Annotated in this window: 37 protein-coding genes and 3 pseudogenes (1 of these 40 running past the window's edge); 8 read left to right on the top strand and 32 right to left on the bottom strand. The window is 62.6% G+C overall.

What is annotated here, in order from left to right; all coding sequences use genetic code 11:
- Together ACQKQA_RS01290 and ACQKQA_RS01285 are read right to left on the bottom strand one after the other, a co-directional pair.
- A protein-coding gene (locus ACQKQA_RS01290) for an AMP-binding protein (protein ID WP_427552659.1) crosses the window boundary here: on the bottom strand, positions 1-1,977 show its start. Its footprint begins 2,310 nt before the window's first position; the window shows 1,977 of its 4,287 coding nt (coding positions 1-1,977); it begins with the start codon at positions 1,975-1,977; the stop codon falls past the left edge of the window.
- A gap of 333 nt (positions 1,978-2,310) precedes the next feature.
- A complete protein-coding gene (locus ACQKQA_RS01285) occupies positions 2,311-2,877 on the bottom strand; it encodes a YbhB/YbcL family Raf kinase inhibitor-like protein (protein WP_427552656.1) in 567 nt (188 codons plus the stop codon).
- Between the two features lie 553 nt (positions 2,878-3,430).
- On the opposite strand from ACQKQA_RS01285, the gene ACQKQA_RS01280 reads away from it, so the two are divergent.
- Positions 3,431-3,703, top strand: a complete 273-nt coding sequence (locus ACQKQA_RS01280; protein WP_427552653.1) for a hypothetical protein — start codon at positions 3,431-3,433, stop codon at positions 3,701-3,703.
- A 394-nt stretch (positions 3,704-4,097) separates the two neighbouring features.
- On the opposite strand, the pseudogene ACQKQA_RS01275 reads toward ACQKQA_RS01280, so the two are convergent.
- The 5 genes and pseudogenes from ACQKQA_RS01275 to ACQKQA_RS01255 form a co-directional block, all read right to left on the bottom strand.
- Positions 4,098-4,142: pseudogene (locus ACQKQA_RS01275) on the bottom strand (hypothetical protein); the annotation flags it as partial.
- Positions 4,143-4,341: 199 nt separating this feature from the next.
- Positions 4,342-4,665, bottom strand: a complete 324-nt coding sequence (locus ACQKQA_RS01270) for a hypothetical protein (RefSeq protein WP_427552650.1) — start codon at positions 4,663-4,665, stop codon at positions 4,342-4,344.
- Between the two features lies 1 nt (position 4,666).
- A complete protein-coding gene (locus ACQKQA_RS01265; protein WP_427552647.1) occupies positions 4,667-4,975 on the bottom strand; it encodes a hypothetical protein in 309 nt (102 codons plus the stop codon).
- Positions 4,976-5,273: 298 nt separating this feature from the next.
- The gene (locus tag ACQKQA_RS01260; protein ID WP_427552644.1) at positions 5,274-5,564 is read right to left on the bottom strand and encodes a hypothetical protein; all 291 of its coding nucleotides are present in this window, start codon (positions 5,562-5,564) and stop codon (positions 5,274-5,276) included.
- Positions 5,565-5,718: 154 nt separating this feature from the next.
- A complete protein-coding gene (locus ACQKQA_RS01255) occupies positions 5,719-6,012 on the bottom strand; it encodes a hypothetical protein (RefSeq protein ID WP_427552641.1) in 294 nt (97 codons plus the stop codon).
- 347 nt (positions 6,013-6,359) lie between these two features.
- Here ACQKQA_RS01255 and ACQKQA_RS01250 point away from each other — a divergent pair.
- Positions 6,360-6,560: pseudogene (locus ACQKQA_RS01250) on the top strand (integrase core domain-containing protein); the annotation flags it as partial.
- Positions 6,561-6,635: 75 nt separating this feature from the next.
- Here ACQKQA_RS01250 and ACQKQA_RS01245 read toward each other — a convergent pair.
- From ACQKQA_RS01245 to gspG, 18 genes and pseudogenes are all read right to left on the bottom strand, one after another.
- Positions 6,636-6,977, bottom strand: a complete 342-nt coding sequence (locus ACQKQA_RS01245; RefSeq protein ID WP_427552638.1) for a hypothetical protein — start codon at positions 6,975-6,977, stop codon at positions 6,636-6,638.
- A 120-nt stretch (positions 6,978-7,097) separates the two neighbouring features.
- On the bottom strand, positions 7,098-7,439 hold the full coding sequence (locus tag ACQKQA_RS01240) for a hypothetical protein (RefSeq protein WP_427552636.1): 342 nt from the start codon (positions 7,437-7,439) through the stop codon (positions 7,098-7,100).
- A gap of 644 nt (positions 7,440-8,083) precedes the next feature.
- Entirely contained in the window at positions 8,084-8,320 is a 237-nt protein-coding gene (locus ACQKQA_RS01235) for a hypothetical protein (RefSeq protein ID WP_427552633.1), read from the bottom strand.
- Positions 8,321-8,324: 4 nt separating this feature from the next.
- Positions 8,325-8,937: pseudogene (locus tag ACQKQA_RS01230) on the bottom strand (LysR family transcriptional regulator); the annotation flags it as partial.
- Between the two features lie 110 nt (positions 8,938-9,047).
- Positions 9,048-9,401 (bottom strand): DUF3969 family protein, encoded by a 354-nt coding sequence (locus ACQKQA_RS01225; RefSeq protein WP_427552631.1) that lies wholly within the window; start codon positions 9,399-9,401, stop codon positions 9,048-9,050.
- Between the two features lie 11 nt (positions 9,402-9,412).
- Positions 9,413-9,622 carry a hypothetical protein gene (locus tag ACQKQA_RS01220; protein ID WP_427552628.1) on the bottom strand — a complete coding sequence of 70 codons (210 nt, stop codon included), beginning with the start codon at positions 9,620-9,622 and terminating at the stop codon, positions 9,413-9,415.
- Positions 9,623-9,648: 26 nt separating this feature from the next.
- Entirely contained in the window at positions 9,649-9,999 is a 351-nt protein-coding gene (locus ACQKQA_RS01215; RefSeq protein WP_427552626.1) for a hypothetical protein, read from the bottom strand.
- Positions 10,000-10,158: 159 nt separating this feature from the next.
- Positions 10,159-10,461 carry a hypothetical protein gene (locus ACQKQA_RS01210; RefSeq protein WP_427552623.1) on the bottom strand — a complete coding sequence of 101 codons (303 nt, stop codon included), beginning with the start codon at positions 10,459-10,461 and terminating at the stop codon, positions 10,159-10,161.
- Positions 10,458-23,636, bottom strand: coding sequence for a hemagglutinin repeat-containing protein (locus tag ACQKQA_RS01205; RefSeq protein WP_427552620.1), 13,179 nt, complete (start codon positions 23,634-23,636; stop codon positions 10,458-10,460). The genes ACQKQA_RS01210 and ACQKQA_RS01205 overlap by 4 nt, the downstream gene beginning before the upstream one ends.
- A gap of 517 nt (positions 23,637-24,153) precedes the next feature.
- On the bottom strand, positions 24,154-36,837 hold the full coding sequence (locus ACQKQA_RS01200) for a filamentous haemagglutinin family protein (RefSeq protein WP_427552618.1): 12,684 nt from the start codon (positions 36,835-36,837) through the stop codon (positions 24,154-24,156).
- A gap of 213 nt (positions 36,838-37,050) precedes the next feature.
- The gene (locus ACQKQA_RS01195) at positions 37,051-38,217 is read right to left on the bottom strand and encodes a phosphate ABC transporter substrate-binding protein PstS (protein WP_427552615.1); all 1,167 of its coding nucleotides are present in this window, start codon (positions 38,215-38,217) and stop codon (positions 37,051-37,053) included.
- A 577-nt stretch (positions 38,218-38,794) separates the two neighbouring features.
- Positions 38,795-40,006 (bottom strand): type II secretion system inner membrane protein GspF, encoded by a 1,212-nt coding sequence (gspF, locus tag ACQKQA_RS01190; RefSeq protein ID WP_427552612.1) that lies wholly within the window; start codon positions 40,004-40,006, stop codon positions 38,795-38,797.
- A complete protein-coding gene (gene gspE / locus ACQKQA_RS01185; RefSeq protein ID WP_427552609.1) occupies positions 40,006-41,424 on the bottom strand; it encodes a type II secretion system ATPase GspE in 1,419 nt (472 codons plus the stop codon). The genes gspF and gspE overlap by 1 nt, the downstream gene beginning before the upstream one ends.
- A gap of 364 nt (positions 41,425-41,788) precedes the next feature.
- Positions 41,789-44,200, bottom strand: coding sequence for a type II secretion system secretin GspD (gene gspD, locus ACQKQA_RS01180; RefSeq protein WP_427552606.1), 2,412 nt, complete (start codon positions 44,198-44,200; stop codon positions 41,789-41,791).
- Complete coding sequence (gene gspM / locus ACQKQA_RS01175; protein WP_427552603.1) at positions 44,197-44,772, bottom strand: type II secretion system protein GspM; 576 nt, start codon at positions 44,770-44,772, stop codon at positions 44,197-44,199. Before gspM ends, gspD begins: the two co-directional genes overlap by 4 nt.
- Positions 44,765-45,961, bottom strand: a complete 1,197-nt coding sequence (gene gspL, locus ACQKQA_RS01170) for a type II secretion system protein GspL (protein WP_427552600.1) — start codon at positions 45,959-45,961, stop codon at positions 44,765-44,767. Before gspL ends, gspM begins: the two co-directional genes overlap by 8 nt.
- Positions 45,958-46,941, bottom strand: coding sequence for a type II secretion system minor pseudopilin GspK (gspK, locus tag ACQKQA_RS01165; RefSeq protein ID WP_427552597.1), 984 nt, complete (start codon positions 46,939-46,941; stop codon positions 45,958-45,960). Before gspK ends, gspL begins: the two co-directional genes overlap by 4 nt.
- Before the next feature lie 8 nt (positions 46,942-46,949).
- A complete protein-coding gene (gene gspG, locus ACQKQA_RS01160; protein WP_427552594.1) occupies positions 46,950-47,417 on the bottom strand; it encodes a type II secretion system major pseudopilin GspG in 468 nt (155 codons plus the stop codon).
- Positions 47,418-47,565: 148 nt separating this feature from the next.
- Between gspG and gspI the strand changes: the two genes are divergently transcribed.
- Positions 47,566-47,979 carry a type II secretion system minor pseudopilin GspI gene (gspI, locus tag ACQKQA_RS01155; RefSeq protein WP_427552592.1) on the top strand — a complete coding sequence of 138 codons (414 nt, stop codon included), beginning with the start codon at positions 47,566-47,568 and terminating at the stop codon, positions 47,977-47,979.
- Between the two features lie 21 nt (positions 47,980-48,000).
- Here the strand turns inward: gspI and ACQKQA_RS01150 are convergent, their stop codons facing one another.
- Entirely contained in the window at positions 48,001-48,432 is a 432-nt protein-coding gene (locus ACQKQA_RS01150; protein ID WP_427552589.1) for a type II secretion system protein N, read from the bottom strand.
- A gap of 108 nt (positions 48,433-48,540) precedes the next feature.
- Between ACQKQA_RS01150 and gspH the strand changes: the two genes are divergently transcribed.
- Complete coding sequence (gspH, locus tag ACQKQA_RS01145; protein WP_427552586.1) at positions 48,541-49,002, top strand: type II secretion system minor pseudopilin GspH; 462 nt, start codon at positions 48,541-48,543, stop codon at positions 49,000-49,002.
- Positions 48,999-49,622 carry a type II secretion system protein GspJ gene (locus ACQKQA_RS01140; protein WP_427552583.1) on the top strand — a complete coding sequence of 208 codons (624 nt, stop codon included), beginning with the start codon at positions 48,999-49,001 and terminating at the stop codon, positions 49,620-49,622. Before gspH ends, ACQKQA_RS01140 begins: the two co-directional genes overlap by 4 nt.
- 204 nt (positions 49,623-49,826) lie before the next feature.
- On the opposite strand, the gene ACQKQA_RS01135 is transcribed toward ACQKQA_RS01140, so the two are convergent.
- Genes ACQKQA_RS01135 through ACQKQA_RS01125 form a run of 3 tightly spaced genes read right to left on the bottom strand, consistent with a single transcriptional unit; the run spans position 49,827 to position 52,099 of the window.
- A complete protein-coding gene (locus ACQKQA_RS01135; protein WP_427552580.1) occupies positions 49,827-50,774 on the bottom strand; it encodes a FecR family protein in 948 nt (315 codons plus the stop codon).
- Positions 50,775-50,813: 39 nt separating this feature from the next.
- The gene (locus ACQKQA_RS01130; RefSeq protein ID WP_427552578.1) at positions 50,814-51,359 is read right to left on the bottom strand and encodes a sigma-70 family RNA polymerase sigma factor; all 546 of its coding nucleotides are present in this window, start codon (positions 51,357-51,359) and stop codon (positions 50,814-50,816) included.
- Entirely contained in the window at positions 51,356-52,099 is a 744-nt protein-coding gene (locus ACQKQA_RS01125) for an STN domain-containing protein (RefSeq protein WP_427552575.1), read from the bottom strand. Before ACQKQA_RS01125 ends, ACQKQA_RS01130 begins: the two co-directional genes overlap by 4 nt.
- 150 nt (positions 52,100-52,249) lie before the next feature.
- Here ACQKQA_RS01125 and ACQKQA_RS01120 point away from each other — a divergent pair, with 150 nt between their 5' ends.
- Positions 52,250-52,591 carry a hypothetical protein gene (locus tag ACQKQA_RS01120; protein WP_427552572.1) on the top strand — a complete coding sequence of 114 codons (342 nt, stop codon included), beginning with the start codon at positions 52,250-52,252 and terminating at the stop codon, positions 52,589-52,591.
- 102 nt (positions 52,592-52,693) lie between these two features.
- On the opposite strand, the gene ACQKQA_RS01115 is transcribed toward ACQKQA_RS01120, so the two are convergent.
- Together ACQKQA_RS01115 and ACQKQA_RS01110 are read right to left on the bottom strand one after the other, a co-directional pair.
- Positions 52,694-53,344: an FMN-dependent NADH-azoreductase gene (locus tag ACQKQA_RS01115; RefSeq protein ID WP_427552570.1), complete on the bottom strand. Its 651-nt coding sequence runs from the start codon at positions 53,342-53,344 to the stop codon at positions 52,694-52,696.
- A gap of 39 nt (positions 53,345-53,383) precedes the next feature.
- Positions 53,384-53,824: a carboxymuconolactone decarboxylase family protein gene (locus ACQKQA_RS01110; protein WP_427552568.1), complete on the bottom strand. Its 441-nt coding sequence runs from the start codon at positions 53,822-53,824 to the stop codon at positions 53,384-53,386.
- Between the two features lie 355 nt (positions 53,825-54,179).
- Between ACQKQA_RS01110 and ACQKQA_RS01105 the strand changes: the two genes are divergently transcribed.
- Positions 54,180-55,613: a PLP-dependent aminotransferase family protein gene (locus ACQKQA_RS01105; RefSeq protein WP_427552565.1), complete on the top strand. Its 1,434-nt coding sequence runs from the start codon at positions 54,180-54,182 to the stop codon at positions 55,611-55,613.
- A 94-nt stretch (positions 55,614-55,707) separates the two neighbouring features.
- Positions 55,708-56,127, top strand: a complete 420-nt coding sequence (locus tag ACQKQA_RS01100) for a cupin domain-containing protein (protein ID WP_427552562.1) — start codon at positions 55,708-55,710, stop codon at positions 56,125-56,127.
- A 248-nt stretch (positions 56,128-56,375) separates the two neighbouring features.
- Here the strand turns inward: ACQKQA_RS01100 and ACQKQA_RS01095 are convergent.
- Positions 56,376-57,671, bottom strand: a 1,296-nt coding sequence (locus tag ACQKQA_RS01095) for an NAD-glutamate dehydrogenase domain-containing protein (protein ID WP_427552559.1), incomplete at its 5' end; no start/stop codon positions are given.

The following is a 57,671-nucleotide window of genomic DNA, read 5'->3' as shown; positions in this document are numbered from 1 at the left end:
CACCCCGAAAGGCAGGGGACGGAGGGTGAGCGGATCGACCACTGCCATCGAGGCAATGACCGGCACGCCGACCGAGCCAGGTGCTTGATGCCAGGCCCCCGCGTTTCGGGCCGGCTGGGAAATCGGCATCTGCTCGGACATGCTGTACGTCGCGACGACCTCGCAGCCGTAGACCCTCTCCAGCACCAGGCGATCCGCCTCTTTGAGCGCCGCGGCACCGGAGCGGATCACCCGCAGGCCGTGGTCGTGCCAGCGGCCCTGGGGGTCCAGGTAGGTGTCTGCATTGTCCTGGAGATAGCGCACCGTAGCGTTGTGGATGGTCGGCACCGCCGAGTACCAGGTTGGCCTGGGGTTGGAGTGCAGCAGCGCTTCCACCATCCCCTGCGGGTAGTACAGCCCCTCGCAGGTGATCGAGGCCCCCACCGCGACACTGCAGAGAATCGACGCGCTGAGCCCGCCGATATGGTCCAGGGGCATGACGCTGTACGTCACATCGCTTGCATCGATCCCGATGCCGTCGGCCAGGATCGCCGCGTTCCAGACCAGGTCGCGCTGTCGCAGCGGCACGATCTTGGGCAGCGAAGTGCTGCCCGAGGTGCGCAGCAGCAGGCAGTGCGCGGTCGGCGGATTGAGCAGCGCCGGCGCGAGCTGAAAGCCCTCCACCGCCTGCTGGTAGCGGAACAGGCCAGGGAAATCCGCCCCGAATGGCTTCGCATGGTGCAGACGCGCTTTCCCGCTGCTCGCATACCTGTCGAATGCAGCCCGCACCCCAGGCGCCGCGACCTCCTCGAACAGCACCATATGCTTGACCCCATACTGCTCCAGCGCCAGCAGGGTATCGGCCTCGCTCATATGGGCGGTCAGGGGAACGGCGCAGGTCTGCGCGGCGATGGACAGAAAGGCAACCGCCGCGGCAGCGCTTGCTCCGGGGGGCGCAAGATAGGCGACCACTTCCCCCGCTCGCACCCCCAGCCGCCGCAGGTCGCCGTCGCCGCCGGGCCGGCAGAACGCGAGCAGCTGGCCATAGGTGGTGAACACACTGGCGTCGCGCTCCCTGGCCAGGCGCAACAGGGGGGCATTGCCCGGTTGAGCGGCCAGCATGCCGATCAGGGTGTCTGGCAGCCCTTGGGTGTCGACCTTTACCGCGGCCACTTGAACGTCACGGGCAATGGCGCGGGAGCTACGGGCGCTGGAGGTCTTCCACTCCAGCTCGGGCACTGCAGACTCAAACTCATTCCCGACGCTCCCCAGGTAGCGCCGCAAGAGCTCGCCCAGCTCGGTGTCGTCCCGCTGGAGCGGATTGATTGCATGGCCACCAGCCAGATAGAAGACCTCTGCTGCCGTCGAGTTCAACGCGAGCGCGAGGGATTCCGACCAGGGTTTGTAATCGTCTTCACGCCCGATAAGGTGAATGTTTCGAGACTGGGGAGATGAAACGGGAACCGGACCGAGCCCAGCCCTTGAGCGCAGTTCGGCTAACAGGAGCGAGGCACCGGCACAGGCGATGACTGTGGCGCGAAACAGCGCCCCATTCTGCAACGGCGGTGAAATGCGGCGGCCCGCGCGCTGCTCCAGGGCCGCCATCAAGGCCTCGTCCCCCGGCAAACCGCTGACAAGACTGGCGATCACCCCGCCCTGGCTGAAACCGAACACGCCATCGAACGGGCCTTGGTGTTCCAGAATCGAGAGGACCTTCAGCACCGCATCGCAGAGGGCGTCGGCCAGAGTGCTGTCAGGGTTGGGCTGGTCATCCTCGGCGGGCAACCACGAATACCAGGGGCCGGGAATCAACTCGTGCCAATCTTCCATTCCCGGCCCCGGCCGGTCGGCCGGCAGCGGCCCATTGGCGTAAACCACCTCGTACTCGGACTCGTTCAAGCCGAGGTTTTTCAATTGCATCCTCGTGACATCGCTATTACTTCCCCGGCCATGCAGCGCCAGGATCCTGAACGTTGAAGCAGGTGCATCCTTGATCATGCTGACATCAAATCCTTTCAAAAGGGTTATTTATGGTTATTGGCAAACATTTCCCTACTGCTTGAAACCCAGCATCCTTAGTTCAACTACCTCCCACTTGCAGCTAACCATTCCCTTCAAGCCAGCAAACTTGTTTCACATCAACTCAGAAACATCCTTACTACCCACTAGGAAATATCTGCATTTCTCCCGGCCAAAAAAATCCCCCGGCATGGCCGAGGGATGTCTGCTTCTACTACCCAGTCGAAAACAACTTAGAATTTAATAACAAGCTCTCCAAAGCTTCGGAATATGGACATAGTAAAATCAGAAATATCAGAGCACAGTTAAGAACTACTTCCTCTCATACAGCGCTTCGATGGTGCTCGAAGCCAGAGCGTTGGCGCGCACCATGTACCCCGTCAGAGCACCGGAAGCCCCCTCTGGCAGCTCGAGCTTCTTCGACAAGGCAAAGACAGTGAACTGATAGCGGTGCACGCCATGGCCTTCGGGCGGGCAAGCCCCGCCAAAGCCGAAAGCACCGTAATCGTTCTTGATACTGGTGCTGCCGGCCGGGATCGAGTTCTTACCCGGCTCCCCGGCCCCAGCGGCCAAGGTGGTTACAGTCTTGGGAATATTGACCAGTTGCCAATGCCACCAACCACTTCCGGTAGGCGCATCGGGATCATAGGCAAATACCGCAAAAGCCTCCGTCCCCGCCGGCGCCCCGCTCCAGGAAAGTTGCGGCGACTGGTTACCGCCACTGCAACCGAAACCCTGGAACTCCTGGGCACGACTCATGGACTTGCCCTGAGCGATATTCGCACTGGTTAAGGTGAAAGATTCCGCCAGAGCCGGGCCCGACAAAACAACGGAGACAGGTAAAGCCAGTTTCAGCAATAGAGTACGCACAGCATTCATCTCACTTTGACATTACAAGGTGAGGCGGATCTTAAGAACTTCATCCCGGCCGCGTTAGTCGAAAAACCATCAACTTTTATACAAAAACGGTCTTTTGCTCGATTCAAGCTCGACAACTGCGACTTGCTCAATGTCATGAACGGCACCTGTAGCCGCTGCCGCAGGCTGCGATCGGCCGGAACGGCCGCGACGTCGTCATGCCCACCTGATAAGAACGAGCTCAAGCAGATCTGCCTGCTGCATCAATAATCAGAAAGGCCTTACAACCAGCGGTGAACTCCCCTTATTCCCGCCCACCCCAGCACGGCTTACAGTCGGCCAGTCGCCCAAATGGCGACCGGGTTTGGCGACCTGACACCAGAACTGATGCAAAACCTCCTGCTTGCAGGTACTTTTGCATCCGCACGACCGCTCTATGACGGCTGTGCGTGGGAGATCTTCGGATCTGCCGGCTTTACCTCTGGTGTCGGTTCGCCAACCTGCGTACAGCTGTCACCCTTTTCGTTTGGCGACGATCGGGTGACAGCTCAGGCAATCAACCAGAGGTGAACGTATGAACCGTTACATGCCGATTACTGGCAACGACTGCAACATTCCTTCCTTATGTATTGATACCCAAGCCCCCATCGACGTGCTGCACGATGCAGCGGCCTATCGCATACGCGCGGTCACCCAATTGCTGGAAAGCTTTTCGGTAGCGGATGCGCCTCAGTATGAACCTGTTCTTCTCCAGGAACTGACTTTAGTTTGCAGCATCATGCTGCGCGATGGGTGTGATTTGCTGAATGTGGCGGGACGGAAGTTGCAAGAAAGGATTTTGATTTAAATAGTGATGGGCGGTGTTGAGCCGCCCATTATAAAAATTGCATCCATCATAGACTTTATCTTTTACCTGGAATAAATATCTCCGCCTCAGAGATAAACCCATCCACTTTGCACACTTCAGAAGGACCGTTAGAGAACCATCAAAAACCTGAAAATAGACACTCTCAATCTCATCACAACCATCAAAAACAATCGACATTTTTATGCGATCACCAGCGTACCTTTTAATTCCAGAATACTCCTCTACAAATTCAAGATTCAAAACCTCAATCAAGTACTCTCCCAGTTGTTTAGAAAGTCGCTTAGAGCTTTTAAATTCCCAGCCATCCTTACCTAAAATCTTACTTCCCCCAATAGGAACTATGAAAGCTGCTTGATATCTTTCCTTCATTGCATCACTCCCAAACCTCTACTGGAATCTTGTCTAAGCCTGCTTTTTTTGCCGCCTCAGTCCTATGGTGCCCGTCCTAGATTTCAAGTCATCCTGTCTTAGGATTTCTCCACGCATCAACAGGCATGCTTGGATCAAATCCGTTTTTTCCATATTTTTTGCGAGACGCTTAATCTGTGACCCAGACACTTCCTACTTAATTTGAGTAGGCATAAGGTTTCTAGGAGCTTCATGTATAAGCTTAGAACCTAGATTATCTGCGCCTTTTGCACAAAATATTCGCGCCTAATATAAATTGGAATCACGTTATCACCAGAAAAATCTATCCTGTCTTCGCCAACCTCAACACTATATTTTACTGACAATGCTTCAATCCTCATTACAAGCGATTCAAACTCCGTGATTACATCATCCATCTCATCAGCATCCTCAATTAAATCTTTCACCAAGAAAAACCTGACATCTAGCCCTTGGGAGAACTCAATCAGCACAGCTCTAAAATTAGAAGAAATTGCTCCTAACAAAGCCTGCATCAATGCAACAATTATTTGATTCCTAATACTTATATTCATATCACCCCACCAATTTAGGATTTGGGCTGGCAGGAACAATGCTTGGGCTTTTCGCTCCTTTAATTACAAAAACCTTTGTTGGCTGACTATTTATCCCAGCGCCAATATTTACATTTATTCCGGTAACTCCATCAACTCGAACTACAGGGAAACCCTGAGCATTTTTACCTAAAATAACCGCATTACCAGAGCGGTAAGCATCCAGAATTTTCTGCGCATCAGCGGCATTGCTCAAATCCCCCCCTTTACCTCGTTCAGCCAGTTGAGGTGTTCCTTCTAGATATCTTAACTTCTGGCCACTGATTTCCACGACTTCCTCTGGAAAATCTATAGGTGTAAAAGCTCCTTTTGCACCAACCTAACTGAGAACAGGTCACTATTCTGGAGTATATGAAACCGGGGCAGAATCAAAACCGCTCCAAAATACCCATAACCTTTTACAACGAGAACACTTAAGGACACTATTCATTTTTCGATAAATCGCCTCCGAATCAACCGCACCTTGAAACTTGTCAAATTCCTCATCTGAAATCATTAGCCACTCTATTGGATTCGGTATCTCACCAAAATTTAATTTATTACCACACTTACAGAGCATTGATGGCATTTCACTTACCTATAATCACGATATCATTAATATTTTTTGCACCTGAACCGTTAACCCTACGCAAGACATCCCCCAATTGCTCTCTGGTAACGGAGCTTTTAGATAAATCTAGAACAACCCCCTCAGCTTGCGTATTTTTCTTTGCTATCGCAGAAATTATCCGGCCTGCATTACTGGTGGTAGGGGTATATACATCATAGCGAACACCGTCAACTAGAAGATCGGAAGCTCCCCCTTCTGCTCTTGTACCAACAGGGCTGCGCAGCTCAACTTTTCTACCTTGAGCAGCCATATAATTATCGCATCAAAAGAACCTTACCTAGATCCCTTAGCATTTCTTTTTACCATTTAAAATCTACTCATATCACTCAACATCATAGTATTTGTACAAATCAGCATCAGGCCAAAACTCATCATATGCAGTAAGTACTCCTCGCAGGGCTTCACTACGAGTGATCTTGCGAAGGATTCATCGTTAAAACCACGAAATCTTTAATTTCAGACCACTGAAGCTCTCGCATACAAAATGCCACAACCTCAAATGGAGAGTTATTAGACATTAATATATTTTCAAATCTACATATAAAATCTTCTTTACAGCCCAAGTTCTCTTTGACAAATTTTAAAATCCTCAACAAAGACATCTCATAGGAAATATCTAGTTCTTCGCCAAAAGCAGCCGTAGCCTCATCACAAAGCGTGTCAAACTTCTCAATTACATCACTCATTTCGGCACCCATGCACCTGCTCTAGGATTGCTAGGATTTGGCTCCCATACTTTCTCTACGTACTGCCCTGATACGTCAAGGCCTTTTTGAGAGAATGCTTTCTCTGCTGCGGCCTGCGCGGCATCACCTGATGGGTTCATAATGCCCAGATGTATTGTCAACATATTTAACTTTCCCGTTCAAAATTTTCACCTCCCCCGCAGCGATGACCGGTTTACCATTCGCAAGCTCGATATGACCACCACCAGTATCATTAACAAAAAGAACAAAAAGGGGACAGATTTACTTCCGACGACCAAAGTCGTTTATCAATAAATAAATCTGCCAATTTTTGTCCAGAAAATAAATCTGTCCCCTTTTCGGATGGCTACGACTGCTACCAAAATGCGTTGGCTGAGCGTGTGAACGGGATTTTCAAAACCGAGTTATTGCTGCATCGCCCCAAAGACATTGCAGAGGCCATCCGGATGGTGGACGAATCGGTGCAGATCTATAACAACGAGCGGCCTCATCTATCGCTGAAATACAAAACGCCCGATGCGGTACACCGGGCGTTTTGAGGTTGAAATAGGTGTAAACCTATTTCAGGACTAGACAAACATCAACAGCTACCCCTGCAACGAGTCGCCCCAAAATCAGGTTTCGACTAGATGACCAATAATTGTGAAGTTTAATCTGAGCTTAAACTTTCCAGGAACATCAAGATCTGTCGCCTGATAACTATGCTCAACATCCAACTTCCACACCACACCGTTGGCAGCCCGGACACGCAAAGAAATTGGAAATACTGCAAAAAGCTGTGTCACCCTACCACTTTCACTCTGACAATCCGTTTTCACCTTCGTCTCAAAATGTGGCTTTGCCTTACAGCTCACAGATAATAGTTGCGAACTATCATCCTGTGCGTACAGCTCTGTTTCGATATCATGGACAACAAACTGGCGAAAATCTCGGCCTCTCCTCATCCACTCAAGCATGTGGACGCTATCATCCGCAGCCTCGAATCCGAATACTTCAATCTGCTCCGGGACGTGCAGAGACGCAATGCCCCCCTGCTGCTTTCTATATTTTCCATTCGCTCACTCTACGATTTCTTTCTAAATAACCCGAGGTACGCCTGAAACCCTATCGCTAGGACACTCGCCACGGAGAATAAGATCAAAGGTTAGCTCCAACTGCTCCGCCATTTTAACGAGTGCAGCCTGTTGATCTTTAGCGAATGGCGCCTCTGCACGTAATATCCTTGCCGCCGTATACAGTTCATTAAGCAATGATTTTGAGATCAACTCCTTATCTTTGAGAAGTCGAGCCAACAGCTTCGACTGAGCATCGATCTCCTGAAATGCTTGGGAACTAATAGTTTTCGTCGTCTGAACTGCCAGCAAAAAATCGCCGATCTTCTGCCTAAAGCTCTTTTGCAGCAAATCTAAATCATTCATTTTGTTCCCGGAAATCTAATTATCGCATTCTGCGGAATTTCTTGAAAAATTGTCACTTCCTGAGCCCAGATTGATCGAAAGCAAGGAAGCCCTGCAACGCCATTCACTCCTGGAGCCGTTTGCCAAACCTCGGTCTGGAACGACCCGACCTTACTCAGATCGATACCAACTATGCCGTTCCCACTGTCATATCCCTTAGCAACCTCTCCCAACGAATTATCCTTGAAAGGAAGTTTCGTTGCGTCCGCTCGAGTACCTGACTGAATATCTGGACGAATATCAACGTTAATTGCGCCAGGGGTTTGTGCATTTTGCCCACCAAAATTCAACTGTAGGTTTCCCACCAGAAACAGCTACTCCCCCTGAGCCTTTTGCACCAACCTGTCAGCAGCCCCTATCAGCAACCGTCACTCTTCGTCCCAGAAGTTACCTGGCGGCGCATACTCACCACCTCTCAAGACAACACACCATCCAAAGTTTGCATAAAACATTTCCAGAGCAACAATCTCATAAACTCCAGCCTCAATCCTCCTCAGGGTAATACTGAGTTCACCTCCGGCAGACCTTTCAGGCCCAAGCGCGCATAGCACAAAAACGGGGCAGATATAGCCAAATAAATCCGCTCCCTTTTCTTCACTATTTTATTAAGAAGCCCACTGAGTTTTCTCAGGAAACTCTCCACTTATGAAAAGACGAGCCAGCTTCATACCAACTCTTTGCGACCACTTACCATTCACATCTAGAGGACACTCCTTCAAAACACAAATAGTTTCATTAACTTTATCCAGCCGTATCAAACCCACTTCCAGCCCCCGCCCAAATGTATATTCAACGTACTCTTCAGTTTCTACAAACTTATCCATCTCTATGTAAAATGCCATATCTACTCCCCTTTTTTACACGATCGGGTATCGCCACATGCCGGCAAGCCTCATAGGCCGCCAGGCTCAGCCCGGGCTCGAACGCCGGGTGGCCGAGCCGGCCGATCACCACCAGCTGTTCCTTGAGCAATGGCTGATAGCACAGGTCCGGGTTGTCGAAGTACAGGTAGTCCACCGCCAGGTCGAGCATCCAGGCACTTAGCCAAGCGGCGATGGAATCGGCGCTGTCGCTGCGCACCGCCAGGCGCACTCGGGGCGCCACCTCCTGCAAGCGCCGGGACAGCGCCGGCAGCAGGCGCGCCTGGGCATAGTCGTTCATCGACAGGGTGAGCAGCGAGTCGGCCGCCGCCGGATCGAACTCCGCCGAGGGGTCCAGGCCCTGCTGCAACAAGTGCAGGGCCTGGCGCACCGCCACGTGCAGGCTCTGGACCCTGGAGGTGGGCTGCATGCCACGAGCCCGGCTCGTCGAGGTGTCGGCGCAGGCGCGCCAAGGCATTGCTCACCGCCGGCTGGCTGAGGTTCAGGCGTACCGCCGCCCGGGACAGGTTCTGCTCCTGCATCAGGGCGTCGAACACCCGCAGCTGGTTGAGGTCCAGGCGCTGCACATTGAGTTTCATGAATAATGCCCACCGAGGTTATCCAGGGGCTGGATAATTCGCGGCGGGGGCCCCGGCTGTCAATAACGGCAACCGGGGGGATGGGTTACGGGAGTACAGCAGGCCGAGGGTTAACGGATGACATACAAGTCTTCCCACTTGGCCTTTTCATCGGCCCTCTGGGCATAGTCGGGATCGCGCTGCAGGATCGCGGCAAAGCGCTCGATCAGTTGCTGCACATTGGCATCCAGGCGGTCCGGCCTCAGGCTCTGCACGTCTTCCAATTCGCACCCTTCCAGAATCAGGCTGCACAGTTCAGGCGCCAGCCCCTTGAGCCGCAAAATGCTTTCGGTACACGGAGTGAACAGGACCCTCTCGGCCTCCTCAAGGGTGATGGAGTCGCTGCGCAACGACGTCAACAAGCCAATCGCCAGCGTACTAACCAGCCGGGTGGCCTGCTCCGTGCCAAGGGCCTCGACAATCAACGATATTTCCTTCACTGGGTATTACTCCAACCGTTCTTGGTCTTCACGTTGAAGACCTTGCCACTTTCACTCTGGAAATAGTGCACCGACACACGTGCACCGGTGTTATCGAAACCATCCTTGTACACCTTGCTCCACTTGCCGGGCTCCACTTTGCGCAAGTCCGCCAGCGCGTCCCCGTTCACTATCGTGTGCCACCTAAAATAGTAGCCATCCACCATAACTGGCTACCTGCTTTTCACCTTATTTACAATATCCCTCTGTATCGAGGATCTTCCTTCATGATCCGTAGAACCTCAGACCAGTTCCATAAAATCCCAGGAATATGATTTTCTGGAACTATCCTCCCCCTTTCCGAAAGAGGGAACTCTTCCATCGCCTTTTTGCAGTAACAATAAAACAGATTAAAGCAGCCTTCATCTATAGCATCCAAAACAATAAAGCTCTGCCCCTGTTCATCAAGAGCCGAGTATATTTCGCTCAGACAGCACTGCTCATCAGGTTTAAACAAACGCCTTGTTGGCTCAACAATACAGTCAAATACCCCACCAGAGGTGGACCACCCTGTACCAGCGCCAATGGAAATATACATACCCATGGATCATCTCAGAATCTGTCCTGGCTCTGTCGGCGGGCCACTTTCGCCCCTCAAAAAATGTTGTAAGCCAAGATCTTGGACAACGTTCAACTCAAGGGATCCAACGCTCCGCCCCCAAGTATGAACATCCACATTTTTGCCGAAAGCAGGATCCATCAATCAATAGTTAAACTTAATTCTTACTTGCTCACCTTCACGATAAGACATAACAAAAGACCTCCATGGCTCGCCGCGCCGCACTGCATTTTCCTTTAACTCTTCTGCTAGAAAGTACACATCTGAGATATTGAAACTTATTTCTGCATCTGTCACTTCAACCCCGTCTTTCTCGACCGTTAGCTCAGCCTCCATATAACTCTCACCGACCTCAACCTCATATCGAAAGGCATCGTAGCCTTGGACGATCCCCTCTTCTACCATCTGAAAAATCTTATTGAAAATCTCTATATCTTCTGTGATCACTCTATTACCTCCGGCACTTCTCGGGCTTCGTTTTTAAAAACCACGGATTTAGTTTTTCCATCAATCGTATAAAACACTTGTAGCGAGTCAGGCCGCGCAGCCCCCGGATCCTCACGGTTAAATATTATTGTCGTCTGCCCCACTGTTTTAGAAGGATCATTGAGCGCTTCCTTTATTTTGTTTTCATAGAACACTTTGTAGGCCGAGTTATTAAAGTTTCTGTCCTGAGGGAACAGATTATAGCCATCGCATGTACCGCCCTGGCTACACGCTTGAGCATGCCCGCCTACATCGGTATCCCTGCCTTCCTTGCCAGCAGCTGTCTGTCTCGAATCCCGAGGAATCTTTTCCTTCCTCGGCGTAAAGGTCAACTCCTCTACCATTCCTTTGCTGTTGGTAGTAAAAGAACTACCGTTATCAAGCTCGTAGCGGGTGTTGGGGCTCCTCGCGCTCGGGTTGTTGAGAAGTTCGTATTCATGGGAGCCTTTGACGGAATTGGCAGTCTGGATTTTGACCACTGCTGCGACGTGAGGCTTGTCTCCATCGCCATGCACCGGCCAGACAGGTGGCTTGTCCTTCGGCCCATCCACCCATCCCTTGCCCGACGTCTCCCCGAACTCGTTTGCCCAATCAGGATGCTTCGGATCAATCGTCACCGGATCGATAACTTTCCCGCCGGTAGAACCCTTGCTACCCACGACGCTGAAGACTTTACCGGTCCCGGCACCGGCCATATTGCTTGCCGTGCCCAACGCGATGTTCAGCAGAGTCGAGGCACCACGAACATAGATGTCGCCCTTTTGATCATTCGAGCCGAGCTCAAACATTGTCTTGAAGGCGTTATCGCTGGCCTCCAGATGATCCCTGGCCTCACCACTGAGCTCACTAGCTATGGTTTTGGCCAGTGTGTCTTTGGCCGCCTCTATCTTGTCGCCGAACAACTTGTCGATCAGGATATTGCCTGCGAGACCGAGGGCTGCTTTTGCCGGTCCCATGGCAGCCTGGATACCTAACCCCAGCAGCTGGACTTGCTCCTTAGGCAGTGTGTCCATGTAGTCTTGCAGCCTTGCAGACTCAGACAGCAGCTTGCCACCTGCGGTATCCGGACTCAGATTCTTCAGCCAAGTGACAAGGTTTTTTTTGTCGGTATCACGGTAGTGGTTAGGAACCGAGCCTTCCGGTTTACCGCCATCCGAATCACACCCTCCTGAAACGTTGCAGGTTTGTTGCTCTTCGGAAAATGCGGCAAACACCTGTGCATACTTCCGGATGACCACTATGTCTTCCGGTTTCAGATTATTGACATCCCCTGGATCCTTACCATTTCGCACCAGGTTCTTAGCAATGTTCAGGGCCAGGTCGTCACCCAACTCTGCACGCGCCGAGGCAGGCACTTCATCCAGCGTTACTCGCTGTGCCTGAATACTGTTCCATGCTTGATCCACAGCTTTGACCGGACCAGAAACCAAGGTCAGTGCAGACTCATAGGCACTTTGTGTATTGCTTGCATAGTTTTCTATGCTGGTCTTCCAGGAGTGAAGCGTCCCGGAAGGATCGGTTACGGCATCGAGCGAGGACTTGGTCAGGTACAGATCCGTACGAGACTCCTTGTCCTTGGTGATTTCATATGCCTTGTCGACATCGCGGTTCAGCCCGACAGTCGAATCCTTGCCGGTCTCGGCATCCTGGCGCACCACAACTTCGCCAGCCCCGATGGTTCCCCGTACGATCTGCTCGCGCTCCTTGTCGTGCTTCCAGCCGTTGACGCTCCAGCCGGCCTCACCCTCCTTGCCTTTGCCCACCTGACTGTCATCCTGGGCACCACTGCCTTTGCCGGCCGTGTAACTGCCACCGACATTCAGGTAATAACCGTGTTCTTTGTCTTCGCCGGCAATGTCACTGAAACCCAGCGTACCGGTGTCTAGTTTCAGTTTCCCGTTGTCAGCAGCAATCAGCGCCCCGTCCAGCTGGGTGTGATTTTCGGTACGAATATCAACCTTGCTTTTGCCAGTGATGCTGGTTTGCTGTTCGATCCAGTTTGTCTTACCTGTGGTCTGGCCATAGCCAACCGAACCGCTGACGCCGACAAAAGTGGCGGTGGCACTGATGTCAAACTCTTTGCCCTTCACCTTACCGGTGTCGGCCACAGACGAGACATTCAGATCGCCACCCACGCGGCCATTCACCTCATCGCCGCGCAAGGTAGCACCCGCGATATTGGTGTCCTTGCCGCTGGTGAAACCCAGTCGATCCCCGGCATAGAGGTAAGCCTCTTGCTGACGCTCGCCCTCTCGCTCCAGATTGCCCTTACCCATGTTGACACTGGCATAAATGCCAATGCCCTCAGAGCCAAAGACCAGGCCAGCCTCGCCACCACCGTTGTGCCGATTGCTCTCGCTGCGGCTGTCGTTCTGTGCGGAGCGGATGTTCAGGTCATTGAAAGCGTTGAGTTCGATATCCCTACGGGCCATGACCTGAGTCCCCACCAGACTCAGATCGTGGCTGGCTTGCAGATTGACGTCCCTACCTGCTCCGAGCTGAGTGGGCGTTGAAGTACCACGTGCACCGTCTTCGGTTGCTACGCCGTAGCTGCCGCCAATACCGATCTTGAAGCCACCACTAGTGCCGCCATGGATACCCCCCCAACTCTCACGCTGTGTACTTTCCTGACTGACCTTACCCTTGGCGACATCGAACGAGACATCGCGCCCCACCACATTGATGTCGCGTCCGGCTTGTAATTTCGAGCCCTTGACCGTTACATCATTCTGGGCATTGAGGTTCAGATCGTGGCCCGCATTCAGGGTCGACGATCTGTTGCTCTGCTCAACGGTCTCTTGATTGCTGGTCTGTTTGCTGTTACCAAACTTGACATCCGCAGTCGGCCCTGCGAAGAACTGGCCGACGGCATCCACCCCTTTAAGGGTACTGGAGCCTTTGCTGACACTGTCCTCGCCTTTCCCCGCACCGTTGACCGCGTTTTTAGTCTGGCCGTAGTTATGGTTGAGGCTCACACCCAGACCGTTGCGGCTGGTCTCGCGCTGCTGTTCTACCAGCAAGGTCTCACGGGCCGCATCGATGTTGATATTGCGCCCAGCAGTCAGGTCAATATCGTTGCTCGCCTGCAGATCCGAACCGGTCTGATTGATGTCACGCTTGGCGTTGACAGACAGATCCTGGCCCGCACGAATCTGGCTGGCGGCCCCGGTCTGCTGTTCAAGTCGATTTTTTTCCTTGAGGCTATCGGCACCGGCAAAGAAGCTCACGCCATTGGCATCGCTGGAAACGCCAATACCTGTCTGCTTGGACTTCGACCATGCCTGCTCGGCACTGTCGTTGGATGCAGCCACCACATTGACATCCCGGCCGGCGTTCAGGTTGACGTGACGTCCGGCGTCTACGCCGCTGCCCAGTACATTGATATCGCGCTCGGCGCTCAAGATCGTGTCACGCCCGGCACTTACCAGGCCGCCTACACTGGTACTGCTTTGACCTTGCCGTCCTGATTCCTTGGCCGACGCAATGGAAAGGAAACCACCCGAGACTGAGAGACCGGTTTTCTTTTTGTAGGCTTCACTATGGCTGTATGTCGTGTCACTGGCTGAAATCAGATTGATATCACCAGTGTCGCTCACCAGACCGGCGCGGAACTCGACATCGTTACCAGCCGAAGCAGTACTGGCCTGTAGAAGAAGGTCTTTACCTGAAGCGATGACTACATCGTTGCCCGCGTCCAATTGGCTGGAGACCTGGCTGGCGGTTGTCCTCAGCCCGCTGTTGCCACTCTTGGAAAGACCAAAGGAACCCGTCTTCGTTTTCTTGCTGTAGGCACCGTGCTCCTCGATACCCGAGAGCACCGAGATATCATTCAACGCGCCCAGGACAAGGTTGTTTCCGGCTTTCAACTGACTGCCGATTACAGTGAGATCACGACCACCGTCCAGAGAAACGCCTCCCTTGTCCGACTGGCTCGCGTTCACCGTCAGGTCATGTCCGGCCTCCACCACAGAGTCCACGTTGGTGCTGTCATAGCTTTCGCTCTGGGTGGTTTTGCTGCGCCCGAACGATCCCTTTTTCTTCTTGTAGTAATAGGAGGAACTTTCATCTTGGGCAGAGACGACGGCGATGTCTTGGACAGCCTTCAGGCTGACATCTTCTTCGCCCTTGATGCGGCTGGCGATGATGCCCAGATCATTACCCGCATTCAGGGAAATATCGCGACCGGCGTTCAGTACGGATGCTTGCTGGGTGGTGCTGTGGGTTTCATTTCGGTACTTCTTGCTGCGCGAGACGTAATCGCTCTCGTCGGCTGCAGAGGTGATGAGAATGTCCTTGCCGGAATCGACCTTGAGATCACGCTTGGCATCAAGTCGACTGGCAACGATGGTGACGTCACGATCAGCACTGATCGACAAATCCCGCCCGGACTTCACTTCAGCGCCTTGCTGAGTAATGGTCTGGTTGAGGAAATTGCTGCCACGGGAATCTGTGCGGCGATCCTGAACCGAGGTGATATTCACATCGCGATCAGCGATAAGGTCAAGATCTTGCCCGCTCTGTAATACGCCACCGATATTATTGATATCCCGCCCGGCATCGATCATCAGGTCATTGGCCGCCTCAATCCGCGCGGCACTGTTCAAAACGTCTCGATGAAGCAGAGTCCCGCCGTAGTTGGTATCAAAACCGTATACGTCTCGCTGGTTGATCACATCGCCTCTGGTGGCGGTCAAGCTGACATCGCGCCCGGAAATGATGCCGCCGGATTTGTTGATGATGTCGTTGCCGGCCTTGAGCGTGAGCCGCTCGCCGGCCTCGATCAAACCGCTGTTGGTGAGGTTGTTGCCGGCTTCGGCCCAAAGGTTGTTCGAGGCGCGCAGGGTGCCGGCGTTGTTCAGATCCGAGCCGGCAATCAGGGTCATGTCACTGCCCTGGATCAGCGCACCGTTCGGCGCCAGGCGATTATTGGCATGGGCCAGGTACAGCACGGGCACAAGAACCTTTTCACCATTCACTTCGTGCTCTTCGAGCCAGACGATGTCGTGGGTCAGCGCCGCCACTTGCTGGGAACTCAGGGTCACGCCCAGAGAAAGGTTGAGCTGTTGCTTACTGGTCACGGCGTTGTTCATCAAGTACTTGAACATCGCTTCGTCGGAGGTCTGACCATCGATGAAACGCTGGCCGGTCCTGGCAACCACGGCTTGCTGCACCAGACGCTGTTCGAACAGGCCATCGCCGAGACGTTTGGCGCTGGTATCAGGGTCGTAGCCCAATTTGTCCAGCAAATAGTCCGAGCTCATGAACTGCTTGAGGTCGGTCAGTGCCGGGTTGGTTTCGATCAGGTACTTGTGCGGATTCGAGCGTACGCTGGTGTCAGGCAGTCCTTGGACACGCGGCACATCGAATGTAGCGTTGCCGCGGTTGGGCAACAGCACGCCGACAGGCCCGTCGCCGGAGGCTGCGTTGACGTTGATCAGGGCGGTCTTGTCGTTGAGATTCAACGACGGGCGAGCGGCCAGGGCCAGGTCGCGTTTTTTTACTGAGACCGGGTCGTTCTGGTCGAACTGCAATTCGGTGGCTGGCCTGGCCGGCATGCCGTCGGAGCGCTGGGTGGTAGCCGCGGCAATAGAGCCAATGGTCCAGTCCTTGCCGGGAACGACCGTTTGCTCGCTACTGCCCTTCCCGCTGAGACGGAACAGGCCGTTATCTCCGGTCGGCAGGGTGAAGCCCGGCAGAGCCAGCGGGTTGACTTGCTGTTGGGCCAGATCCGGTGGCAATTGCGGGTTCAAGAAAACTACGGTCGGTTTGACGGAGCTCTTGACGCCGGTATCTATCCCCCCCTTGGTCGTGCCGTCGAAGTTGGTGTAAGAGTTGAGATTGCCGTTGTGGATCGTGGTTTTGGCATTGACTTCTACCGCCTGACCAGCCTGGACAACCGAAGAAACGCTGCCGCCGCCGTTGGTGAAGATGCGGTCATCTTTTTTCAGCTCGCCAGCCAGAATGGGGGCAGGCACAGCGATTTCTGGACCAATGCCAAACTTCGTGTTGATCTTGTTGAGCATCTGTTTGTTAAGCGCAGCGTACTGCCAATGAGTTCCGCCCTTATCCGCCTCATGCCAGGAGTCGATGTAGTCATATTGGTTTTTGGAGTTGTGGTCTGCATAACTTTGCAGGTCTGCACTGATCCAGCTTATTCGCTGGCCCGGCAATCCGCCGAGTTTGTAAATCCGCGAGCGGGTAAAGCTGCCCGACTGCAGACCAAAGTTGTCGAAAGTGTCGACGTCGAGCTTGATGTTCTGGCCCGCCGAGATCAGCGATGCGGTATTGGTGAAGGCCCCGACGTTGCCGGTCAGGTTACCCGCCACGGCGAGAGAGGCTTGAGGGCCGGAGATCGTCGATGTCGACTCAAAGCTTTCGTTGACATAAAACGTGGCAGAACCATCAAACGTAATGTCACCGGAGATGAACTTCTCCTCGCCAACTACGCCTTCGGTTTTATTGTTGAAGCTATTGGCCGACAGCGAAAAGTCACCATCGACATTGATCGATGCGGCCAAGTTGTTGACGGTATTGGCACGACCACCATCCCTTCCCGCGATCGTCAGATTGCCGATGCTGTAGACATCGCCAGTCTGGTTGGTGAAGTCATTGGCCAGCAGATTCATGTTGCCGCCGCTGAAGACCAGCCCACGGTTATTGACCAGGCTGGCCGTCTTGATTGTCAGCTCCTGCGCAGCCCCCAGCGTACCGGTGTTGCTCACGGTCCCGGCGTTGATCATCAAATCGCCGTTGGACGTCAGGCGCCCACCCACGTTGTTCAGCAGCCCGCCCACGTTGATGGTGCTTAGCCCGCCGCCACCGATACTGGAAGCGCTGGTCAAACCGAGTTGTGCAGTTGTCAGCGTCAGGTCACCCAGGCTGCTCACCCGACCATTACCGCCATAACCGCCGCCCAACTGGATATCCAACTCACCATCACTGGCAATCAACCCGTCGTTGTTCCAGTTCACCCCGCGTCCCATGAGCTTGTTCGAGGCCAGCAACTGGCCGCTGGCAGTCTGGTTGAAGTTGTTGACATTGACTGTCAACCGCCCCGCCTGAATCACGCTGCTGTTAGTCCAGCTATCGGCATTCAGCGTCAGCCCGCCACGCGTCACCAGCGTGCCACCGGCATTCATGACATTGGCCGTCGAGATATCGAACTCACCCACGCCCACATGAGTGACAGTACCGCCTGCGTTCAAGAAGCTCGGCGTCGCCAGCGTCAGATCAGTGTTGGCCGTTTCCACCAGGCCATTGCGGTTATCGAACAGGCTGCCGATCTGGAAATCGGTTTTGCCGCTGGTGCCCAGCGCCCGCAACTTGCCACTTTGGTTGTCAAGATTCGCAGCGCGTACGGCCAGGGTGTTGGCGCTTTCGATCAAGCCGCCGCGGTTGGTGAGGTTGCCGGTGAGGCCAAGGTCGATACCCTTACCGCTGACTTGCCCGGCGTCGTTGTTCATCGAGCCGGCAATAGCCTTTACCTGGCCTCTGGCATAGATCCCGCCGCTGCTGTTGTCGAGAACGTTACCGCCAGCGTTGAGCAGAATGCCGCCAGTGTTGGCGGCAATACGCCCACCGTCACTGTAGATGCCGCCCAAGGCTCGCAGGTCGAGGCGGCTGCCTTCGAGCTTGCCGCCCTGGCCGTTGCGCAAGACGCCGGTCAGGCGGGTTTGCAGCAGCCCCTTGAGGCTGGACAGCACACCGCCCCGGCTGTCGAGGCTGGCGGCGGTGAGGTTCAGGTCGCCGGTCTGGGCGATGAGTTTGCCGCCCTGGTTGTCGATGGCGCCGGTGCCCACGTCGACGGTCAGCGCGTTATAGCTCTGCACCGCACCCTTGGCATTGTTCAGTTCGGCAGCCGTCAGTGTCACACCGGCATCCCGGCTGGAAATCAGGCCATCGGCATCGTTGCGAACAGTGCCGCCAGTAGTGAGATCCAGTTGGCCGTTGGCCGAGATCGTGCCGCGCTGGCTGTTGTTCAAGTCGCCGGAGGTCAGCAGGCTCAGCAGGGTCTCGCTGATCACCTGGCCGCCGCGGTTATCGATGCTGGCGGAGCCTTTGATCACCAGCGGCCCAGTGCTGCCGAGCGCGCCGTTGACGTTGCTCAGCGCGCCGAGCAAGTCAAGGGTGACGGCGTCCTTACCGACAAGGTTGCCGTTGGTGTTGTCCAGTTGCGAGCCCGTGAAGGTCAGGGCTTTATTGGCAGTAACGCGGCCAGATGTGTTGTTCAGGGTTGCGGCACGGATATCGAGGGTGTCGCTGCTTTCGATCAAACCACCCGAGGCGTTGGTGAGGGTGCCACCGGTGAAGGTCAGCTTCTGCTTGCCACCGCTGGTTACGGTACCGTTGCTGTTGTCCAGACCGGTCGCCGTGATGCTCACCGCGCCTTTGCCACCCAACCCACCTTTGCTGTGGTTGACCAAGGCACCACTGAGGTCGATGTCCAGATTGCCGAGCAAACTGGAAACCGTACCTTTCTGACTGTTATCGAGGGTGCCGCCGGTGACCGTCACACCGTTCCAGCCGGACACCAGGCCGCCCTGGTTCTTCATCTCGGCTGCCGTGAGGTTCAATCGATCGTTGCTGATCAGGTTGCCGCCACGGTTGTCCAGGCTGTTGCCGGTCAGGCTGAAGCTGTTGACACTGGAAATCTCCCCCTTCTGGTTATTGAGATCCCGCAGATGGGCGATGCTCAGCACGCCTTTGGTGTTGATCAAGCCATCCTGGTTATTCAGATCCGCCGGTGTCGCCCCCAGATCGATACTGATGCCAGAGCGGCCCAACAGCGTGCCGCCCTGGTTGTTCAGACCGTTGCTGGTGAGGGTCAGTTGTTGCGCGGCCTTGACGGTGCCTTTGTCCTTATTGCTCAACAAGCCGTCGACGGTCACCTCGAGATCGCTGTCACTGAGCAGCACACCCGCACCGCTGTTATCCAGACTCGCTGCACGAATCTGCAACGCAGCAGCGGCGATCTTGCCTTTGATCGAGGTCAGCGCCTTGTCGATTTTCAGCGTGAGCTTCTGATTGCTGAGCAGTTGGCCACCGTTGTTATCCAGCGACTTGGCGATCAGCTCGAAGGCCTGTTCGCTGGAAATCTCGCCATTGCGGTTGTTCACGTCGGCAAGATTTTTCAGCGACAACTGGCCCGGAGCATTGATGAAGCCGTCCTGGTTGTTCAGCGCGCCGCCGTTCAGGTCGACGCTCAGGTTGCCTTTGCTGAACAGCTTGCCGCCCTGCTGGTCGAGCCCCCGGATATTGGCCACCAGTGAATTGGCCGCGCCGAGGCTGCCGGCGGTATTGGTCACCTGACCGGCGCTGATTTCCAGCTGGTCGCCGGAGTAGATGCTGGCCTGGCTGTTGCTCAGCGTACCGGTGGTGATGCTCAGGTTGCCCTTGCTGCTGAGGATGCCTTTGTTCTGGTTGTCCAGCGCACTGCTGTTGAGCGTGAGCGTCGTGTCGGTCAGCAGTTTGCCGCCCTGGTTGCTGACGGCGCCGCGAGTGTCGACGCTGAGGGCCTTGGCGCTGGAGGCCGTGCCGCCGTTGTTGCTCAGGCTTTTAGCATTGATCGCCAGCGCACCTTCGCTGACGAGGCTGCCCTGATCGTTGTTCAGATCCGCAGAGAGGGTGATCGCGAGGTCACGCTGAGTGGTCAGGCGGCCGCTGTTTTCCAGGGTCTGTCCCGTCAGCGTCAGCCCCGTGTCGCCGGACAGCAGGCCTTTGTTGCGGTTGATGACCTGTCCCACGGTCAGCGCCAGGTTGCCGCCGGCCAGGACGTAACCGCTATCGCTGTTATCGAGCCAGGCGCCCGTCAGGGTCACGTCAGTCTTGCTCGACAGTTCGCCAGTGCGGTTATCGAGGCGGTCGACGGTCAGTTTCAGCGCTTTTGTCGCGCCTACCAGGCCTTCCTGACGGTTATCCAGATTTGCCGCCTGGATCGTCAGACCGTTGTCGGCGATAACCACGCCGCCCTGGTTGTCAAAAAACTCGACAACAGTGAGATCGACCTCCCCACGGCCACGAATTTCTCCGTGGGTGTTGTCCAGGCTGGCGCTGCGGCTGTCGAGGCCGGCGGACGCGATCAAGCCCTTGATGTTGCTCAGCGCGCGATCGACGACGAGGGTGAGCTTTTCATTGCTCAGCAGCTTGCCACCCTCGTTGTTCAGACTTTGCGCGTTCACGCTCCAGGCTTTGGCACCGGAGATTTCGCCGCCGCTGTTGTTCACTTCGTTGAGGTTTTTCAACAGCAACTGACCCGGCGTATGGATATTGCCGCGCTGGTTGTTCAACAGACCGTGATTGAGATCGAGGGTCAGGTCGCCGTTGCTGTACAGCTCGCCACCGTCCTGATCCAGCGACGCGACCGACACCTGAAGCTGTTGCTGGCTGCCGACTTTCCCACCGGAATTGTCAAGGTGTGCGGCCGTCAGCAGCAGCGTGCCGTCGGTGGCCAGGCTGCCGCCCTGACGGTTTTTGAACTCGCCGGTGGTCAAGGTCGAATCGGCCTTGGCGCTGATGATGCCTTGGTCGCTGTTGTCGAGACTGCCGCTGCTCAGCGTCAGGCCTTTTTGCGAGGCGACCAACCCGCCCTGGTTTTGCAACGCAGCCGTCGTAGTGAGTGCCATGGACTCGAGGCTGGACAGTTTGCCCAGTCGATTGTCCAGAGAGCCTGCTGTGAGCGTCAGGCTACCTTCACTGCTGATCAGGCCTTGCTGATTGTCCATCGCCTCATCGAAGGTCAGCACCAGGCTGTTCTGGCTGACGATCTTGCCTGCGACGTTATTGAGCCCGATGCCGTTGAGCGTGCTCTCGCCTTTGCTGAAGATCAGGCCTGCGGTCTGGTTGATGATCTGATCGACCTTCAGTGTCAGACTCGTATCGGACAGCACCTTGCCACCGTCGCGGTTGTCCAGGCGCTTGCCATTGATCTGCATGTCGGTCTGGCTGGACAACGAACCGCCGTGGTTGTCGACCTGCTCAACGTTGACCGTCAGCGACTTGAGGGACGCGACAAGGCTGTCCTTCTGATTGGCCAGGGTTTTGCCGACGAGTTTCAGATTGCCTTCGGCAACCAGTTCACCGCCCCGCTGGCTGAGAGAGTCGATGTTCGCCTCGACATTGCCCTTGCCGGAGATCCGGCCGGCGTCGTTGACAACCTCCTTGGCCTTGAGGCTGATCACACCATTGGCCGTCAGCAGACCACCGTTGCGGTTGTCCAGTTTGTTGCCATCGAAGGTCAGTGCGGCCTTGCTTTCGAGGCGTCCCTTATCGCGGTTGTCCAGTTCGGTGACCAACAACTTCGCCGCCTGATCCGCGCGAATCACCCCGCCACGGTTGTCGGTGTTGCTACTGCTGACAGTCAGGGTATTGAGGCTGGACATCTTGCCGGCGCGGTTATCCAGGCGAGTGGCCTGCACATCCAGCGCACCGTTGGCCTGGATCAGGCCTTTCTGGTTATTGAGCTGAGTGCCGATCCGGGTGGTCAGTTGACCTTCACTGGTCAACTCACCTTGTTGGCTGTTGTCGAGACTTTGTGCCCGGACAGTCAGAGCACTTTTCCCGCTGAGGGTGCCGCCGACATTGTCGATCGCGCCACTGGCAGTGATATCCAGCAAACGTCCGGCCATCACCAGGCCCGCGACGTTGTCCAGCGACGCCATGTTCAGGGTCGCGTCAGCCAGGCTGGTCAACTCGCCATCGCTGTTGTTCAACCGCCCGATGGTGCCCGTCAGCTTGCCCGTGCTATTGATCACCCCATTGCTGTTAAGCACCTGACCCGCCGTGACATTCAGCGCGCCGCTGCTCAGCACCCGCCCCTTGTTCTGGTTGTCCAAAGTCGCCGCACTGATGCTGGAGGCTTGCCCCGCACTCAAGGTGCCGCCCTGGTTGTTCAGGCTCTGCGCCGCGTTGACCGTCAGGTTGCGGCTGGCAATCACGCTCTTGCCGCGGTTATCGAGGCTCTGCGCATTCAGGCTGACATCGCCATTGGCATTGCGGCTGTTGTCGGCGTTGACCCCGGCTTCGATGATGGCGTTGTTGCTCAGCTGGCCGCCGGCGCTGAGGCTGATGCTGTCGCGGGCGGCGAGGTTTTGCCGGTTGTTCAGGTCGCCCTGGGTCTGCACGTTCAGGGCAGTGCCGGCGTAGACCGGCCCCTGGGCGTCGAGGCTGGCGGCCTTGACCCTGACCGCGCCATTGGCCGCCGACGCATCGACCATGCGCAGCTGGCCGTTGGCGTCGAGCTGGATATCGCCGCCGCTGGCGATCAGCTTGCCGTCGAGCTTGACCCCGACCCCGGCTTCGGTGCCCACCAGCCTGATCGCCCCGGCGTACATGCCGCCCAGGGACGAGGAATCGATGGCCAGTTCCGGCTTGGCGCTGCCGTCGGCGGCGCGGGCGGTGGCGTTCAGGGTGCGGGCGTCGACGTCGTTGCGCCCGGTGACGATGCTCAGGTTGTTCGCCTGGATCTCGGCGTTGATCCTGGCGCTGCGGGTGATGATTTCGAAGCGGTCGACGTTGCTGGCGTTGAGCTGCGGACCGTCGATGGTCACCTGTCCTTGGTCGACCTGGTAGCGCGTGAGCTGGCCGTTCTCGATCACCGGTTTGCCGGTGGTCAGAGTCGCCTGCGGGGTGTTGATGAAGCCGCAGCCGTTGCAGCTGATGCCGTAGGGGTTGGCGACGATCACATGGGCCGACTGCCCCGCCACTTCGGTGTAGCCGCGCAGCTGGCTGGGGCTGCCGCCGTTGACTTCGTTAAGGATGGTTTGCGCGGCGACCCGGTTGGTCATGTTCGGGTTGCCGATGATGATCCCGCCCAGCTGGGTCGTCCCGGTCTGTGCCGCGACGTTGTTGAGGATCACCCCCTGGGTGCCGACGTTGTAGTCGTGGAACTGGTTGTGCGACAGGCCGCTGCCGTTGGGCGTGGCGATGTTGACGATGGGTACGCCATTGCCCGCCTGGCCCAGGCTGGTGCCCGGCGCGCTGACCACGATGCCCTCGGCCTGGGCCCACAGCGGTTGCCAGAACATGGCGTTGGCCAGGATCAGCGCCAGCCCGCGCTTGGGCATGCCGCAGAAGCGCTCGCGGTTTTTCAGGGCGGCAGAAGGCTGGCGAACCAGGAAGGCGAACTGGCGAACGTCCATGTCGAAGGTCTCGAAAAACGCAGGAATTAGAGAGAGAAATCCAGGCGGAAACAGATCGGCGCCTCGCGCTCGGTCAGGACATCAGGACGCTCCAGGGAGTGGGCCAAGGCCACGCTGGCGGGCAGATGCTGGCCGCGTGCGGACAGTCCAGGGAGTTGCTCGATATCTCAGGTCGGCACCGGGGGTGGGAGCGGCAGGAACGAGATGCAGCGGAGTCAGGCACAGCAAAGCCAGGCACAACCTCCCCGCAAGGGCGGGTGAGTACATGTTCGATCCCTCGACAACTGCTTGATATCAAAGTGATGGCGCGATGTTAATTAGCCATTATTTTGCCGTCAATCGCCCGCCGTGCCGGCCGATAGGCGCCGTTCTGCTCCATGAATCCGGGCAAAAAATGGCAAACCCGCAGGCTAGAGCCTTCGCCGAGATCTCAGGGAGGCTTGGACAGGGTGTGCCTGGTCTGCAAAAAAAAAGGGGCGATCGACGATCGCCCCAAACTGTGTTGCCACGAGAGAACCTATAGGGTCAGTTGCCGCTGCTCCTCCTCGGTCAACTGCTGCCGCGCCTGATCGCTCAGCGGCCCGGCGCCCAATACCTGCACCGGGCTGTCCGGGTTGTAGGCCGGGTTGGCCCGGCTGGCGCCGTCCTGGGTCGGCGCCAGGCGTTCCTGGCCGAAACTCAGCACCTGCACGGTAAACACCGACGGCAGGTTCTGCCGCGACGCCGCCTGCTGCTGGCGCGCCACGTCTTCGGCGGCCTGGGTCGCCGATGATGCGGCCGAGCTGGCCGAGGTGATGGCCCCGGTGTTGACGGCGGCTACCACCGGAATCCCCGAGGACTTGCCCTGGGTCTGGATGTTGGCCGCGTTGACCACCTGCAAGGCGAAGATATTGACGTTGCCCGAGACCCGGATCCCCGCCTCCCCCGCATCGATGGTGCCCAACGGCGCCAGCAGGTCGATATCCCCGGCCGGCACCTCGGCGATCGGCGCCAGGGTCGCGATCCCCGCCCCCGAGCTCGGCACGTTCGACGACAGCGTGACATTGCCCCAGCGGTCGTAGACCCGCTTGGGCGGGGTGTAGATCACCGTGGTCTTGGAGCCGCGCCCGGCGTTGATGTCCCCGGCGTTCGACCAGCCGAGGATCGAGCCGCCGAAGGTGGTCATGACCCGGTTCTGCCCCAGCAGGATGCTGCCTTGGGAATACAGCTGGATATCGCCGGCGCCCTGGGTGATGACCCCGGCACTGGCCGGCGGCGCCTCGCCTTCGATGCCGAACACCTGCTGCCCGCCCGGGGTCAGCATCTGGATATCGCCGCCAAACAGCGTGCGCACCCCGGCGCCGCCGTACATCGTGATATCGCCGTCGTAAACGATCGGGTTGCCCGCCACGTCGGTGGCCGGCAGCAAGGCGGCAATGGCGCTGCGACTGCGTATAAAGCTGCCATGCCGCGGGCTGCCGGCATCGTTGTACTCGCGCCCGCCCTCGCGCAGCTCCTCGAAGTACACCCGACGGGCGAATACCCGCTGCTGCTCCGCCGGCAGGCTGGCGAAATAGCCGCGCGCCTCGTCGCCGGAACCCTCGAAGGCAAAACGCTCCTTGAGCCACTGCTGCAGTTGGGCTTCATAGGCCTTGGCCACCTTGCCCCGTTGCCCGGCCAGCGGCACATCGGCCTGCGCCTGGTTGGCCGGGTCGAGGTAAGGCATGACGAACTTCAGGTAATCCAGGCCGGCGGCCCCGACCCCGGCCTGCATCACGATGCTGGCCCCAGGCCGCGAGTCCCCCGCCGCCACCGGGCCGAGGCTGTTCACCGCTGCCCGGTCCTGCATCAGGATATTGCGCCCGGCGCTGATCTCCAGGGCGCCGGGGCCGGCGACGTTGAAGGAGCTGAACAGCAGGTCGCGCCCGGCCGAGACGATGGAGATATCCCTGGGGTCGTTATGCACAAACAGGTTGCCGCTGCTGGTGCCGCGACCGAACATATCTTCCAGCGAACTGGCGATAATGTTGGGGATCCCCGTCCGCTCACCCAGCGCCGTTCCCGAGTTGACGATATCGCGACCGGCCTTCATCCATACCGGGCCCGCCGCTTCGTACCAGGTTTGTCCAAGCCGTGGGCCGAGGGTGAAGTTCAATATCTCACCACTGCGCAATCCGACTATGTCACCGCCAACCGCATAAAAGCGCGCCACATCAGCACTGGCGAACTGACCGTTGGCGGTGTTGGCGCCAAAGGCGAACAACGAGAACTCGTTCTTGATGCTCGGGATCGTAATACCGTCGCTGCTCAGATTGGTCACTATGGGGCTGGAGCCCGTGCCCCAGCCCGCGAATGCCGGTGTAAAAGGCGTAGGCATCGCATTCAGAGAGGCTCCGGACTGGTTGATGGCATACCCACCGGCATAAATCGAATCGCCAGCCAGCACTTCCAGGCGAGCATTGGTCGACGGCGCCAACAGCAACGAGTACTGCTGGTTGTTGATCGCGCCCCCCAGAGCCGAGCCGCCTATAAACACATCGCCACTGGCGGCAACTGCGCTCAATTGCGAAGGGAAAATGAATCGGCCATCGGTCGGCGAGCTGTTGCGGTTGCCAATAGGTTGACCGTTATTGCCTATATCACCGGCCTGCACACTCGGGGTCAGGCTGCCTCCCGCCGAAAACAGATCGATGGCGGTGCGCTGGGTCCACAACGAAAACCAGCCATAGCCCCCCGTTCCATAAGAGGTACCGTCATAGGTGAATGCCGAGGCGTTTTCCGTAGAAGTCCGCCCTGGGTCGCCCGTACCGGCCAGCACCAGATCGCCGCGGGTGGCCAGGCTGGCCGTGGCGTCGCCGAGCATCAACACCATGCCCCCTGTCGCAGTGCCCAGGGACGCGTTAAACGGGTCGTAGGCGCGGATCTCCTTGCTGTCGTTAAGCTGCACGAGACTGCCATAGCTCAAGGCAATTCCCCCCAGGCTCGAGGCTTGCAGGCCGAGCGCGCCACGCAGGTTGCTCAAGACCCCGTTCAAGCTCAGGTTCTGTCGGGTGTAATCGGTGGAGACTGGATTGACGACCGATGTACTGGTGGCGGCCCGAGCCGATAATCCAGGGTTCAGATCGCCACCGACGCGCACATCCAGATCGCCACCGCCGGTCAGCAGCAGCTCCCCTGTCGGGGTCACCCGACCACTGCTGCCCACCGCCAGCACCAACCCCTGACTGCGTGGCGAGGAAACCGCGTCCGGCGCGCCACGACGGCTGAGCAAGCCGGCATCCCCCCCCACGTCCAGAGTCAGATTGCCGCCGCCCAAGGTGCCAATACCGGTAAAGCCCACCAGTATTGGCATCTGCGCAATCAGGTTGCTATCGGGATTACCGGTGTTCACTGCTCCGCGACCACTCACATAGGTGCCGAAGTTGATCCACCAACTGGCCGGAATCGGCGTAACCCCGACTGTATCGCCCGTCCCCTGACGCCAGAGCCAATTGCCCAGGTTGGTACTGGCCAATTGAGCGCGGGCATTTTCATTACGGGGTTCGGTGTAGTTGCTGAACACATCGCCGGTCAGACTGCCACCGCTGCGCAATAGCAGGTTGCCGCCCTGATCCGGATACCAGGCCGCATACAGACTCCCTGGGCCCTCGTTGACCAGGGTTTCGTAAGCAGCCCCTGCACTGCCCAGCACACTGCCATCGCTGCCCCGACTGCGCGCCTGATCGAAAGCGGCTTGCAGATCGCCGGCTCGTGCGGCCGTCGAAGCCCCGGCGGTATAGACCCCATATAACGACTGCATGGCCACATTACCCGCCGCCAGCAGGTCCAGATCCCCGGTCCCGGTGCGCAATACGCTGAAGTGCTGGGTGATCGGCGTCACTCTGTTCACCGGGCCGACGATGACCTGCTCCGGCGTGCCGGGAATGGCCTCGCCCAACGAGACACACAATCCATCCGAACACCAGGACTCATACTCCGCCGTCACCGGCGTACCCTCGATAAAGCTCGGGTCGATCAACACCCCGAGATCGCTCCAGACGTAGTTGAAGCGATTGCACATTTCTTGTGCGCACCAGGTTTCATCCGCCGGCGCGACCCGCGTGCCTTCGACGAAACTCGGATCGATCAACACCCCCAGTTCGTTCCAGAACCATGCGCCGCCCGGACGCTCCGGAGTCCCCGGGATAATGATGGTCTCGTGCCCCTCGAAGACCGCGTAATGGGTATCGGCCAAGGTCAGGTCGCCAGCCATCACCGGTTTGATCGCGCGGGTGTCGGCGGCCAAGGTATCGGCCCCCGACACCAGGCGCATCGACCAGGACAGCGAGCCCTCCGGCAGCAACGGGGCGATGGCCCAGTTACGCCCCTGGCGCCCGCCGGTCACCGTGCGCAGCGGCACCGAAATCACCCCGGACGGCAACTTGATATCGGTTTCCGACGGGATCAAGGCACCCACCTTCAGTGCCAGCGAGCCAGCCAGTTGCACGCCTCCCGGGTTGTTCGAGCCAAAACTGTCGAGGCTCGGCAACGGCACCCCGGCCGGCCAGGTCATGGCGCCCAGCGAGGCGGCCGCGGGCAGCCGCGTGCCAGCGTCCAGGGTCATGCCGCTGGCCAGGGTCACGGCCTCGCGAATCAGGGTGCCGGCGGCATACACCTGATTGCCGGCGCCGTCGCGCACGGCCGCTTGCAGCACAGTGCCGGCCGGCAGTTCCAGCGGCGCCTGCAGGGTCGCCTCGACCGGCAGCAAGGTGCCCTGGGCCAGGCGCACCGGTTTGATCGGCAAGGCATAGTTGAGGGTCTTACCGCTGGGGAACAGGCTACCGTCGGCCAGCGTCACGCCCGGCCCCGGCACCACCACGTCGCCGCCAAAGGCCTGGCGACCGGGGGTCAACACCCAGCCGGCATCGTCCGGGGTCGGCGGCGGCGGCGCGAAACCGTCGTTGATGCTGCCGTAAATATCCAGGTCGCCGCCGGCGCGAATCACCAGGTTGCCCGGCTCGCCGGAGCCGTAGACCGCGGTTTTCTGCGCATGGGGATTGACGCCGGCATAGCGGTAGCCGGAGAGATCCAGGTCGCCGCTGATCACCAGATCGCCCGGGGTGACGATCTCCAGCCCCGGGCGCAGGTGGAAGGCGTCGGCATAGGCGGCGTTGTTCAGACCGGCCAGCTTGCCGTGCATCAACCCGGCATTGCTCAAGGCGTTGTCGATAAAGCGCTGGCTGTCCTGGTGCTTGGCGTCCAGGTAGGCCTGATCGATCACCTGGTACGGCCGACCGCTGGCGGCCGGCGCCGTACCCGCGGGGGCGTCGGTGTAACGGGCGGTGCCGTTCACCGCGATGGAGCGCGCGCCCTGGATCGTCAGCCGGCCGCTGGCATCGATGGCGATATCGCCCAGGGTCGGATCATTGGCATCCAGGCGCGGCGCATTGAGTTCCAGGGTGCCGCGGGCCTGGCCGTCGTACTGGCCGGGCGCCGTACCGGCAGCGACCGCGGTGCCATGGCGCAGGTCGATGCGCGCACCGTCGGCCAGGGTCAGCTGGCCCAGGCCGGAATTGAGCTCGACCACCGCGCGGTTCGGCGAATCGATGATCTTGCCGTAGCTGTCGACCCGCAGGGCCGTGCCATGGGCATCGAGCACCGCACCGCCGGCGATGGTCAGTCCCTGTTTGGCGGCCAGGCGGATGCTGCCGACCCGCTCGCCGCTGGCATCGACGGTGCCCAGCACCGTCAACTGGCCGTTATCCACGGAAACGTTGACTTCGCCGGCCTTGAGTTCGTTGCCGATGGTCAGGTCGCCGCGCTTGATCTGGAAGCTGCGGGCGCCGAACACCTGGCCCTGGTTGAGACGTTGGTTGAGCGCGGCGAAATCCCCCAGCGCCTGCGCGCGGATATCGACGCTGCCGGCCTTGTACGGCACCAGGGTGCCGCCGGCGTCGTAATACCCGCTGCTGGCACCGAGCAACCTGCCTTGCAGATCCACCCGGCCACCGCCCTCGCCCACGGCCAGCGCTTTCAGGCTGCCGCCGTGGTTGTTCCGGGCCGAGAGGTCGATCAGCGAACCGCTCGCCTGGCGGATATCGCCCTCACGGCTGTGCAAGATCACATCGCCGCCCCAGCTGTATTTGCTGACTTCGTTGAAGGTGACCTGGCGCCCGGCCAGGTCGAGATGGGCGCTGTCGGTCAGGCTCAACCCCTGCTCGGCATTCACCGTCAGTTTGCCGCTGGGCAAGACCACTGCGCTGTCCAGTTCGACGCTCCTGCCGGCCAGCGACACCTCGGCGCCGAGGCTGTCGATGGTCGGCAACGCCGCTTGCTGGCCCGGTGTGCGGCTCAGCCGCAGGTCGCCGCCCGCGGTGATGCGGTTGACCGAACCCGCCTCGCCGGTCAGCAACGGCGTGCTGATATTCAGGTTGCCGCCGCTGTAGGCGAAGCCCTTGCCGGCTTCATAAGCGCCCTGGGCCTGATACACCGCTAGGCTGCCCTTGTGGTTGGCGGTCAGGCGCTCGCTGGCGCTGAGGTTGACGTTGGCGAAGCCCAGGGCCAGGCGCGCGTAGTCGGCCAAGGGATCGGGCTGAGTGTTGGGGCCATAGCCGAATTCGATGCGCCGGGCCTGGATCTCCAGGGTGCCGCTGCCGGTCCCCGCGCCGTTGGCGATCACCCCTGGAGGCGCGCCGGCGACGCCGTTCCAGATCAGGTTGCCGGTCTGGATCAGCGCCACATCGCCGGCCGCACCGGCGCCGTAGATCGCCGGGGTGCTGAGCATCAGGTTGTCGAGCATCGACTGACCGTTGCCGTCCAGGGTGCTCAGGGTGGTGCTGCCGTAGAAATTCAATGACTGGCCGGCGGTCAACGACAGGGTTTCCAGGGCCGGCGCCCCACTGGCGGTGTCGCCGCGCAGCAAGCGGCTCATGACGTCCTGGTTGAGGGTCAACCCCGACGGCAGGGCATTGCGCGCCTGGGCCGCGGCCAAGGCCTCTGGACTGCCGACATTGACCCCGCCGACCGCCAGGGCCAGGTGACGGGTGCCGTAGCGCACCGCATCGCCCAGCCTGAAGGTGTTGGTGGTGGCAAAGGCAATGGTGCCTTGGGAGTACAGCGTAGTTTCGCCCCGGCAGGCTGCCTGGGCGCAGTCACCGATCAAGATGCTGCCAGGCCCCCGGGAAATATCGCCCTCGGTCGGCGCGAGCATTTGCAGCACACCGTTGGAGACGGCCAGCACGCTGCGCAGTCCGGGTTGGTAGATAAAACCATCGGTGGAGTCGTAGGCCGCTTCGCCACGGCCCAGGGTGTTGATCGAGGCGCCCTGCTCGATCTGGATCGCGCCACGGGGCCGGCCGGAAACGAGGAACACTTCAGGGGCCGACAAGGTTACGCCCTGGCGCAACGTCACCGACTCGGCGGCACGGTTCGCGTCGAAACCGGCAAAATTGCCGCCCTGGCCATACACCACGGTCGGCGCTCCACCAATGCTCATGCGGGCCGTGCCGATGGCATTCAAGTCATCGGCATGGAACGCCACCCCGTTGCCGCTGGCAGTGCCCCCGGTAGGCAGAATCTCGATGGGGCTGTCGCTGAATCCGGACAGCGCCTCCAGACTCGCGCCAAAACCGCCGGCGGCCGCTGCCGAACGCGCGGTCCCGGCAAACTCGAAACCGTTGGAAAAACCGTTCTTGCCGGCAATCAGGCTGACCCGCAAGGTTTTGCCGTCGGCCTCCAGCGCTGCGCGAGGCACGCCCTGGCGCGCGGCATCGCTGCGCACGAAATCGGCATACGGGGTTTCGTTGTATTGCGAGTAACTGCGCAGCACCGCGGCCGGGGTCAGGATCACCTGCCGGGTCAAGCTGTCATGGATTCCGGTCTGGGCAATGGACAGCCGCCCGGCGCTGGACCAGGAGCCATTGCGCATGGCCGTGCTGCCGATGACCGCGTTGGCTCCGAAAGGTGCCACCAGGCCATTGATCTCGACCCGGAACGCCCCCGGCATCAGGGCATAGGTCGAAGGCAGTAAGGTGTAGGTGCCCGCCGGCAGGCCGGGGACGCCCGCGTCGATGCTGATCTGCTGGCCCACCAGCGGTGCGCTCGCCCCCGCTTCGCCGCCGCTGGGCGCGACACTGGCCTGGACCCCGGGCACGACGGCGTACACCGGGTTGGTGTCCAGCCCCGGCAAGGTGAAGCGGCCATCGACGCCGAACTGCACCAGGGGGTTATAGCGCGCATCGGTGGAACCGCCGCGCCCGGACACGAACGCCGCGCCCAGCAACTGGCCGCCTCCGGACAGGTCCAGAACCGCACCCTGTTGCACGTCGATCGACTGCCCCAGCAGCTGCGTACCCACCACCAGGTTGGCGTTGGAGCTGGTGCCGCCCACGCCCAGCAAGTCCACTTGCTTGCCGTCGAAACGCCAGGTCACGCCGTCCACCGTGCCGCCATAGGGCAGGGTCAGGCCCGCGGCGCTGACCGATGTCAGGCTGCCCGGCAGCAGGTCGAGGGCTTTGGTGTAACGCAGTATCCCGTCCTGGGTGCCCAGGGAAATATTGCCCAGAGGCGCCCGCAGCACGCCGCCCTGCTCGATGACCGCCGCGCCGAGGGTCAGCTTGCCGAACACCGAATAGGGTTGCGCCGGGTCGACGCTGCCGGTGCGGCCGATGCTCAGGGTGCGGCTTGGGTCGTAGTCCCGGTCATTGCCCCGATACCCCGCGAGCACCTGCGCCACCGCGCCGGTGGCCGGGTAGATCTGCGCCGCCGCCAGCCGCAGGTCGCCCTGGGTCGCCAGATTGGTACTGCGCGCGTTGACGGTGCTGCCCAGGAAGCGCAGGTCGCCCTGGCTGATCAGTTGCGTCGCATCGAAGGCACGACGGTCGATGGCCTGGCTCAGGTTGCTGGCGGGGCTGGCCTGGGCCCCGATATTCACCCCGTCGCGGACATCCAGCACGTTGCCCGCCATGACGGCCAGGGTTCCCGTCGACACCTGGGTCGAAACCCCGCCCTGCACCGTGGGGCGTATCGAGCGGTCAGGCGCGTCCACCGCGCCGACACCCGCCAGGCGCACATAAGGCGCGGCCAGTTGCACCCGCGAACCGGCCGCGGCGCCATCGCTCAACGCCAAGGCACCGGCGTACAACTGCAGGCTCTGCCCCAGGGCCAGCGACAGCGCGCCGTCGAAACTGATCAGGCCGTTGCTGAGCAGCGCCAGGTTGTCGAAACCACCGGCCTGGACCTTGTCCAGCCCTAGCCGGGCATGGCCGTAGGCAAGGGTATCGAGCACCGCCTCCGGACCGACGCCGCCCGGCAGCAGGCTGTCGACGCTGGCCTGGCCCAGCACCATCTCCCGCGCCTGGAGTACCCGCCGCGACGCACTGGTGCGGTACAGCGGTGCCTCCAGCGCCACATTCAACGAGCCGCCCGCGGCGCCGCTGCCACCGGCGTGGGCGTTGAGAGTGCCGTCCAGGTACAGGCCGTTGTTCGAGGCCAGGGAAATACGCCCGCCATTGCTGGCCACCGCCACCGGCCCTTGCCCCACCACATCGACCATGGCCTGGGCGCCGGAAGCCTCCAGGCGCGCCCCTTCGCGCACCACCACAAATTGATTGGCGGCGCTGGCGATGCCGGTCAGCGGGTCGATCTGCCCGCCGATCACGATGCTGCCGCCCGCGGCCACTGTTGCGTAACGCCGCCGCTGGGCATCGATAGCCGTGGCCGCTCGCGCGGCCACATCCAGCACCGCCTGTTCCCCCACCCAGATCGAACGGCCATGGCCGGCGGCCTCGACGGCCTCGGCCACGTCCGGCGCCACCTGGATACCGCGCAAGGCGATGGCGCCACCCCAGGCATTCAGGGTGCCGTCCACGGTCAGCTGGCCGATGCTGCCCAGGGTGATCGACTGGCCGGGGTCGACACGGATGGCCGAGCCCTTGCCCACCACCAGCTGGGTGCTGGCCATGTCCGCCGCGCTCGAGCGCGCGGTGCCGGCCCGCAGGCTGATGCTCGCGCCCTGGCGCTGGCTGAGTACGGCCTTGGTCGGGTCTTCCTGGTAAAGCCCCGGTAGCCAGCGTTCCAGCACAGAGGCCGGGTCTGCTCCAGTCGCCGTGCTCCGGGCCTGATCGCCCAAGAGATAGACCGGTTGGGTCACCTCGACCTGCGCCCCGTCAGCCACCTTCAGGCCCTGGTTGCCGGTGATGTCATAGGCGGCGAAGCCTTTGTCGAAGAACCGCGGCGCCAGCACCAGGGTGCCGGCGGCGGTATCGGCGGCCCGCTCGCCGATCAACACCTTGCCACTCTGGAGGCTCAAGGTGCCGCCGCCCTTCACCCCATGGCCCCGCAGCTCGCCACCCAGTTCGAGGGTGCCGATGGCCGCCGCGCTGTTGGCATTGGCCGCCAGGGTGACATCGCCGCCCTTGCCGCCGCGGGTCTTGCCATCGCTCATCAGTGCCGCGCCCGATGACACGTCGATCAGGCTGCCACGGTCCAGCGCCACATCGGCGCTGCTGCGCAGGGAAACGCTGCCGCCGTCGAGGTAAGGCAAGCGACTGCTGTCGGCGGGGTCCAGCAACAGGTTGCTCCACAGGCCGCTGGCGTCCAGCTGTACGCCACTGCCGACCTGCAGCGTGGCGCGCTGGCCCGCCGTCGCCGCCAGGGTGGTGTCGACCTTGCCGTTGCTGGTGATCTGCTGCAGCACATTGCCCAGGGCCAGGCTGCCGCCATGGGCGCTCAGGTCGGCATTGACCTGCACCTGCGGGCCATACAGGGTGATGTCGCCGCCCGGGCTGACCTGCAGCGCGCCGTCGACCACGATGCTGCCCGTGGCGGCGACCTTGAGGCTGCCGAGCTTGAAAGCGTTGAGTTGCTCGGTGTCGAGTACCAGGGTGCCCTTGCGCGCCTCGGGCAGAAGAGTGTCCAGGTCCAGCCCGTCGGCGATCGACGCGGCCTGCCCCAGCACCACCTGCTTCACGGTAGTGGCATCCGCGCTCAGGGCGTACTGCAGGCTGGCGCTGTCCTTGACGTAGTACGGCACATAGGAACCCACCACCAGCTGCGCGCCGCGGGCCACCGCGTTCTGCACCTGGCGGTAGCCGTCGAGCCCCGGGCGCGGGGCCTGGGTCTGGCGATCGCCCTGGAAGGTGTCGCCGACAATCTGCCCTTCGAGCACCGCATTGCGGCTGCCGACCTCCAGGCGGCCGGCATCGCGGCCGACGCTGTAGCCCTGTTCGAAGCGCTCCCGGGGAGCGATCAGCGGGTTGTAGTGATAGGCGGTCTGGCCCCAGCGCACGCTGTGCTCTTCGAAGCCCTTGTAGATCCCGCTGTAGAGAATGTCCCCCGGGGCCTTGGACAGCTCGAACAAGCGGCCGTCGGCGGCCCGCAGCCAGGTCTGGCGGATCATCCCGTCCTGCACATCCAGGGTGCCGCCGGAGAGGTTGATCTGCGAACCCTGCTGGGTCACCACCTCGTTGCCGCCCAGGCGCACGCTGCCGCCCTGGGCCATCCACTCGCCGACGTTGTGCGGCTGGGTGCCCAGATAACCGCCCACTTCGAGCAAGCCACCGGCGGTGTACCAGCGGTCCGTGGCATAGCCGTTGGTCCCCGCCGGGACCCGCACCAGTTCGCGGGTATCGACCCAGACATCGTTGCTGTTGAGGTGCTTGCTGTCGCGGTTGACCGAGGCGTCGCGCTGCTCGTTGCCCTGGATATTGACCTTGACGCTGTTGGACTCCATCGCCACCTTGACGCCCACCGCGCCCGACACATCGATCACCGCGCCGTCGCGTACCAGGCTGCGCTGCCCGGAGCTCACCGCGACCTGGCCGCCGGTGGCCAGGGTGATCGACCCCCTCTGGAAATCCACGCTGCCGCCACTGGCGATTTCCACCAGCGACTGGTCGCGGCGATAGGTGTCGGCCAGGGGCACGTTGCCGGCCTGGTTCAAGGCCGGTGTCAGCAGGCCGGCGCGCTGGCTGTCCAGGGCCGTGCTGCTGTCGATCAAGATGGCGCTGGTGCTGCCCTCGCCCAGGGTCACCTTGGCGTCGCTGCCCCTGGCGTTCAGGTGCAGGGTGCCGCGGGCGTCCACCGAGGTGCTGCTCAGGGCCAGGCCCTGCTGCAGCACCTGCTGGGCACTCAGGGTGATGTCGCCGGTGGCCGCCTGGATCGAGCCACGGTTGCCGACCTTGCCGCTGCCTGTGGCAACCACCTCGTTGCCGCGGGTGGTCGAGGTCGGGTTACCGTCGGTGCTGTAGCCCTTCTTGATCACGAAACTGTCGCCGGCCACCAGCGCGGCCTGGCCCCGCGGGGTAGTGATGCTGCCCGCGTTGTCCACTTCCTTGCCCAACAGCAGCACATAACCGCCGCTGGCGGTGGAAGAGCCCGGGGCGTGGGTCTGGAGCTGCGCGCCCTGCTCCACCAGGACCTTGCCGGCGGCGTCGCTGAAGGTCGGCATGCTGTCGCTGGCGCTGAACAGCCCGCGGCTGGTGAATTGCTCGTCGCTGAAGGTGGTCGCCGCCGCCACCAGGTTGCGCACATTGACCTGGCTGCTGCCGCTGAACACCACGCCGTTGCGGTTGAGGATCAGCACCGTGCCGTCGGCCTTGAGCGCGCCCTGGATCTGGCTCGGCGCGGTGCTGTTGCTGATGCGGTTGAGCGCCGCCCAATCGGCGTTCTGCTTGAACTCGACGGTGGTGTCGCGACCGATGTTGAAGGTTTCCCAGTTGAGGATGGCTTTGTCGGCGGTCTGTTTGATCGACACCAGCGCCTTGCCGTTGGCATCGGTCTGCACCGGCCCCTCGGCATTGACGAACAGCGGCTTGCCGTCGGCCCCGACCACCACATTCAGGCCATTGCCCCCCAGGCCGTTATGCACGGTCTGCGGGCCGGTCAACGCGGCCGCGCGGCCGGCGGCCTGTACCGCCTGCTGGGCGGCGATGGCGGCCACGGTGTTGTTGAGGTTGCTCATCGAACGCTGCAACTGCTCGTTGACCCGCTGCTGTTGCGCCAAAGGCGGTGGCGTACCGGCCGGCTGCGCCACCGCGGGCCGCGCGGCGCCGGCACCCTGGCTCGCCCCCATGGCCCCGAACCAGCCCGCGCTGAAGGCCTGGGGCTGCGCCGCCTGGGCCGTGCCGGTGAGCATCAACAGGGCAATGGCGTGCGCCAGCGGCTTGAGCCGCAGCACCGGCTGCCCGGCGGCGGCAGAGGCGTTGACGAGTCGGGAAACAGGCAGATTCGGCTCAGAGCGCATCACTTGCGGATCCTTTTCACGGTTCGGGCGAATGGCGGGTACGACGGTCGACGCAAGCACACTCGCGGGATTACTGCTAAGGCGGTTATGGGCAGGCGCGACCGAACTTCTGTCATGCAAAGTTCATCTGCGCGACAACAGGCGGAAACGAGAAAGCCGGCAATGGCCTGAACCATTGCCGGCTGTTGCACGAACCCTGCCGGTGGCGGGGCCTTACAGCGGACGACCGATACCGTTGCAGACGTTGGTGTTGCCAACGCGCAGGGAACTGGCGGTGTTGTAGAAGGTGTTGTGTACAGCGGACTGCCAGCTGGCTGGAAGCGGGATGAAGGAGTGGCTGGCCACAGCGGCGTTGTTGCCGCCGGTGTAGTGGGTGTTGAGGAAGTTGCGGATCCGCAGGTTGTCACCGGCGTCCTTGTAGCACTGGCTGAAGATCAGGTTGGTGTAGCCAACGATCGGGTAGCCGTTGCTTGGGTTGGCGAAGGTTGGAACCCAGTCCAGTGGGTTGGCGACATCCTTGCCGCTGGCAGGGTTGGTCGGTGGCAGCGCGGTATCCAGGGTGACCTGTACGTTGACCGCGGTTGGCAGGAAGCCGTTGACGGTTGCTACCTTGGCAGCGTTGTTGAACTCGGCGAAGTCAGGGCTGACATAACCGATGGCGCCGTTGGTGCTGGCCACGGTGGAAGCGATCGCGCCGCTACCGGAAACGCCGATGTAGGTCGAGCCGGCTGGAGCGTTGGTGGCTGGGTTGAAGCCCACGGCGGTGGCGAAGTTGTTGCTGGCGCCAGGTACCGAAGCAGGTTTTACCGCCTTCAGGTGGGTGGTGAAGATCTCGGTGGTGCCGCTGCCGTCGGTGCGATAGACGACCTTGATTGGCAGGTCAGGACCGGCCACGCCGCCGAAGACCACGTCTTTCCAGTTCTGGATCTTGCCCGAGAAGATGTCGGCCAGCTGGGCGCTGGTGAGGTTCAGCGAGGTTTTGCCAGCGATGTTGTAAGGCACGGTGACCGAAGTGGCTTCGGCCGGGATCTGAATCAGCGGACCGTAGCTGGCACGGCCGTTGGTGGCGCTGCCGTTGTAGCCGGTCAGTTCCGCGGCGCTGACGATCGAGTCGCTACCGGCGTAGTCGACAGTAGTGCCGGCAGCCAGGTTGAATTTGGTGGCGTCGTTGTTGAAGAACGCCAGCTTGCCCGCGCCGCTGCCCACGCCGATGTAAGCGTTGAAGCCTGGAGTCGAGGAAGCCAGGATGCCGGTACCGGCGGTGGTGCCGTACAGGTTCTGTGGCAGGGTGGCACCGCCACCGACCACGGCGGCCATCGATTGAGCCGAAGCCAGGGCGGCTACGGCCAGGGAAGCTGCGATCATAGTGCGCTTAAACATGAAGAATCTCCTTTCGTCGTGTTTGTACGGAGGTCAATGGTTCTTGCATGACGCCATGGCGCTCAGATCCTCTGCCCTGCTCTGAGAGCGTTGTGTGGGTGAGGCCATGGGTAAGAAGTTCGCAGCTTCCGGTGACAGATAAAGGAAAAAACCTCGGGAGAAAGGCCTTGATTCTGAAAAACTTTCTCGGGTGTTCGAGGGCTCTGGCGCAGGGGTTTCAGCGCAGGTTACAGCGAGGTTTCGCCGGGCCTTCTGCGCGCTTTCGGCTGGGCGCGGCGCGGGTCCTGGGCTGGGGTCCATGGGGGTGGTTGTGCATGACAGAACGAGGAACCCGAGTTCGACGGGTTGGCTGCTCGGGTGGCGTGGCGTGGCCGAGAAAAAAGTTGCGGCAAACCATGCCGTTAATCCTGGCGAACCGCGGGCTCAGGTTTGACGGCAGCGGCTACGGAGCGTTCGCATACGAAACTCACAGTCTGTAGGAGCGAGGCTTGCCCGCGATCCAGACGCCGCGGGCTGTCTGGACGGACGCCATCGCGAGCAAGCTTCGCTCCTACAGGTCTTGGGCTGCCGACGCCGGTCACTGCACCAACTGGTTGATCTCGATGATCGGCAACAACACCGCCATGACGATCACCAGCACCACCCCGCCCATGACCACGATCATCAGCGGTTCCAGCAAGGCGGTCATGCCCATGGCCCGGCGTTCGATGTCCCGGGACAGGGTTTGCGCGGCGCGTTCGAGCATGGGCGGCAGCGCGCCGGTTTTTTCGCCGCTGGCGATCAGGTGGATCAGCACCGGCGGGAACACCTTTTCCACCCGCAGCGCGGCGGCCAGGTTGACCCCTTCGCGGACCTTGGCAGTGGCGTCGCTGACGCTCTGGCTCAGGCGATCGTTGGACAGGGTCTGGCGCGCCGCTTCCAGGGCGCGCAGCAGCGGCACCCCGGCGCCGCCGAGGATCGCCAGGGTCGAGGCGAAGCGCGCGGTGTTCAGGCCCAGCACGAAACGCCCCACCAGCGGCAGGCGCAGCACCCGGCTGTGCCAGTTCAACCGCGCCTGGGGGTTGCGCAGGTACAGGCGCCAGCTCCAGAAGCCGCCGGCCAGCACGCCAAAACACAGCCAGCCCCAGGCGCGGATGAAGTCGCTGGCGTTGAGCATCGCCAGGGTCAGCCCCGGCAGGTCCTGGCGCGCCTGGGAAAAGGCGCTGACCACCTGGGGCACCACGTAGCTGAGCAGAAAGATCACGATGCCCACCGAGACCAGCCCCACCACTCCCGGATAGATGAAGGCCGTGAGGATCTTGCCGCGCAAGGTGTTGCGCTCTTCGATGTAATCGGCCAGGCGCTCCATGACCTGGGCCAGGTCGCCCGACTCTTCGCCGGCGGCAATCAGCGCGCGGTAGATGTCGGGGAAGTCCCGGGGCCGCGCCGCCAGGGCTTCGGCCAGGCGCATGCCACTGCGCACGTCGGCGCGCACCGCGCTCAGGGTCTGGGCGATGTGCTTGCGCTCGGCCTGCTCCACCGTGGCGCTGAGCGCCGCCTCCAGCGGCAGGCTGGCCCCCAGCAGGCTGGCCAGCTGACGGGTGGCCCAGGCCAGGTCGTTATCCGACAGCTTGGCGCTGAACAGGCTGCCGCCACCGGCCTTGGGTGTGTTGCTCTCCAGTTGCACCTGCAAGGCGGTCAGGCCACGGCTGCGCAACACGCCGAAGGCCGCGCTCTGGCTGTCGGCCTCCAGGTGCCCGGACTCGATCTTGCCGAGGGCGTCGGCGGCTTCGTAGCGATAGCGGTTCATCAGGCGTCCCGGGTTACGCGAAGGATTTCTTCGGGGGCGGTGGCGCCGCTGCGCACCCAGCGCTCACCGTCCTCACGCATGCTGAACATCCCGGCGCGGCGGGCGGCGGCGCGCAGCGCCTGCTCGTCGGCGCCCTGGTGGATCAGGCTGCGCACATCGTCGTCGATGCAGAACAGTTCGTGGATACCGGTGCGCCCGCTGTAGCCGATCTGGTTGCAGGCCGGGCAGCCCACCGGGCGCCAGGTGCCGGGAGCGGTCGGGTCCTGTTCCTTGCACTGCGGGCACAGGCGCCGCACCAGGCGCTGGGCCAGCACCCCGAGCATCGACGAGGCCAGCAGGAACGGCTCGACGCCCATGTCGATCAGGCGGTTGATCGCCGACACCGCGTCGTTGGTGTGCAGGGTCGCCAGCACCAGGTGCCCGGTGAGCGAAGCCTGCACGGCGATCTGCGCGGTCTCCAGGTCGCGGATCTCGCCGATCATGATGATGTCCGGGTCCTGGCGCAGGATGGCGCGCAGGGCCAGGGCGAAGGTCATGTCGATCTTGGCGTTGACCTGGATCTGGCTGATGCCCGGCAGGTCGTACTCCACCGGGTCTTCGACGGTGAGGATATTGCTGGTGCTGGCGTCCAGCCGGGCCAGGGCGGCGTAGAGGCTGGTGGTCTTGCCGCTGCCGGTGGGGCCGGTGACCAGCACGATACCGTGGGGCTGGCGGATCAGGCCGTCGAGTTTGGCCAGCAGTTGCGGGTCCATCCCAAGGGTCTCCAGTTGCAGGCGCCCGGCCTGCTTGTCCAGCAGGCGCATCACCACCCGTTCGCCGTGGCCGGTGGGCACGGTGGAGACGCGGATATCGATGGGCCGCCCGGCCACGCGCAAGGCGATGCGGCCGTCCTGGGGCAGGCGTTTTTCCGCAATGTCGAGCTGGGCCATGATCTTGATCCGTGACACCAGCGCGCCGTGCAGGGCCTTGCGCGGCGACACCACGTCGCGCAGGGTGCCGTCGACCCGGTAGCGCACCACCGAGTGGCTTTCATAGGGTTCGATATGGATGTCGCTGGCCCCGTCCCGGGCGGCCTGGGTCAGCAAGGCGTTGATCATGCGGATCACCGGCGCGCCGTCCTGGGTGTCCAGCAAATCGGTGATTTCCGGGATGTCCTGCATCAGCCGGTCGAGGTCGACCTCGTTCTCGGCGGCGCCGACCACCGCGGCGGCACTGCCGGTATCGGAATAGGCGCTGGCCAGCAGGCCGTCGAGCTCCTCGTCGCGCACCCGCTCCAGCCGCGCCGGGCCGAACTGGCGACGGACCTCGCTGATGGACCAGCCGGGGGTCGAGGGGCAGACCAGGAGCACGGCGCCCTCCTCGCTGTGGCGCAGGAGGATGCGTTGGGATTTGGCCCAGGCGTAGGGGAGCTGGGTCATCGAGATATCTCCCAGGTGGGTGTTGTCTGCAACGGCCCGGAAAAACGAGGCGACCTACCGGTCGACCTGGACTCGACGGTGATCCCTGTAGCCGCTGCCGAGCTTCGGCGAGGCTGCGATCGGCTGCGAAGCAGACGTAAAACCATCCGCCTCGATCTGCCTGACGCACCGAGCCGCCTGGTTTGGCGGCCGCTGCGCGCCCGATCGCAGCCTCGCTGCGCTCGGCAGCGGCTACGAAAAGCCGGGACAATGCGCCGTGCTGTAGCCGCTGCCGAGCCCGCGAGGCTGCGATCGAGGACACAGTCCTCGCCAAGCCTGCGCACCGGATCGGGCTGGAACACTCCGTCGCCTGCTTCACCGCCGTTCATTGCGTGATCACCGGCTTGGCCGGCACGGCGCGGATGGTGGCGCGAGGTTGCGGGGCCGAGACCGACGCGGCGCCGGGCACGCCCTGCTCCGCCGTCGGCAATTGCGGCGCCTGCATGTCCGGCATGGACCAACTGCGTTCTGGCTGCAGACCACCCTGGGCCCGGCGCATGAAGTCATAGCGATTGAGGGTGATGCTACGCCCCGCGGCGCTGTCGCGAATGATGTAGGGCCGCAGGAACACCATCAGGTTGGTCTTGGTCGCCGAACGGCTTTCGTTGCGAAACAGCGAGCCGATCCCGGGAATGGTCGACAACCACGGCACCGCATTGTTGTTCTGGCTGTAGCCATCCTGCAGCAGGCCGCCGAGGACCATGATCTGGCCGTCGTCGAGCAGCACGCTGGTGTCGATCGCGCGCTTCTGGGTCACGGTGCCGGCCTGCACCGAGGCCCGCTGGTCGACGCTGCTGACTTCCTGGTAGATGTCGAGCTTGACCGTGCCGCCTTCGGAAATCTGCGGCCGCACATTGAGTTTCAGGCCCACCTCCTCGCGCTGCACGGTCTGGAACGGGTTGTTGCTGTTGCCGCCACCGCCGGTGACGTAGCTGCCGGTGACGAAAGGAATGGTCTGGCCGACGAAGATGCTCGCCGCCTCGTTGTCCAGGGTCAGCAGGTTCGGCGTCGACAGCACGTTGCTCCCGCCCTTGGTCTTCAGGGCCCGGGCCAGCACCTTGAGGTCGAGGATCTTGCCGATCCCGGGGATGTCCACGGTGCCGTTGACCAGGCCGACGTTGAGGCCCTGGGGCAGCACGTCGATGCTGGTCTTGCCGTTGAGGTTGAAGTTGCTGCCGCCAAGGTTGGCGCCGCCGATGACACCGCTGCCCCCCAGGTTGCCGGTCTGCCATTGCACGCCGAACTCGGCGGCCTCGTCCTCGTTCACTTCGACGATCAGGCTTTCGATCACCACCTGGGCCCGGCGCTGGTCGAGCAGGTCGATGACTTCCCGCAGGTTGCGGTACAAAGGCTCCGGCGCGGAAATCAGCAGGGTGTTGGTGGTGGCGTCGGCCTGGATGGTCACGCCGCCGGCGCTGAACGCGGTGTTCTGGTCGCCCGTCTGGGTGCCGCTCTGGCTGCCGCTGCTACTGCCGCCCTGGGCATAACCACTGCCGGAGCCGCTACTGCCGCCCAGGCTGGAGCTGCCGCTGGTGGAACTGGTGCTGCCGCTCTGGCTGCCGCTGCTGCCACCCTGATTCATGCCGCCGCCCATGCTGCCGAGCATGGCCCGGGCGTTGTCGCCGGTGCCGCTGTCGCTCTCGCCGGTGAGCAGGCCGCGCAGGGCCTGGGCCAGCTTGCCGGCCTGGGCGTTGCGCAGGTACACCACATGCAGGTTGCTCGGGTTGCTCTGGGCGTTGTCCAGCTTGTAGATCAGGTTGCGCGCCAGCTCGGTGCGCTCGGGGCTGCCGGTGCGGATGATGATCGAGTTGGAGCGCGGGTCGCCGACCACGCTGATCTTCTGGGTCGGGTCGGCGCCCTGGGATTCCAGCAGTTCGGAGACCATGCCGGCGATGTCCACGGCGATGCCGTTCTGCACCGGCACCACGTCGGTGTCCAGGGCGCTGGGGATGTCGATGCCTTCGATGATCTGCGCCACCCGGGTGAGGTTCTCGGCGTAGTCGGTGATGACGATGCTGTTGTTGCCCGGATAGGCGTTGATCGGGTTGTTCGGCGACACGATCGGGCGCAGCACCGGGATCAGGTTCACCGCGTTTTCGTATTGCAGGCGGAAGGTGCGGGTCAGCATGCCGTTGGCCGACGGCTTGCCGGCGTTGTAGATCGGCCCGCCGAGCAGCTTGGCGTCGGCTTCCGGCACCACCTGGGCCACGCCGCCGACGTCCACCACGCTGAAGCCCTGCATGCGCAGGGCCGCCAGCAGCATGTCGTAGGCCTGGTGGGCCGGCACCTCGCCCTCGCTGACCAGGGTCAGGTTGCCCTTGACCCGCGGGTCCACCAGGAACTGCTGGCCGGTGGAACGCGCCAGGGCCCGGACCACGGCCTGGATATCGACGTCGACGAAGTTCAGGCGCACCGGCTGGTCGCCCAGGGGGTTGCGCACCACCGTGCTGCCGGTGTTGCTGCTGGCGCTTGATGGCCGCCCGCTATGGCTGATCGGATGCTGGTACTTGGGACGCTGGGTCTGTTGCGCCTGGGCCTTTTCCCGTTCGGCCACCACGTCACCGCCCTGGCGATTGGTTTCGGCCAGGGGCCGCCCCAGTTCGCTGTCCACCAACAGCGGCGGCTGCGGTCCCTGTTTGTGGGTGCACGCCGCCAGCGCCAGGGCCAGCGGCCCCAGCAGGAACAAGGACAGTGCCTTGCGCGACGGGCGTGGATAAAAAGAACCTGACCACTTCATGAAGCTTCCTTAGCGCCCAGCGCCTGATCCATGCGAACGGTTCCGGACAGTTTGCCTGCCGTGCCATCGATGTCGGCCGGCCCCGCGCGTTGCAGGCGGGCCTCCATCACTTCCAGGGAAAACTGCCGGGGATTGCCCAGCAGCCAACCGACCACGGCATCCGCCGGGGCCTCTTGAAAACTCAATTGCCAGCCCGGGGCTTCACCCTCGCCGGCCTGCAGCCGGTACAGCCCCTCCAGGCCGGCGGCATCCAGGGTCTGGCGCAAGGACTGCTCCAGGCTCTGCCCCGCCACGGCGCCCCGGGGCCCCCCGGCCTGGTGCAGCAGCACCTCCAGGGCCTCGGCCTGGGAACGCAGCTTGGGGGTCTCGGCCTGCCAGTAATCGATCTTTTTCAGCGCCGGCTCGATCAGCAGCAGCCACACCAACACCCCGCCCAGCAACACGGACGCGCCGCCCAGCAGACGCTTCTCCCGCAGCGCCAGGCCGTTCCAGTACAGCCGCGCCTGGGCGACATGCAGTTGCCAGCGCTGGCGATAGCGGCCGAGGCCGAGATTGAGGCTCAGCTTATTCATCCTCGTCCTCCTCGCTGTCTTCGCTGTCGTCGGCGGCCATGGGCGTCGCGCCGGCGGCGGCGCTGGCGGCCCGCAGGGTCCAGCCCTGGTCGCCCGGGCTGGCCTCGATCCCGGCCTGGTTCAACAGGCCCTGCCAGCCGCTGTCCGGCGCCGGCACCCGGGTGTCGTTGAGCAGGCTCAGTTGCAACTCGCCGTTGCCGTAGTTCAATCGCTCGACGCCGCCGATCACGAACGGCATGGCGTTGCTGGCTTGCTGCATCAGGCTGTTGAAGCTCTGCGGGGCCTCGCCGCTGGCTCCGCTCTGCCGCGCCTCCAGTTGCTGGCGCGCCTGTTGCAGCGGGTTGAGGATCACCGGCAGTTCCGGGAACACCTGGCGCACCCGCTGGCTCATCTGCGCCTTGAGTTGCTGGCCCTGGTCCGCCTGACGCGCGGCATACAGGTTCAGGCCCAGGGTCCAGACCGCCAGCGCCGCCGCGCACAACGCCGCGGCACGGCCCCAGCCCGGCTGGCGACGGCCGTTGTTCTGCACCCCGCCGTGCAGGCCCCAGTCGGGGAGCTGGCCGGTCCAGCGCTGGCTGGCCGGCAGTTGCGCCAGGGCCGCTTCCGGGGCCGCCTCGCCAACCCATTGCAGCCCGGCGCCGTTGGCCAGCAGCGCCTGCAGGGCGTCTTCGGGCAAGGGCTGCACGCTGCCTTGCTGCAGGCTGTGGCGCAGCAGCAAATGCTGGTCCTGCAGGCTGGCCGTCAACTGGCCGCTCGCCGGCACCGGCAAGGCATAGGGCGCCGGGTACAGGCCGCGCAGTTTCAGGCCGGCCTGTTCCAGCACCTGCCCCAGTTGCGCCAGCGCCGTGCGCGGCAGCCAGCTGATCTGCACCTGGCCGTCGGCGTCCCGCGGGCTGTGGGCCACGTGCATGGCTTCGCTCTGGCCGAGGATCAGCGCCTGGGCGGCGCAGGCCACCGCCGCGCTGACCTTGGTCGGAGCCAGGGCCGGCAGTTCGATGCTCGCCAGCAGGCTGTCCTCGGGGTGCAGGAAACACTCCAGGGCCGGCACCTTGGGCGTCTGCCCCAGCTGCAGCAGGCTGGTTTCGTGGGTCTCCTGGAACTGGCCCTGACGATCCAGCCAGGCACCACTCACCCGGCTCTGGGCCGTCAGGGTATGCAGCGGCGGCAGGCTGACGCGCAAACGACTCATACGCCCACCCGCGACCAGATCACCTGCGGCATGTTGTCTTCGCTGCGGTGCAGCAAGGCCAGCAGCTTGACCCGGCGCCGCTCGCCACGGGCCTGGCCCTGCAGGCGGAACCACTCGCTGGTGATGCCGACCCGCACACTGTCCGCCGGCACATGGGGCATGCGCAGGCGGTTGATGAAGTCCCCCTGATTGACGAACCACTGGCCACTGTCGCGCTCGGCGATCAGCGCCCTGGCCCGCGGCAGCTCCAGCCCCGGCACGGTAGCGGCCAGCACTTCGGCGCTGGCGGTGTTGCCGTTGACCCAGGTATTGGCCGGCAGGATGGTGACAAAGGGCGCCAGGCGCGCCAGCAGTTGTTCATCGACCCCGTTGACCCCCAGCAGGTCGTCGAGGCTGCGCAGCATTGGCTGCTGGGCCAGCAGCGGCTTGCGCGCGGTGTCCGGCGAGGTATCGCGACCGCTCTGAAAGCCCGCCTTGACCGGCTTGGCCGTGCCTTCCGGGCTCAACAGCCGTGGATAGGACGCGATCACCCGCTGGCTGATGCGCTGGCCCAGGGTCGCGTTGACCCCGAGCAACGCGCACAGGCGCTGGAAGTTTTCGATCTGCAAGGGGTCCAGACGGTCATTGGCCAGCAGGTTGCGCAGGTTGAACTTGCCCTGCTCGTCTTCCAGCCGGCCTTCGAACGGCCCGCTGCCCGGGCCCAGCGCCGCGAGCTGGATCGGCCGCGCCCAGTTCTGGTCGAGGCGGGTCAGCACGTCGCGCTGGCGGTCTTCCCACAGGCGCTGGCGGCTGACTTCCATGCCCCCCTGCAGTTGCCAGCTGCCCTGGACCCGCAGCTGCTCGCTTTCCAGCCCTCGGGTGAACAGGGTCTGGCGGGTGAGCATGCCGCCGGCGATCACCGCCACCACGGCGGCGATCAACAGGGCGCTGATAATGGCCATGCCACGCTGTTTCGCCGCGCTCGGCGAACGGGCTGTCATGGCGGCGCTTACAACTGCCAGGAGCCGATATCGGCATTCACGCCGTCACCGTCCGGCTGGCCGTCGGCGCCCAGGGAGAACACATCGACTTCGCCGTTCGCCCCCGGGTTGAGATAATGGTAAGGACGGCCCCAGGGGTCGTTGGGCAGGCGTTCCAGGTAGGAACGCCAGTTGCTGTTCTTGGCGTCCGCCGGGCGCTCCACCAGCACCTTCAGGCCCTGGTTCATGCTCGGGTAGGTGCCGTGGTCGAGGCGATAGAGCTTGAGGGCCTGCATCAGCCCGCCGATGTCCTGCTTGGCCGCGGTGGCCCGGGCCTGGTCCGGACGGTCGAGCACCTTGGGCACCACCATCGCGGCCAGGATCCCGAGAATGACCACCACCACCATGATCTCGATCAGGGTGAAACCGCCCTGGCCGCGGGGGCGGCGGGGCTGACGGTGGGACTGGGGTTGCGACCTGAAGTGCACGACATCCATCTCGACATTCCTTGGCTTGATTTCGATTCGTCGCGCAGTGTTGCAAGAAAATATGTCAGTGATATTGACGTTGCTCGGGAGTGTCCGTAGCCAATCGGTCAAATTTGCCGGTTAGCCTGCAAGCCTTCATTTACACCGCGAGACGTCCATGCCGGGGCCACGCCAGCCACTTCGCCAACCCGCCGCCGGGCAACGGGGCTTCACCCTGATCGAAGTGCTGGTGGCCCTGGCGATCATCGCCGTGGCCATGTCGGCGGCGATCCGGGTGGCCGGCCTGATGACCCAGAGCAACGGCCTGCTGCGGGACAAATCCATCGCCCTGCTGGCGGCCCAGTCGCACCTGGCCCAATTGCGCCTGGAAGGCCGCCTGCCCCCTGGCAGCAAGAACGTGGAATGCGATCAGGGCCGGCTGAAACTGCGCTGCGAACAGAGCATCGGCCCCAGCCCCGACCCGCGCCTGGCCAGGGTCAGCGTGCTGGTCCTGGACCGCAGCCGCGAGGCCCCGCCCCTGGCGCGCCTGGACACCCTGGTGGCGCGAGTACCGAAAAATCCCAAGCGCTAGACCGTCTTTCGCAGGAGCGCCTTATTGCCGGGTCAGCACCGGCAGCGCCGGGCTCTCCGGCAACTTGCCGACCTCCACCCGCGAACGCTCGCCGCCGCGTTCGATCACCACGCCGTCGCCCTCGATGGCCACCAGTTGCACGCCCTGGGCCAGGCGCTCGCCCACCAGGAAACTGCGCGGCGGCGCGTCGTTGAGACGCAGGATCGCCACCGCGCCGCGGGGGCTGGCCATGAGCCCGGTGACCTTGATGTCCAGCGCCAGCGGCTGGTTGGAAAACCACTGCTGCGCCGGGCTCTGGGCCTGGGCGGCCAAGGCTTGCGGCGGCGCCTGCGGGGTACGCGACTCGGCGGGCGTCAGCAGCAGCGACGACCAGGTCGCCACCCCAGCGGCGATAGCCAGCAGGGCCAGGGCCTGCACCAGCTGCGGCGGGGAAAATCGATGGACGAATGCCATGACAAGGACCTCCTGTTTGTCCGTGTTCGCAGCCTACCGCGCAATGGTCACGTTTTTATTTCACATTCGCCGGGCAGGATGAAAAACGACGCACAGGAGGCGCGCCCCATGACCCCATCCCGACAACAAGGCTTCACCCTGATCGAGCTGATGGTGGTGCTGGTGATCATCGGGATCGCCAGCGCCGCCATCAGCCTGAGCATCCGCCCTGACCCGCTGCAGGGCCTGCGCAAGGACGCCGAGCGTCTGGCCCAGTTGCTCCAGGTGGCCCAGGCCGAGGCCCGGGTCGACGGTCGGCCGATCAGCTGGCGGGCGGATGCCAAGGGCTTCGCTTTCAGCCGGCCCAGCGACGACGGGCGCGGTGTCGATCAGTTCAAGGACGACCCACAGTTGCGTCCGCACCGCTGGGAAAGCTCGCCGGTCAAGGTGCGCATCGAACCCGGCCCGCGGCTGGTGCTCAATGCCGAATGGATCGATGCGCCGCTGCAGGTGCAGCTGTCCGACGGGCAGAACAGCCTGACGGTGCAGCGCTCGGCCACCGGCCAGCTGCGGGTGGTGGCGCTGCCATGAGGGCCCGCATACAGGGCCGGCAAGACGGCTTCACCCTGATCGAGGTGATGGTGGCGATCCTGCTGATGGCGGTGGTCAGCGTGATCGCCTGGCGCGGCCTGGACAGCGTCGGCCGGGCCGACAGCCATCTACAGGCCAGCAGCGAGCAGACCGAGGTGCTGCTGCGCACCCTGCACCAGCTGGAACGGGACGTGGCGCTGCGGGCCAGCGTCGAACTGCTGGAACCGACGCCGGCCGGGGCCGATAGCGAAGCGGCGGATGTGCCGGCGGCCCTGACCGTGCGCAGCGCCGACAGCGGCACCTTTCGCCTGGATGTGATCCGCGATGCGGCGACGCCCGGCGCGGGCCTGCAACGGGTGCGCTGGTGGCTCAAGGGCGACACCCTGTACCGCGCCGCCGCGCCGGCCCGGGACCGTTACCCGCTGCCGGCACCGAAAAACGCGGTGGCGGTGCTGGAACACGTCAGCGATCTGCAAGTGCGGGTCTGGGACCGGGACAAAGGCTGGCGCCAGCTCAGCGGCAACCGCAAGGAGAACCCGCCAGGCCTGGAAATCCGCCTGGTACGGCAGACGCCGCAAGGCGAAGAGCGTTATCGGCAGGTGCTGGGACCGCTGGACTAAGCCCAAGGCAAGGCTCGCCCCTGTAGCCGCTGCCGAGCGCAGCGAGGCTGCGAACGGCTGCGCAGCAGCCGCAAAACCGGACACCCCATTCTTCCAGGCACACCGCATGCTCAGGTTTAGCGAGGACTTCGTCCTCGATCGCAGCCTCGCTGCGATCGGCAGCGGCTACGGGGATATCGACGCCGGTTCGGCATCGCTGGCGGGTCAGCTCAGCAACACCACGCCCCCGGGCAGCTCGGTGCATTTGGCGCCGTAGGCGTCGCGGATCAGCAGGGCTACGCCGGGCAACTGGTCGAGGCTGAAACGCGCCTGGACCTTGCGCTTGCCCAGCTCGGCGTTGAGCAGCACCAGCATGCCCGGACGGTAGCGGTTGATTTCGTCGATCACGGTGTTGAGGGTGGCGTTGTCGAACACCAGCACCTGCTCGCGCCAGGCGACCACCGCGGCCGGGTCCACCGCCTGCGGCTCGCCGACCTGCTGGCGGTCGTAGGTCAGCTGGCGGCCGCTGTCCAGGCGAATGTGGCGACCACCGACGTCCACCTGCAAGGCGCCGTCGATACAGGTCACGCACACGCTGTGGTCGGTGTTGCGCACATTGAAACGCGCCTGGGACGCGCTCAGCCAACCGTTACCGGCCTGGACCCGCACCGGCAGCGCGCTGCGGCTCGACACCTCGACCTCGCCCTCGAGCAGCTCCAGGCCCTGCCCGCCTTCGGCCAGTTCGCGCCGGCTGATACGGGTCTGGGTGTTGAGCTCCAGGCTCAGGCCGTCGTCCAGCTCGATCCGGCGCTGCTCGCCAACCGCAGTGCGGTAGTCGGCGCCGAGCCCGGCGAAACCACCCGGCACCGAAAGGCGCACCGCCACCAGCGCCACCGACGCGGCCAGCGCCCCACCGATAAAGGCCCGGCGGCCGAAGCGGCGCGGCTGCGTCTGCTGCCATTGTTCGGCGGCGGGCTTGAGGCCGTGCCACAGGCGCTTGGCCTGCTCGAACGCCGCGGCATGCTGCGGGCTCTGTGCGCACCACTGTTGCAGCGCCCGGGCATCGGCGGCGGTGGCCCGCCCCGACGTCAGCAGGAGCAGCCAGTCCTGGGCCTCGTTACGCAGCCGGTGGTCCGGTGTGGCTCGAGCGGTGGAGATGCTGAAGATGTTCAAGCGTGCGGGTACTCACGGATTATTCGGGGGACTCTGTGACTAGGACGGTTTTCCGGCGCCGGGACCGAACCGCTGAATCACTTTTCTTTCAAGGCGCGCGGCGCAATGGCCCAGGGCCGCCTTGATTTCCTTCTCGACCATCCGTGTCGAAATGCCGAAGCGCTGGGAGATTTCCAGGTGCGGCGCCTCCTCCAGGCGCGCGGCGATAAAGATCCTGCGCCGCCGCGCCGGCAGCTCGTAGAGCGCCTTGAGCAGGGACTGGATCTCCTTCTGTCCGCCCACCACCCGCGACGGGTCCAGGGCTTCGTCGCTGATCTGCAACAACTCCTCCACCTCGCTGCCGGTGAGCAGCCGGGCGTCGGCCTGGCGGCGGTCGGCGGCGATGTTCAGGGCCATGCGGTAGAGGTAGGCGCTGGGCTGGGCCAGGTCGGGCGGCTCCTCCATGCGGTCGACCCGCAGGTAGGTTTCATGCAGCACATCGTTGGCCAGGTCGTCCGAACCCAGGCGACGGCGCAAGCGCACCTTGAAGTCGTCGTAAGAGGTCAGGAACAGCCTGACCATCGGACTGTGTCCGGTATTCTTCATGCCCCGGCGGCTCCTTCCCGTTGTCGGCAATCCATGCTTTTTCCTGTGCTGTCGGGTAGCAGTAGCAAGGTCACTGGCTGGCGCAGCGAACTCGGTGCGGGTCGTTCGACCCAGGTCTCGCCGAGGCTCTGCACCAGCGCCTCGTCCCGGCGCAGATCGCCGGTGGTGGTGACCAGGCGGCTGTGTTCGATATGCCCGCCGCGGTCGATCCACAGTTGCAGCACCGCGCGATAGCGACCCGGCCGGGTCAGTTCCGAACGGCACAGGCCCGCCTCCACCGCCCGTTGCAGGGCACTGGCGAAGCTGCTGCCGGCCAAGGCTGCGGCGTTGCCGCCCGCGCCTTTGGCGGTGGGCGGATCGCTGAGCTGGGCCACTTGCAAGGTAAAGGCGTCGGAACGGGCGTAACGGGCCATCAAACCACTCCCTGTCAGCAGGCGACTCAGGGCATCCCGGGCGCTGTAGCGCCCCTGGACCCGCACCGAGCGGCGCCCCCGGGTCAGCTCGCGATCCACCAGCACCGCCATCCCGGTCGAACGACTGAACAGTTCCAGAGCGTCGGCCAGGTCTTGCGCGGCGATATCCAGGTCCAGCAACTGCCGCGTGTCCGCTGGCGGCGACGCGGAAGGCGCCGCCCACAGCAGTTCCGAATCCACCAGCGCCAACAGCAGCGCAAGGCCACAGCGCGCGAACCCCGCGTGAAAGAAAGACCGATGACCGACCTTTGCCCGGCGTCGCTGCACGGCTGCCCTGTCCCTGAAAACCGTCATCCTGAGGCCAGTTTATGAATCTGGTGTTACGGCGCGCGCAAAAAAACCATCATCTTTTCGCCCGGTGCCTTGCTCTACACTCAAGGACCACAACGGCCCTCGCGGGCCCGCCAGGAGGCCCCGATGAAACAGCTTTACACCCTTGCCGCCAGCCTGTTGCTCGGCGCCCTGCCGCTGGCCGGCCAGGCAGCCCCGGCCGGAGAAAAAGCCAGCACGACACCCGCCGCCAGCGAAGGTTGCGTGGAGGTCAGCGTGGGCGGCTACAAGGCCCCGGACTACGGTTGCCTGAGCAAGCAGATGGGCAACGACCCCGACGCGGCCAAGGCCGAACAGAAGAACCGGGAAGCCATGCAGGTGCCGATCGACAAACGCGCGCCGAACCAGATGGGCCTGGCGACCCCGGCGGCCACCGGCACGCGGATGGGCAATACCTTCGGTACCTCGGTGAAGCCGCAGCGGCCCTGAGGTTGCGTGCCCGTCTTGCGGGCTCTTGCTTTGTAGGAGCGCCGCTTGCGCGCGATGAGCGATAACGCGGAGCGTCGCGGCCCTCGCGGGCAAGCCTCGCGCCTACAGAGGCGCGGCGCAGCTGGCGTTCGCCGCCCACTCCCGGGCCACGGCATCCAGCTCTCCCCTCGCCCGCTCCAGGGCCTCTTCCCGCGCTTCGGGGTTGGCGAACTGCAGCGGCTGGGCGTCGACGAACAGCGGCTGCTGCACCCCGATAAAGGCAAAGGCGGCTTTCAGCGCCGGGGTCAGGGCGTCCATCCCGGCCATGGGGTTGCCCGGGCGCAGGTCGGCGCCACGGCTGGTGAGGAACAGCACCTTCTGCCGGGTCAACTGGCCGACGATGCCGTCCGGGGTATTGAGGTAGGTCAGCTCGGTGCGGGTGATGCTGTCGATAAAGGCCTTGAAGGTCGACGGCATCGACCAGTTGTACATCGGCATGGCGAACAGGCACGCATCGGCGTCCATCAGCCGCTGGCACAAGGCATCCGAGGCGGCCAGGGTCTGGCGCATCTGCGGCGTGCGGGCCTCGGGGTGGGTGTAGGTGGCGATGGCGAAGGCCTCGCTGACGTGGGGCGGCGTGTCCCGCGCCAGGTCCAGGTAATCGATCTCCAGATCGACGCCCTGGCCCTGCAGCTGCTGGATGAAATAGCGGCCCAGGGCCCGGGAGTTGGAGCGTTCGCCCTTGGAGCTGGCGTCGACGTGCAGCAGTTTCATGACAGTTACCTGGGTTGGATTGAAAGAGAGGGGCAGCGGTTAAAGGCTGGGCTGTTGCCCGAACGCCACCGCCAGGCGGTTCCAGCAATTGATCGCGGCCACCACCACGGTCAGGTCCACCAGCTCGCGCTCGCTGAACTCGCGACGCGCGGCCTGGAACAGCTCGTCCGGCATCCCGGCGTCGGGCAACAGGGTCACCGACTCGCTCCACGCCAGCGCCGACCTTTCCCGCGGGCTGAACAAAACCGAATCGCGCCAGACGCTCAGGGCATACAGGCGCTGCTCGCTCTCGCCGTTCTGCCGGGCCTGCACCCCGTGCATATCGGCGCAGAAGGCGCAGTGATTGAGCTGCGAAACGCGGATCTTGACCAGTTCCAGCAGCGGCTTTTCGATGGACAGTTCGAAGGTTTGTGCTTCAAGCATCAGCAGGCCCTTGAGGGCTTGCGGCGAGGCGCTGTAGTAATCCAGGCGGGGTTCCATCGTGCTCACCGTGGGCGTTCGGGTGGTGTGCGGCATAGCCTAAGGGTCGCGGCGGCCCTGCCCTATAGCCAATACCCGGGGTTATTGGCAGTCCAATGGCCCAGGGAGGCCCGCCACCCGCCTCCCAGCCGAACCCGGTAGCCGCTGCCGCAGGCTGCGATAAGGCGAAGGCCTTTGGCGATCTCAAGATCCTTGCGCCCCCTGCGGGGGCGATCGCAGCCTCGCTTTGGCTCGGCAGCGGCTACGGGTACGGCTACGCGCCAAGGCGCCCGACCGGTGCCGGACATCCGGCCGCTACACCAAACCCGACCTTGCGCGTAATCTGGCGGGCACTGATCGTTTTGGAATGTCATCGATGGAACTGCATGTGGTCATCAACGGGCGCAAGGACCTGGCCGAGCAGCTGTATCGGCAACTGCGCGACGCCATCGAGTGCGGACGCCTGGCGGCGGGCGCGCAGTTGCCGCCAAGCCGCCTGCTGGCCGAACAGCTGGGCATCTCGCGCAAGACCGTGTCGGACACCTACAGCCTGCTGACCTACGAGAATTTCCTGACCGGCCGGATCGGCCGCGGCACCTTCGTCAATGCCCGCCCGGTCAAGACCGAGCGCCAGCAGAGCGCCGCCGACCTGGCCTGCGCCAAGAGCCTGGAAAAATGGCAGGAGCTGCCCTCGCCCCTGCGCCATCCGACCCTGGAAGGCACCTCGCGCTACGAGTTCATCGGTGGCGCCACCAGCCGCAATCAGTTCCCCCAGGAAGAATGGCGGCGCTGCACCCAGGACGCCCTGCGCCGGATCGCCCAGAGCGGCGGTTTCTACAGCCAGCCGGAAGGCCTGCCGGCGCTGCGCAACGCGATTGCCGGGCATGTGTCGTTCTCCCGCGGCGTGGTCTGCAGCGACGCCGACATCGTGGTCTGCAACGGCGCGCAACAGGCCCTGGACCTGATTGCCCGGGTGGTACTCGAACCCGGCACCCTGGTCGCCATGGAAGACCCCGGCTACACCCCGGCGCGCCTGCTGTTCAGCGCCCAGGGCGCGACGGTGATCGGCGTGCCGGTGGACGACGAAGGCCTGCAGGTGGAGCGGATTCCCGATGGCGTGCGGCTGATCTACGTCACCCCGTCCCATCAGTTCCCCCTGGGCATGCCCATGAGCCATGCCCGCCGCGAAGCCCTGCTGGAGCGCGCGCGGGAGCTGGGGGCGATCGTGATCGAGGACGACTACGACAGCGAGTTCCGCTACGAGGGGCGGCCCACCGACTCGCTGCAGAGCCTGGATCAACGCGGGGTGGTGGCCTATGTCGGGACCTTCTCGAAAACCATGCTGCCGCAGCTGCGCCTGGGCTACGCGGTGCTGCCGCCAGCGATCCTCGGCGCGGTGATCAAGGCCAAGCGCCTCACCGACTGCCACACCTCGACCCTGCCGCAATGGGCGCTGGCCAAGTTCATCGCCGAGGGTTATCTGCTCAAGCACATCCGCCGCTGCCACACGGTGTACGCCGGGCGCCGCGAGCGGATCCTGCAACGCCTGAACGGCGACCTGTCGCCCTGGCTGCAGGCCGTGCCGTCCACCGCCGGCTTCCACATGGCGGCGCTGTGCAAGGTGCCGGTGGATATCCCGCTGTTGCTGGAGCTGGCGAAGAAGGTCGAGGTCGGGCTGTACCCGCTGTCCGGCTTCTTCCACGACACCCCGGTGCGGGACGGCCTGTTCATCGGCTTTGGCGCCATCGAGACCCTGGACATCGACCCGGCCCTGGACAGGGTGCGGGACCTCCTGCAGCAGGTCGCCTGATTGGCCCCGGCGTTTTCTCCGGGATTGGTTATAGGCCGGTGCCGACGCTGGGCTTACCTTGAGTCAGCCCCTTGTCGAACCGGAGAAACCGCCCATGAACACCCGTACCGCCCTGACCGCCGCCCTCGCTGGCCTGACCCTGCTCGCCAGCCTGGGCGCCGCCGCCCATGACCCGGCGTATGGCCAGGAGAAGATCAGGATCCTTCAGGAACAGGCCCTGAACAACGTGCCGGGCAAGACCGCGCTGATGCTTACCGTCGACTACGCCCCGGGCCAGGCCACGGTGCCGCACATGCACCAGGGCGCGGCCATGGCCTATGTGCTCGAAGGCGAGATCACCTCCCGGGTCAACGACGGCCCGGCCATCACCTACAAGGCGGGGGAATCCTGGTACGAGCCGGCCGGCTCGCAACACCCGGTGTCGGCCAATGCCAGCGCCACCCAGCCGGCCAAGTTGCTGGTGTTCATGCTCAAGGGCGCCAAGGACGAGGTGCTGACGCCGTTGAAGCAGTAAGCGCCGCCGACCGCCCCATCATACGGGGAGCGCGTGTTTCTTTTGTAGGAGCGAAGCTTGCTCGCGATGACGTCAGAACAGACAACACAACTTACAAAGCCAAGCCAATAAAAAGCAGATGTCTGGCCGCTGCGCGGATCGCGGGCAAGCCTCGCTCCTACAGAAGCGGCGGCCACGCCGCAGCCGCGAATCCCGAGCAAAAAAAAGCCCCGTATCTCGCGATACGGGGCTTTCTATTTAGCGCTCGATCAGGCCGGTACCAGCGCCGATTGACCGCTCATGGCCAGGTCCAGCAACTCGCGGTTGGCCACCGCGTACATGGCGTAGTCGGTGGCGCTGGCGGCACGGATCTCCACCAGCATCGCGCGCCAGCGTTCGACCATGCTCTGGTTCTGCTCGAGCCACAGGGCCACGCGGGCTTCCATGTCTTGCGGGCCGTCGGCCATTTGCAGAACCGAGATGGTGATCGCCCGCTGCTGCCAGTCCACGTCGTCGCGGAAGGCTTCCCGTGCCTGGGCCTGCCAGTTGTTGGCCACCGGCAGATCGCTGATCTGCTGCAGGTACCACGGCAGGTCCAGGGCGCTGCCCACGGCGAAGTAGGCCTTGGCCACGTCGGCGGCGTCGTGCCCGGTGACATCCGCGGCCTCGATGATCGGCAACAGGGTGTACAGGTGGGTAGTGCCTGCCACCATGCGTGCCAACAGCTCAGGCACACCGGCTTCGACATAGGCGGTGTAACGGGTCTGCCAGCCGGCGCGGGTCGGGCCCTCCAGCAGTTCGTCGAGCTTGAGGCCCAACGCCGCCAGGTGCGGACCGAAGTGCGCGACGTCCCGCGCGGCATCCTGCTCGTTGCGACGGCTGCGCAGGAACCAGCGGGTGGCCCGACGGCCGAGGCGCATCAGCTCGTCCATCAGCTCCAGTTGCACCTGGGCCGAAACCTGGTGGTCCAGGGCTTCGATCTGGCGGAACCAGTGCGGGAGATGGAAGATGTCACGCACGATCACATAGGCACCCGCCACGTTGGCCGGGCTCATGCCAGTGGACTCCTTCAGGCGCTGCACGAAAGTGATGCCCATGTGGTTGACCAGGTCGTTGGCGATCTGGGTGCTGACGATCTCGCGCTTCAGGCGGTGACGGCGCATGGCTTCGGCGAACTTGCTGACCAGGGTCGGCGGGAACGCGGTTTCCATGTCGCGGGTCAGGTAGTCGTCGTCCGGTACCAGGGAATTGAGCAACTGCTCCTTGAGGTCGATCTTGCTGTAGGAGATCAGCACCGACAGTTCCGGACGGGTCAGCCCGTGGCCCGCGGCAACGCGCTCGTTCAGCTGGTCTTCCGACGGCAGGAACTCGATGGCGCGGTCCAGCTTGCCACGGCCTTCCAGGTCGCTCATCAGGCGCTTGTACTCGGCAATCCGGGCAAAGGCGCGACGGGCCGCCAGGGACAGGGCCTGGGTCTGCTTGTAGTTGTTGCCCAACACCAGGCCACCGACTTCGTCGGTCATGCTCGCCAGCAACTGGTTGCGTTGCTTGTCGGTCATGTCGCC

Origin of the sequence: Pseudomonas sp. NPDC089530, from assembly GCF_050280705.1 — a bacterium.
Classification (GTDB): Bacteria; Pseudomonadota; Gammaproteobacteria; order Pseudomonadales; family Pseudomonadaceae; genus Aquipseudomonas.
Note: the sequence above shows the minus strand (reverse complement) of the source record. Positions and strands in the feature narration are given on the sequence as shown.

Coding starts and splice junctions, on each gene's coding strand:
- ACQKQA_RS01140 (WP_427552583.1), top strand. CDS start 48,999: ATGAGGGCCCGCATACAGGGCCGGCAAGACGGCTTCACCCTGATCGAG.
- gspL (WP_427552600.1), bottom strand. CDS start 45,961: ATGAGTCGTTTGCGCGTCAGCCTGCCGCCGCTGCATACCCTGACGGCC.
- gspF (WP_427552612.1), bottom strand. CDS start 40,006: ATGAACCGCTATCGCTACGAAGCCGCCGACGCCCTCGGCAAGATCGAG.
- ACQKQA_RS01130 (WP_427552578.1), bottom strand. CDS start 51,359: ATGAAGAATACCGGACACAGTCCGATGGTCAGGCTGTTCCTGACCTCT.
- gspE (WP_427552609.1), bottom strand. CDS start 41,424: ATGACCCAGCTCCCCTACGCCTGGGCCAAATCCCAACGCATCCTCCTG.
- ACQKQA_RS01200 (WP_427552618.1), bottom strand. CDS start 36,837: ATGCGCTCTGAGCCGAATCTGCCTGTTTCCCGACTCGTCAACGCCTCT.
- ACQKQA_RS01195 (WP_427552615.1), bottom strand. CDS start 38,217: ATGTTTAAGCGCACTATGATCGCAGCTTCCCTGGCCGTAGCCGCCCTG.
- gspG (WP_427552594.1), bottom strand. CDS start 47,417: ATGGATGTCGTGCACTTCAGGTCGCAACCCCAGTCCCACCGTCAGCCC.
- ACQKQA_RS01220 (WP_427552628.1), bottom strand. CDS start 9,622: ATGGTGGATGGCTACTATTTTAGGTGGCACACGATAGTGAACGGGGAC.
- ACQKQA_RS01235 (WP_427552633.1), bottom strand. CDS start 8,320: ATGGCATTTTACATAGAGATGGATAAGTTTGTAGAAACTGAAGAGTAC.
- gspK (WP_427552597.1), bottom strand. CDS start 46,941: ATGACAGCCCGTTCGCCGAGCGCGGCGAAACAGCGTGGCATGGCCATT.
- ACQKQA_RS01110 (WP_427552568.1), bottom strand. CDS start 53,824: ATGGAACCCCGCCTGGATTACTACAGCGCCTCGCCGCAAGCCCTCAAG.
- ACQKQA_RS01105 (WP_427552565.1), top strand. CDS start 54,180: ATGGAACTGCATGTGGTCATCAACGGGCGCAAGGACCTGGCCGAGCAG.
- ACQKQA_RS01255 (WP_427552641.1), bottom strand. CDS start 6,012: ATGGGTGCCGAAATGAGTGATGTAATTGAGAAGTTTGACACGCTTTGT.
- gspI (WP_427552592.1), top strand. CDS start 47,566: ATGCCGGGGCCACGCCAGCCACTTCGCCAACCCGCCGCCGGGCAACGG.
- gspM (WP_427552603.1), bottom strand. CDS start 44,772: ATGAATAAGCTGAGCCTCAATCTCGGCCTCGGCCGCTATCGCCAGCGC.
- ACQKQA_RS01260 (WP_427552644.1), bottom strand. CDS start 5,564: ATGGCTGCTCAAGGTAGAAAAGTTGAGCTGCGCAGCCCTGTTGGTACA.
- ACQKQA_RS01285 (WP_427552656.1), bottom strand. CDS start 2,877: ATGAATGCTGTGCGTACTCTATTGCTGAAACTGGCTTTACCTGTCTCC.
- ACQKQA_RS01280 (WP_427552653.1), top strand. CDS start 3,431: ATGAACCGTTACATGCCGATTACTGGCAACGACTGCAACATTCCTTCC.
- gspH (WP_427552586.1), top strand. CDS start 48,541: ATGACCCCATCCCGACAACAAGGCTTCACCCTGATCGAGCTGATGGTG.
- ACQKQA_RS01100 (WP_427552562.1), top strand. CDS start 55,708: ATGAACACCCGTACCGCCCTGACCGCCGCCCTCGCTGGCCTGACCCTG.
- ACQKQA_RS01270 (WP_427552650.1), bottom strand. CDS start 4,665: ATGAATATAAGTATTAGGAATCAAATAATTGTTGCATTGATGCAGGCT.
- ACQKQA_RS01205 (WP_427552620.1), bottom strand. CDS start 23,636: ATGGACGTTCGCCAGTTCGCCTTCCTGGTTCGCCAGCCTTCTGCCGCC.
- gspD (WP_427552606.1), bottom strand. CDS start 44,200: ATGAAGTGGTCAGGTTCTTTTTATCCACGCCCGTCGCGCAAGGCACTG.
- ACQKQA_RS01120 (WP_427552572.1), top strand. CDS start 52,250: ATGAAACAGCTTTACACCCTTGCCGCCAGCCTGTTGCTCGGCGCCCTG.
- ACQKQA_RS01150 (WP_427552589.1), bottom strand. CDS start 48,432: ATGGCATTCGTCCATCGATTTTCCCCGCCGCAGCTGGTGCAGGCCCTG.
- ACQKQA_RS01215 (WP_427552626.1), bottom strand. CDS start 9,999: ATGGGTATGTATATTTCCATTGGCGCTGGTACAGGGTGGTCCACCTCT.
- ACQKQA_RS01240 (WP_427552636.1), bottom strand. CDS start 7,439: ATGAATGATTTAGATTTGCTGCAAAAGAGCTTTAGGCAGAAGATCGGC.
- ACQKQA_RS01245 (WP_427552638.1), bottom strand. CDS start 6,977: ATGCTTGAGTGGATGAGGAGAGGCCGAGATTTTCGCCAGTTTGTTGTC.
- ACQKQA_RS01115 (WP_427552570.1), bottom strand. CDS start 53,344: ATGAAACTGCTGCACGTCGACGCCAGCTCCAAGGGCGAACGCTCCAAC.